Source organism: Cohnella soli (assembly GCF_042655525.1).
Taxonomy (GTDB): Bacteria; Bacillota; Bacilli; order Paenibacillales; family Paenibacillaceae; genus Cohnella; species Cohnella soli.
On record NZ_JBHSMI010000002.1, the window covers coordinates 1 to 57,671 of the forward strand.

General features: G+C 52.5%; 50 protein-coding genes and 7 tRNA genes. 53 read left to right on the plus strand and 4 right to left on the minus strand.

Going from position 1 to position 57,671, the window contains the following annotated elements:
• Positions 1 to 151 precede the first annotated feature (151 nt).
• The 42 genes from ACFPOF_RS00450 to ACFPOF_RS00655 all read left to right on the plus strand — a co-directional run bounded on the left by ACFPOF_RS00450 (position 152) and on the right by ACFPOF_RS00655 (position 43,414).
• A tRNA-Met gene (locus ACFPOF_RS00450) sits at positions 152 to 228 on the plus strand.
• 19 nt (positions 229 to 247) lie between these two features.
• Positions 248 to 323 (plus strand) — tRNA-Val (locus tag ACFPOF_RS00455).
• Positions 324 to 332: 9 nt separating this feature from the next.
• Positions 333 to 409 (plus strand) — tRNA-Asp (locus ACFPOF_RS00460).
• A 20-nt stretch (positions 410 to 429) separates the two neighbouring features.
• Positions 430 to 505 (plus strand) — tRNA-Phe (locus ACFPOF_RS00465).
• Positions 506 to 542: 37 nt separating this feature from the next.
• A tRNA-Tyr gene (locus ACFPOF_RS00470) sits at positions 543 to 626 on the plus strand.
• A gap of 5 nt (positions 627 to 631) precedes the next feature.
• A tRNA-Lys gene (locus tag ACFPOF_RS00475) sits at positions 632 to 707 on the plus strand.
• Between the two features lie 91 nt (positions 708 to 798).
• Positions 799 to 1,746, plus strand: coding sequence for an MraY family glycosyltransferase (locus ACFPOF_RS00480; RefSeq protein WP_378128534.1), 948 nt, complete (start codon positions 799 to 801; stop codon positions 1,744 to 1,746).
• An 83-nt stretch (positions 1,747 to 1,829) separates the two neighbouring features.
• The gene (locus ACFPOF_RS00485) at positions 1,830 to 2,924 is read left to right on the plus strand and encodes a PucR family transcriptional regulator (RefSeq protein WP_378128536.1); all 1,095 of its coding nucleotides are present in this window, start codon (positions 1,830 to 1,832) and stop codon (positions 2,922 to 2,924) included.
• A 90-nt stretch (positions 2,925 to 3,014) separates the two neighbouring features.
• On the plus strand, positions 3,015 to 4,136 hold the full coding sequence (locus ACFPOF_RS00490; RefSeq protein ID WP_378128538.1) for an ABC transporter ATP-binding protein: 1,122 nt from the start codon (positions 3,015 to 3,017) through the stop codon (positions 4,134 to 4,136).
• Positions 4,137 to 4,336: 200 nt separating this feature from the next.
• Positions 4,337 to 6,091: a cache domain-containing sensor histidine kinase gene (locus ACFPOF_RS00495; RefSeq protein WP_378128540.1), complete on the plus strand. Its 1,755-nt coding sequence runs from the start codon at positions 4,337 to 4,339 to the stop codon at positions 6,089 to 6,091.
• 4 nt (positions 6,092 to 6,095) lie between these two features.
• Entirely contained in the window at positions 6,096 to 6,869 is a 774-nt protein-coding gene (locus ACFPOF_RS00500; RefSeq protein WP_378128542.1) for a response regulator transcription factor, read from the plus strand.
• A 26-nt stretch (positions 6,870 to 6,895) separates the two neighbouring features.
• Positions 6,896 to 7,924 (plus strand): sugar ABC transporter substrate-binding protein, encoded by a 1,029-nt coding sequence (locus tag ACFPOF_RS00505; RefSeq protein ID WP_378128544.1) that lies wholly within the window; start codon positions 6,896 to 6,898, stop codon positions 7,922 to 7,924.
• A gap of 197 nt (positions 7,925 to 8,121) precedes the next feature.
• Positions 8,122 to 9,150 (plus strand): sugar ABC transporter substrate-binding protein, encoded by a 1,029-nt coding sequence (locus ACFPOF_RS00510; protein ID WP_378128546.1) that lies wholly within the window; start codon positions 8,122 to 8,124, stop codon positions 9,148 to 9,150.
• Positions 9,151 to 9,219: 69 nt separating this feature from the next.
• Positions 9,220 to 10,725: a sugar ABC transporter ATP-binding protein gene (locus tag ACFPOF_RS00515; protein WP_378128548.1), complete on the plus strand. Its 1,506-nt coding sequence runs from the start codon at positions 9,220 to 9,222 to the stop codon at positions 10,723 to 10,725.
• A complete protein-coding gene (locus ACFPOF_RS00520) occupies positions 10,722 to 11,729 on the plus strand; it encodes an ABC transporter permease (protein ID WP_378128550.1) in 1,008 nt (335 codons plus the stop codon). The genes ACFPOF_RS00515 and ACFPOF_RS00520 overlap by 4 nt, the downstream gene beginning before the upstream one ends.
• A 388-nt stretch (positions 11,730 to 12,117) precedes the next feature.
• Complete coding sequence (hprK, locus tag ACFPOF_RS00525; RefSeq protein WP_378128552.1) at positions 12,118 to 13,050, plus strand: HPr(Ser) kinase/phosphatase; 933 nt, start codon at positions 12,118 to 12,120, stop codon at positions 13,048 to 13,050.
• A 208-nt stretch (positions 13,051 to 13,258) separates the two neighbouring features.
• Positions 13,259 to 14,284 carry a prolipoprotein diacylglyceryl transferase gene (gene lgt, locus ACFPOF_RS00530; protein ID WP_378128554.1) on the plus strand — a complete coding sequence of 342 codons (1,026 nt, stop codon included), beginning with the start codon at positions 13,259 to 13,261 and terminating at the stop codon, positions 14,282 to 14,284.
• Positions 14,244 to 14,915, plus strand: coding sequence for a pyrophosphatase PpaX (gene ppaX, locus ACFPOF_RS00535; RefSeq protein WP_378128556.1), 672 nt, complete (start codon positions 14,244 to 14,246; stop codon positions 14,913 to 14,915). Before lgt ends, ppaX begins: the two co-directional genes overlap by 41 nt.
• On the plus strand, positions 14,912 to 15,385 hold the full coding sequence (locus ACFPOF_RS00540; RefSeq protein WP_378128558.1) for an acyltransferase: 474 nt from the start codon (positions 14,912 to 14,914) through the stop codon (positions 15,383 to 15,385). Before ppaX ends, ACFPOF_RS00540 begins: the two co-directional genes overlap by 4 nt.
• Before the next feature lie 97 nt (positions 15,386 to 15,482).
• Positions 15,483 to 17,372, plus strand: a complete 1,890-nt coding sequence (locus ACFPOF_RS00545) for an LTA synthase family protein (RefSeq protein ID WP_378128560.1) — start codon at positions 15,483 to 15,485, stop codon at positions 17,370 to 17,372.
• Positions 17,373 to 17,406: 34 nt separating this feature from the next.
• Positions 17,407 to 19,296 (plus strand): FAD-dependent oxidoreductase, encoded by a 1,890-nt coding sequence (locus ACFPOF_RS00550; RefSeq protein ID WP_378128562.1) that lies wholly within the window; start codon positions 17,407 to 17,409, stop codon positions 19,294 to 19,296.
• A 205-nt stretch (positions 19,297 to 19,501) separates the two neighbouring features.
• On the plus strand, positions 19,502 to 20,731 hold the full coding sequence (locus tag ACFPOF_RS00555; RefSeq protein WP_378128564.1) for an ATP phosphoribosyltransferase regulatory subunit: 1,230 nt from the start codon (positions 19,502 to 19,504) through the stop codon (positions 20,729 to 20,731).
• Positions 20,721 to 21,359, plus strand: coding sequence for an ATP phosphoribosyltransferase (hisG, locus tag ACFPOF_RS00560; RefSeq protein WP_378128566.1), 639 nt, complete (start codon positions 20,721 to 20,723; stop codon positions 21,357 to 21,359). The genes ACFPOF_RS00555 and hisG overlap by 11 nt, the downstream gene beginning before the upstream one ends.
• A gap of 54 nt (positions 21,360 to 21,413) precedes the next feature.
• Positions 21,414 to 22,703, plus strand: a complete 1,290-nt coding sequence (gene hisD / locus ACFPOF_RS00565) for a histidinol dehydrogenase (RefSeq protein WP_378128568.1) — start codon at positions 21,414 to 21,416, stop codon at positions 22,701 to 22,703.
• Positions 22,700 to 23,305, plus strand: a complete 606-nt coding sequence (gene hisB, locus ACFPOF_RS00570; RefSeq protein ID WP_378128570.1) for an imidazoleglycerol-phosphate dehydratase HisB — start codon at positions 22,700 to 22,702, stop codon at positions 23,303 to 23,305. Before hisD ends, hisB begins: the two co-directional genes overlap by 4 nt.
• The gene (gene hisH / locus ACFPOF_RS00575; protein WP_378128572.1) at positions 23,306 to 23,917 is read left to right on the plus strand and encodes an imidazole glycerol phosphate synthase subunit HisH; all 612 of its coding nucleotides are present in this window, start codon (positions 23,306 to 23,308) and stop codon (positions 23,915 to 23,917) included. It abuts the gene before it with no gap.
• An 86-nt stretch (positions 23,918 to 24,003) separates the two neighbouring features.
• A complete protein-coding gene (gene hisA, locus ACFPOF_RS00580) occupies positions 24,004 to 24,771 on the plus strand; it encodes a phosphoribosylformimino-5-aminoimidazole carboxamide ribotide isomerase (protein WP_378128574.1) in 768 nt (255 codons plus the stop codon).
• A 33-nt stretch (positions 24,772 to 24,804) separates the two neighbouring features.
• Positions 24,805 to 25,563, plus strand: coding sequence for an imidazole glycerol phosphate synthase subunit HisF (hisF, locus tag ACFPOF_RS00585; RefSeq protein WP_378128576.1), 759 nt, complete (start codon positions 24,805 to 24,807; stop codon positions 25,561 to 25,563).
• Complete coding sequence (gene hisIE, locus ACFPOF_RS00590) at positions 25,560 to 26,258, plus strand: bifunctional phosphoribosyl-AMP cyclohydrolase/phosphoribosyl-ATP diphosphatase HisIE (protein ID WP_378128578.1); 699 nt, start codon at positions 25,560 to 25,562, stop codon at positions 26,256 to 26,258. Before hisF ends, hisIE begins: the two co-directional genes overlap by 4 nt.
• A 210-nt stretch (positions 26,259 to 26,468) precedes the next feature.
• A complete protein-coding gene (gene hisJ / locus ACFPOF_RS00595) occupies positions 26,469 to 27,275 on the plus strand; it encodes a histidinol-phosphatase HisJ (protein WP_378129028.1) in 807 nt (268 codons plus the stop codon).
• A 267-nt stretch (positions 27,276 to 27,542) separates the two neighbouring features.
• Complete coding sequence (locus tag ACFPOF_RS00600) at positions 27,543 to 28,493, plus strand: ribose-phosphate diphosphokinase (RefSeq protein ID WP_378128580.1); 951 nt, start codon at positions 27,543 to 27,545, stop codon at positions 28,491 to 28,493.
• 152 nt (positions 28,494 to 28,645) lie between these two features.
• Positions 28,646 to 28,960, plus strand: coding sequence for a cupin domain-containing protein (locus ACFPOF_RS00605; RefSeq protein WP_378128582.1), 315 nt, complete (start codon positions 28,646 to 28,648; stop codon positions 28,958 to 28,960).
• Between the two features lie 232 nt (positions 28,961 to 29,192).
• Positions 29,193 to 30,878 (plus strand): DUF6259 domain-containing protein, encoded by a 1,686-nt coding sequence (locus ACFPOF_RS00610; RefSeq protein WP_378128583.1) that lies wholly within the window; start codon positions 29,193 to 29,195, stop codon positions 30,876 to 30,878.
• A 32-nt stretch (positions 30,879 to 30,910) separates the two neighbouring features.
• Positions 30,911 to 31,687: an SDR family NAD(P)-dependent oxidoreductase gene (locus tag ACFPOF_RS00615; RefSeq protein ID WP_378128585.1), complete on the plus strand. Its 777-nt coding sequence runs from the start codon at positions 30,911 to 30,913 to the stop codon at positions 31,685 to 31,687.
• Positions 31,687 to 32,472 (plus strand): MBL fold metallo-hydrolase, encoded by a 786-nt coding sequence (locus ACFPOF_RS00620; RefSeq protein WP_378128587.1) that lies wholly within the window; start codon positions 31,687 to 31,689, stop codon positions 32,470 to 32,472. The genes ACFPOF_RS00615 and ACFPOF_RS00620 overlap by 1 nt, the downstream gene beginning before the upstream one ends.
• A 145-nt stretch (positions 32,473 to 32,617) precedes the next feature.
• Entirely contained in the window at positions 32,618 to 33,964 is a 1,347-nt protein-coding gene (locus ACFPOF_RS00625; protein ID WP_378128589.1) for a response regulator transcription factor, read from the plus strand.
• A complete protein-coding gene (locus ACFPOF_RS00630; RefSeq protein ID WP_378128591.1) occupies positions 33,961 to 36,669 on the plus strand; it encodes a sensor histidine kinase in 2,709 nt (902 codons plus the stop codon). Before ACFPOF_RS00625 ends, ACFPOF_RS00630 begins: the two co-directional genes overlap by 4 nt.
• Positions 36,670 to 36,780: 111 nt before the next feature.
• On the plus strand, positions 36,781 to 38,211 hold the full coding sequence (locus ACFPOF_RS00635) for an ABC transporter substrate-binding protein (protein ID WP_378128593.1): 1,431 nt from the start codon (positions 36,781 to 36,783) through the stop codon (positions 38,209 to 38,211).
• A 68-nt stretch (positions 38,212 to 38,279) separates the two neighbouring features.
• On the plus strand, positions 38,280 to 39,191 hold the full coding sequence (locus tag ACFPOF_RS00640; RefSeq protein ID WP_378128595.1) for a carbohydrate ABC transporter permease: 912 nt from the start codon (positions 38,280 to 38,282) through the stop codon (positions 39,189 to 39,191).
• A 3-nt stretch (positions 39,192 to 39,194) separates the two neighbouring features.
• The gene (locus ACFPOF_RS00645; protein WP_378128597.1) at positions 39,195 to 40,025 is read left to right on the plus strand and encodes a carbohydrate ABC transporter permease; all 831 of its coding nucleotides are present in this window, start codon (positions 39,195 to 39,197) and stop codon (positions 40,023 to 40,025) included.
• Between the two features lie 21 nt (positions 40,026 to 40,046).
• The gene (locus tag ACFPOF_RS00650; protein ID WP_378128599.1) at positions 40,047 to 41,432 is read left to right on the plus strand and encodes a sialate O-acetylesterase; all 1,386 of its coding nucleotides are present in this window, start codon (positions 40,047 to 40,049) and stop codon (positions 41,430 to 41,432) included.
• A 74-nt stretch (positions 41,433 to 41,506) separates the two neighbouring features.
• On the plus strand, positions 41,507 to 43,414 hold the full coding sequence (locus tag ACFPOF_RS00655; protein WP_378128601.1) for an ADP-ribosylglycohydrolase family protein: 1,908 nt from the start codon (positions 41,507 to 41,509) through the stop codon (positions 43,412 to 43,414).
• A gap of 98 nt (positions 43,415 to 43,512) precedes the next feature.
• Here ACFPOF_RS00655 and ACFPOF_RS00660 read toward each other — a convergent pair whose 3' ends face one another.
• The gene (locus tag ACFPOF_RS00660; RefSeq protein WP_378128603.1) at positions 43,513 to 44,427 is read right to left on the minus strand and encodes a helix-turn-helix domain-containing protein; all 915 of its coding nucleotides are present in this window, start codon (positions 44,425 to 44,427) and stop codon (positions 43,513 to 43,515) included.
• A gap of 117 nt (positions 44,428 to 44,544) precedes the next feature.
• Here ACFPOF_RS00660 and dgoD point away from each other — a divergent pair, with 117 nt between their 5' ends.
• From dgoD to ACFPOF_RS00715, 11 genes are all read left to right on the plus strand, one after another.
• On the plus strand, positions 44,545 to 45,660 hold the full coding sequence (gene dgoD, locus ACFPOF_RS00665) for a galactonate dehydratase (RefSeq protein WP_378128605.1): 1,116 nt from the start codon (positions 44,545 to 44,547) through the stop codon (positions 45,658 to 45,660).
• 26 nt (positions 45,661 to 45,686) lie between these two features.
• Entirely contained in the window at positions 45,687 to 46,655 is a 969-nt protein-coding gene (locus ACFPOF_RS00670) for an aldose epimerase family protein (RefSeq protein ID WP_378128607.1), read from the plus strand.
• 7 nt (positions 46,656 to 46,662) lie between these two features.
• The gene (locus ACFPOF_RS00675) at positions 46,663 to 47,775 is read left to right on the plus strand and encodes an SGNH/GDSL hydrolase family protein (protein WP_378128609.1); all 1,113 of its coding nucleotides are present in this window, start codon (positions 46,663 to 46,665) and stop codon (positions 47,773 to 47,775) included.
• Positions 47,776 to 48,058: 283 nt separating this feature from the next.
• Positions 48,059 to 49,789 carry a tetratricopeptide repeat protein gene (locus tag ACFPOF_RS00680; protein ID WP_378128611.1) on the plus strand — a complete coding sequence of 577 codons (1,731 nt, stop codon included), beginning with the start codon at positions 48,059 to 48,061 and terminating at the stop codon, positions 49,787 to 49,789.
• A 50-nt stretch (positions 49,790 to 49,839) separates the two neighbouring features.
• Positions 49,840 to 50,787, plus strand: coding sequence for a thioredoxin-disulfide reductase (trxB, locus tag ACFPOF_RS00685; RefSeq protein WP_378128613.1), 948 nt, complete (start codon positions 49,840 to 49,842; stop codon positions 50,785 to 50,787).
• A gap of 49 nt (positions 50,788 to 50,836) precedes the next feature.
• On the plus strand, positions 50,837 to 51,790 hold the full coding sequence (locus tag ACFPOF_RS00690) for an ROK family glucokinase (RefSeq protein WP_378128615.1): 954 nt from the start codon (positions 50,837 to 50,839) through the stop codon (positions 51,788 to 51,790).
• Positions 51,791 to 51,899: 109 nt separating this feature from the next.
• Positions 51,900 to 52,796, plus strand: coding sequence for an RNase adapter RapZ (gene rapZ / locus ACFPOF_RS00695; RefSeq protein WP_378128617.1), 897 nt, complete (start codon positions 51,900 to 51,902; stop codon positions 52,794 to 52,796).
• A gap of 4 nt (positions 52,797 to 52,800) precedes the next feature.
• Positions 52,801 to 53,790 carry a gluconeogenesis factor YvcK family protein gene (locus tag ACFPOF_RS00700; RefSeq protein WP_378128619.1) on the plus strand — a complete coding sequence of 330 codons (990 nt, stop codon included), beginning with the start codon at positions 52,801 to 52,803 and terminating at the stop codon, positions 53,788 to 53,790.
• Positions 53,791 to 53,793: 3 nt separating this feature from the next.
• Complete coding sequence (gene whiA, locus ACFPOF_RS00705; protein ID WP_378128621.1) at positions 53,794 to 54,729, plus strand: DNA-binding protein WhiA; 936 nt, start codon at positions 53,794 to 53,796, stop codon at positions 54,727 to 54,729.
• A gap of 102 nt (positions 54,730 to 54,831) precedes the next feature.
• On the plus strand, positions 54,832 to 55,101 hold the full coding sequence (locus tag ACFPOF_RS00710) for an HPr family phosphocarrier protein (protein ID WP_094042918.1): 270 nt from the start codon (positions 54,832 to 54,834) through the stop codon (positions 55,099 to 55,101).
• Between the two features lie 123 nt (positions 55,102 to 55,224).
• The gene (locus tag ACFPOF_RS00715; protein WP_378128623.1) at positions 55,225 to 55,992 is read left to right on the plus strand and encodes an SIMPL domain-containing protein; all 768 of its coding nucleotides are present in this window, start codon (positions 55,225 to 55,227) and stop codon (positions 55,990 to 55,992) included.
• Between the two features lie 183 nt (positions 55,993 to 56,175).
• Here ACFPOF_RS00715 and sda read toward each other — a convergent pair whose 3' ends face one another.
• The 3 genes from sda to ACFPOF_RS00730 form a co-directional block, all read right to left on the minus strand.
• Positions 56,176 to 56,457, minus strand: a complete 282-nt coding sequence (gene sda, locus ACFPOF_RS00720) for a sporulation histidine kinase inhibitor Sda (protein ID WP_378128625.1) — start codon at positions 56,455 to 56,457, stop codon at positions 56,176 to 56,178.
• A gap of 210 nt (positions 56,458 to 56,667) precedes the next feature.
• Positions 56,668 to 57,252 carry an ATP-dependent Clp endopeptidase proteolytic subunit ClpP gene (clpP, locus tag ACFPOF_RS00725; protein ID WP_378128627.1) on the minus strand — a complete coding sequence of 195 codons (585 nt, stop codon included), beginning with the start codon at positions 57,250 to 57,252 and terminating at the stop codon, positions 56,668 to 56,670.
• Between the two features lie 173 nt (positions 57,253 to 57,425).
• Positions 57,426 to 57,500: transfer RNA gene (locus ACFPOF_RS00730), tRNA-Arg, on the minus strand.
• Between the last annotated feature and the right edge of the window lie 171 nt (positions 57,501 to 57,671).

A 57,671-nucleotide genomic window follows, 5' to 3' on the forward strand; every position in this document is an offset into this window, starting at 1 on the left:
AGCGCAGCAATGTGTGGAGCTGACGAGTACTAATCGGTCGAGGGCTTATCCTACAACAGTTTCACACAAGTAAACGCCGGATACTTCTTCATAAAACGCTTTGTTTCGCTTCCAGTTTTCAAGGCGCAAGGCCTTGGTTTGTTTCCCATGTGGCGGTGTAGCTCAGCTGGCTAGAGCATTCGGTTCATACCCGGAGGGTCGGGGGTTCGAGTCCCTTCGCCGCTACCAAGATTTCTTTCTCTTCCATGGAGGCTTAGCTCAGCCGGGAGAGCATCTGCCTTACAAGCAGAGGGTCGGGGGTTCGATCCCCTCAGCCTCCACCATCATAATGCGGAGCCGTGGTGTAGTGGCCTAACATGCCTGCCTGTCACGCAGGAGACCGCGGGTTCGAATCCCGTCGGCTCCGCCATTATTTTACTTAAGATTTACGGCTCGATAGCTCAGCTGGTAGAGCAGAGGACTGAAAATCCTCGTGTCGGCGGTTCGATTCCGTCTCGAGCCACCATTTGTATTTCCCGGTCGTAGTACCGGCTTCATATCATGGAGGATTAGCGAAGTGGCCAAACGCGGGAGACTGTAAATCTCTTCCTCACGGTTCGGTGGTTCGAATCCATCATCCTCCACCATTTTCGAGCCATTAGCTCAGTTGGTAGAGCACCTGACTTTTAATCAGGGTGTCGAAGGTTCGAGTCCTTCATGGCTCACCATTGCCAAACAATCAAAACAGATGCGAGAGCGTCTGTTTTTTTGTCGTTTCTGGGCATGTTAAGATCAAATTGCATTCGCGGAGGAAGACCGATGATCTACTTATACGCGCTCACGTTTGCCTTTACGGTCGTTATGCTGCTCGTGCCTCTCGTACGTCGCATCGCTCTTCGTGCGGGATTTGTCGACCGTCCGACGAAACGCAAAATTCACGACGAGCCCATTCCGCTGTTCGGAGGTGTGGCAATCTTCGCGGGTGTGATTGCGACATCTTTCGTGTTCATGGGACACCCCGCATTGTTTCGTACTTTAACAATCGGGGGCATAGCGCTCGTGCTCGTGGGACTTGTCGATGATGGCTTCAAGTCACGCAGACGCGATTTTCCCGTATGGCCGAGGCTGATCGCATACATAGCCGTATCGCTCGTTCCTGTCTGGCAAGGCATTGGCATTCAAGGCGTCTCTTCTCCGTCTTCCTCCGCGATGATATTATTTACTCCCGCCGTATCGGCAGCGGTGACTTTAATCTGGGTGTTCGCTCTCATCAACATGCTGAATTTCATAGATGGCATCGACGGCCTCGCTTCCGGTGTAACGGTGATCGCTTCGATGACGCTGTTTGCGGCTTCGCTCATTTTCAACCATAACCAAACCGCGCTGGCGGCGGTAGCGTTAGCGGGCTCATGCCTCGCCTTTCTGGCGTACAACTTTCATCCGGCACGCATCTTTATGGGAGACGCCGGGGCGACATTTCTCGGTTACACGCTGGCGGTGACGGCGATAGACGGGACGTTAAAAGGAGCGACGTTGCTTTCTCTGGCGGTACCTCTATTGGCGCTCGGCGTGCCGATTATGGATACGGTCATCGTTTTCACACGCAGATTGTTGGAAGGCAAAGGTCTGCATCGGGCGGATAATCTACATACGCATCATAGTCTAATGAAATGGGGACTGACGCAAGTTCAAACGGTTTCGTTCCTCTATTTGATCGCAGCTGTGTTCTCGCTTTTGTCAATCGTAGTCTTGCTTGTAGTCCGTTGAAGCGGTCATGAAGTCCCTTAGGTGCGCTAGATGTGGTACAATGACGCATATATCGCCATTATAATGCGGACAGGGGCTTCCGAATGAACAAAACGAAGCTGCAGCAACTGAGCGAGCTGTTGAACGCTCCCGTCACGTTAAAGAAGATGACGGGGGAAGAGTGGGAGAACGAAGGCGGCAGAAAACACCCGGAGACAGGCGACGCGACGCAAACCGAAAATTCGTGTTTGATGGTCGTGCGTGTTGACGGGGCTGAGTTGCAATGCTTGTCCATCTCTGCGACACTGACCCCTTTGGAGAGACAATTGCTCGGGTGGGCGGTTCAGCAAGGCGGGGTTAAGCCTACGGCGGGAGTTGGCTCCGACTTGGAGCGGCAAGCGCGCAGATTGGGCGAGTGGATTCAACAATCGGTCACTGCCGGAGAGTGGAGAGCAGAACTACCAGATAGAATGGAACTGCGCAATCGGCTGTTTGACGGCATGGTGCCTTTTCTTCTCCATTGCGAGCAGGTTGAAGATAAGGAGCCGACGTATGTCGAGCTTGAGAAAACAGTGCGTCCGTTTCTGACCGACGACACGCTGCTCATCCCGCTTAGGGAGCATGAGTGGCTCATTCTAAGCAGTGACCGAGTGTTGACCGAAGCGGATACGGATAACGACGAAGTGCTTGGTCATGAAGAAACAAAAGAAATTCTTGCAACGTTAGCGGAGGGGCTTCACCAGTTGTTGACTGGCGAGTGGGGCGGAGAATGCCATGTCGCGGTCGGAGAGCCGATCGTGCCGGCGGAAAGCGTCGTGCGTATTGTCGGGACCCTTCGAGAAACGATTTTCCTCGGGCGCAAGTTCCATCTTGGCATGCAGATCCATCTTCCGTGGCTCGTTCACCTGGAAAGATTGCTAAGCGGCATTCCCGAGCAGGTGAGATCGCGTTTTGTGGAAGAAATGATGGGACGGCCTGACTTATTTACCGACTCGGAAACGGTGTCCACGCTGGACGCGTTTTTCTCGATGGACTGCAATGTCAGCGAAACGGCGAAGAAACTGTATATTCATCGCAACACCTTACTATACCGTCTCGATAAAATAAAACACGAGGCTGGCTTGGACGTTCGTTCCTTTAACGACGCGGTTTTGGTCCGGATCCTATTGCTATTGTACAAAGTCACGAAAAGGAAATGAATTTTTTGTATGCTTTGTGCATAGTCATTTGACCGTAGTGTGGGTTAAGATAATCACGTACCTTCAAACGAAGTTTAGGGGGAAATGTACATGGCAGGCGTTCGTTTAGAAAAAGTGTATAAAAAATATGCAGGTACCGACAAAGCATCGGTTACCGACTTTAACCTCGACATTCAAGACAAAGAATTTCTCGTACTCGTTGGTCCATCCGGTTGCGGTAAATCGACGACTTTGCGTATGATCGCAGGTCTCGAAGAAATTTCCGAAGGCAAGCTGTATATCGGCGATCGCGTTGTGAACGATGTCGCTCCGAAAGACCGCGATATCGCGATGGTATTCCAATCGTACGCTTTGTATCCACATATGAACGTGTACCAAAACATGGCTTTCGGTTTGAAATTGCGTAAATTCCGCAAGGACGAAATCGATCGCCGCGTACGCGAAGCGGCTCGCACGCTCGAAATCGAGCACTTGCTCGATCGTAAGCCTAAAGCTCTATCCGGCGGTCAACGCCAACGTGTCGCTTTGGGCCGCGCAATCGTTCGTGAACCGCAAGTATTCTTGATGGACGAACCGCTTTCCAACTTGGATGCTAAACTGCGTACGCAAATGCGCGCTAACATCTCTAAATTGATGAAGCGTCTTGAGACGACTTGCATCTACGTAACACATGACCAAACAGAAGCAATGACGATGGGCGACCGTATCGTTGTTATGAAAGACGGTTTCATTCAACAAGCCGCTACGCCGGACGTTCTTTACAACCACCCGGTCAACCTGTTCGTTGCCGGCTTCATCGGCGCTCCTGCGATGAACTTCATCACGGGTCAACTCGTGGAAGAAGGCGGCTCCGTACGTTTCCGCGCAACGGGCTTTAACGTTGAAGTTCCTGAAGGCAAAGCGAAAGCACTTCGTGGCAAAGGCTATATCGGCCGTGAGATTATCATGGGCGTTCGCCCTGAAGATCTTCACGAAGAGCCAGTATTCATCGAAGCTTCTCCGAACAGTGTCGTAAACGCGACAATCGAAGTTTCCGAGAACCTTGGTCACGAAATGTTCCTTTACTTGAACGGTCTGGGTAAAGATAACGTTATCGCGCGCGTAGACGGACGTTCCGGTCTTCGCGAGAACCAAAACGTGAAATTGGCGATCGACATGAACAAAATCCATGTTTTCGACAAAGACACGGAACAAAACATTTTCGAGAACTAATCTTTGAGATAAAAGCCGTTCGGCCCTTGGCCGGACGGCTTTTTTGACATACATAAGAAGCAATTTTTTATCATATAGACTAAATTATTTCAATAGAGTATCGCGTTGCAGGAGATCGACCTTTTGGAGGAGAATATTTCCGAATACGCTTACAACAATAGGTGCGCCCGGGCAAAGCCGTTTCGAAAGCGGGGGACTGAATGTTCAGATCTTTTTTGCAGAGTAGAAGCATTCAGACCCACATTTTCTGGGGGATGCTTGCCGTCATTCTGTTTATTGTAGGAACGACAGGCGCGTTTTCTTATATTCAGGTCCAAAAAATTATCCAGAAGACAACAAGCCGTTACGCGAACGAAACGATCCGTCAAGCGCTGGGACGGTTAGAGAGCTCTCTTAACGAAATCGAAAGATTGACGCAGGTCGTGTCCAGGGATACGCGGATTCAGCGGGCGCTTGAAGGAGGATCTCCTAGTAACGAGGTGTTGGCCCAGGTCCGGGAAGCGGTCACCAATCTCAACCTGCAAAGCCCGTATGTTCAATATGCCGAAGTGTACCATCAGCAAAACATTTTGTACCCTTTTCTTGGACAGTCGATCGACAAGCTGCTCACGGAACAGCAACTCGGAGAGGTGGATCGCAATAACGGCAAATTGACCTGGATCGGGTATCAGGACGTGTTCCAATCGAGCGATCTTCCGTCTATCATGGCGGTTACTCCAATCGAGGGTTCTTACGATACGAAACGAATCGGCTATTTGGTAGTTTATATCAGTCCCGCTCTCATCAACATTATGGTGAAGGATTTTCAGTTGTCACAAGGCAGCACGATTGATCTGTTCGACCAGAAGGGACAGGTGTTATCCAGCTCGGACAATGAGCCCGACGAAGCGAAGAAGCTCGAGATTTATCAATCCCTCTCCGGCAGTAAGAATGGAAGCTTCATCCGCAAGGTTGACGGCGGCTCCTTCCTACTGAACTACCAGACGCTAAGCCTCACTAACTGGAAGCTGGTCTACCAGATCCCTTATTCAGAAGTTGTGGATCCGTTACTAAACATTCGCCGGAACTTTATTATCGCCGGTATCGGAGGCGTCATCATGACGCTGCTCCTGTCCATTCTGCTCGCCAAAACGATATCCGGTCCGGTTATTAATCTCGTCATGGAAATGAGGGAAGCGAGGAGGGGGAAAATGTCCTTCTCCCCGGTCCGCACTTCCAACTTGGAGATGAACGAGCTTAGCCGGAACTATCAAAAGATGGTGAACGAACTAAATGAGTGGATCGAAAAGGTGTACCAAGCGCAACTGCTGAAAAACCAAGCTGAAAAAAAGGCGTTGCAAGCCCAGATCAATCCGCACTTCCTGTACAATACTTTGGATACGATCCGATGGCTGTTGATCCTCAAGGACGAAGATGAGATCTCAAACTTAATCGTTGACCTGTCCAAAATTTTGCGTTATACGATCGGGAAGGACGACCACAACGGTCTCGTGCCGTTGATGGACGAAATTGAACAAGTGACCCGTTACTTGTCGATACAGAAAACACGTTTCAGCGACAAGCTGACCATTTCGTGTCATGTTGAAGACGAAGTGCGACAGATCCGCATCCCGAAGCTTCTGCTACAGCCGGTAGTCGAGAACGCCGTTCTTCATGGTATCGAGGGATTGGAAGACCAAGGCGTTCTCCAAATCCGGGGGTATAAGGATAAGAACTATTATAGACTCGAAATCGAAGATAACGGGACAGGCATGAGCAGGGAACAAGTCGATACGATTTTCAAACCTAATCCCGATTCCGAAACCGGGACGGGTATCGGTCTTCGCAACGTGTACGACCGGATCAAGCTGGTGTTCGGACCGTCCGGAGATATGAGGATTGAAAGCGAGCCAGGCCGCGGCACGAAGGTGACCCTCTACATACCGGAAGAAACGTCTATCACCAAAGGAGCATAACGCGATGAAGGAGACCGACAATTTACGAATTATGATCGTAGACGACGAGCCTACCGTTCGTTTGGGCTTATCCAAGCTGCTAAGTAAGCTGGATGCTTCCTGCACGGTTGTCGGCGAAGCACGCAACGGCGTGGATGCGCTCCAGAAGAACGGGCAGTTGAAGCCGGACCTGGTGTTTACTGACATCCGGATGCCCAAAATGGACGGTATTTCGTTTACCCAGGAGCTTGCCGAGGTCAGCCCGAATACGTTTGTCGTTCTGCTCACGGGTTATGCCGATTTCGAATATGCAAGGAACGGTATCCGGGCTTCCGTTTTCGACTATTTGTTGAAGCCTGTGGAAATCGACGATCTTCGCGAAGTTATTGGCCGCGCGAAGCGGCAAATGGCCATGACAGCCGGTAAAACGCAGGCGGAAAATAAGGATGCGTTAGCGTTTCCTTTGTCCACTTCGATCGAGTCGTTTGCGATCCAGGAGGCGGTAAAATACATATTGGACAATTACCGGCAAGCGCTCGGCATCCGGGAGGTCGCGGGGCATGTCTATTTAAATCCGAGCTATTTCAGCGTGTTATTCAAAAAGGAAACAGGTCTTTCTTTCAGCGATTTTCTCATGATCGTGCGCCTGGAAAAGGCGAAGGAGCTTCTGAAGAAAGTGCATTTGAAAATATACGAAGTCGCCCAAATGACCGGATTTCAGACTGGACGGTATTTTACCGAAGTATTCAAGGAACAAACGGGGATGCTTCCAAGCGAGTATAGAAATACGCCATTCTGATATGCAGGCATATGGGAGGGACGGCTTTGAAAAAGCAAACTCGCGTGGTGTGGATTGCGGCGGTACTTGCGCTAGCCGCCGTTCTCTCCGCCATGTACCTGTTGGGGAGGCTGGCGTCGGGTACCGGTTCTTCTCCATCCACTCCCGTTTCATCTCCGGCACCCGATGAAGGTCGGCGGATCAAGATCGGTTTTGCCAACTTTACGAACGATGTACAGTTTCCGCAGCAAGTGAAACAGTCGATCGAGCAAGAAGCCAAAAAACACGGCATAGAACTTGTAACGGCCGACAATCGGTTGGATGGGGCGACGGCGCTTCGCAATGCAGAACGGTTCATGACAGAGGGCGTTGATCTGGTGATCGAGTTCCAAATAGACGAAAGGTACGGCAATATCATCATGGACCGACTTCGACTGGCCGGCATCCCCGTCATCGCGATTGACATTCCGATGCCTGGAGCCATTTTCTTCGGAGCGGACAACTACCGGGCGGGATACATGGCGGGAACGGCTTTGGGCAACGCGATCAAGAGCAAGTGGCAAGGAAAGCTCGATCGATTGTTTATGCTCGAACTTCCCCAAGCCGGACCGATTCCGGCCGCAAGAATGCAGGGGCAGCGGGACGGATTGGAATCTATTATCGGAGCGGTACCTGAGGACCGGGTCCTTCATTTGGACAGCAAAAGCACGTTTGACGAGTCGAAGCGGCTGGTGGAGGAAGAGCTGAAGAAACTTTCGCCGGGGCTGAAGCTCGCTTTCGTGAATATGAACGACGACACCGCACTCGGAAGCCTTAAAGCTGTACAGGATGCCGGTAGAGCCGGCGACTCGCTCATCGTAGGTCAGAACGGAACGGAACCTTTCCTTAAGGAACTGTACAAAGATAATGCTACGCTGGTGGGGAGCACGGCTTATTTTCCGGAGAAGTACGGCGAGAAGCTGATTCCGGCAGCGTTAATGATGCTCAAGGGCCAGCCTGTTCCTCCGTATCTGTTTACGAACCATGTCTTTATCGATAAGAATAACGTCGGACAGTATATCCTGCGCGATAAGTAAAAATAAAGCAATTTAGCCGCTAGCCCCCGACGGGGTGAAGCGGCTTTGTTGCATTTTACATGTGATGCCCTAAATAATCCCCATGGAATCGGTATAAATCCAACCAATAGCCCACTATTTAGAAAGCGGATCCACCACTAAAATAAGCCTTGTAAGCGCAATCAATATGAAATGTATAAAAGGGAGAGGTTTCACCGATGAAGATGCAGGGAAGCAAAAGAGCTGTTCTCGCCGTCATACTTCTGATGTTAACGACGGTATTCGCCGCTTGTTCCGACAAAAGCAACAACAGTCAGTCGTCTGACACAGCCCAGGCAAGCGGTTCAGCAGGTGACACTTCGCCGAAAAAGACCTATAAGATTGGCTTTGCCAACCTGACCGAAGATGTTGCGTTTCCGGTTGACGTTCGCAAAGGAATCGAACGCGTGGCCAAGGAAAAAGGCGTCAAGCTTGTGCTGGCCGACAACAAGCTCGATGGCGCCACCGCCCTCTCCAATGCGGAAAATTTCATTACCCAGCAGGTCGACGGCGTCATCGAGTTTCAAATAGACGAGAAGTTCGGCAACGTCATTATGGACAAATTCCGCGCGGCGAACATTCCGGTTATCGCCATCGATATTCCGATGCCCGGAGCCACTTTCTTCGGAGCGGATAATTACAAAGCGGGTTCCCTGACGGGGGAAGCGCTCGGTAACGCCATCAAGGATAAGTTCGGCGGCAGCATCGATAAGTTCATCATGCTGGAACTTCCGCAATCAGGTCCGATCCCGGCGGCCCGCATGCAGGGTGCCCGAGACGGGGTGGAAAAAATCATCGGCAAAATCCCGGAAGAGAAAGTTCTCCATCTGGATTCTAAAAACACGCTCGAAGAAGCCCGCCGCGTGATGAACGACGTGCTTCAGACCATTCCGAAAGGCCAGAAGATGGGGATTGTCACGATTAACGACGATGTTTCCCGCGGAGCGGTCAATGCTCTACAGGCCGCAGGTCGCGAATCCGACGCTCTCATCGGATCGCAAGGTGCGGATGCCAATGGTCGTCCGGAAATCATGAGGGAAGGCACGCCTGTAGTCGGCACTACCGCCTATTTCCCCGAAAAGTACGGAGAATACTTGATCCCTGCGATTCTCGACTTGATCGAAGGCAAGCCGGTTCCGGCTTCCATCTTCATGAAGCATGAATTTATCACGAAAGACAACATGAAGCAGTTCTATCCGAACGGTTAAACGCGGCGCCGGCACGCCTGTCCCGTCGAAGCGGGACGGGCGTGTGTATACGGAAAGGGGGACGAGGAAATGAGCAATCCGGCATACAGATTGCAAATGAAAGACATTAACAAGTCATTCTCGGGAAACCAAGTGCTGTACGGCGTCGATCTGGAGGTTCCGGCGGGCAACGTGCTTGCTTTGCTAGGAGAGAACGGGGCCGGCAAGTCTACGTTAATGAAAATTCTGAACGGCGACTACTCCTTGGAAAGCGGGGAAATTGCGATCGACGGTGGCATTGTCGTCATTGATTCCCCGAGGCAAGCAGTGAGCAGGGGAATTCGCGTCATTTATCAGGAGCTGAATTACGTCAAGGATACGACGGTCATCGAGAATGTGCTTCTTGGCAGCTTCCCTAGGAAGTGGGGGGCTTTTTTCGATTGGAAGACGGCGGAAAGCCGCACTCGCGAAGTGCTCGGATTATTGAACGCGAATATAGATCCGTACGCGAGGGTGGCGGATTTGAATATTGCGGAGAAGCAGCTAGTGGAAATCGCCAAGGCTTTCTCCACGGAAGCGAAAATCCTGGTCATGGATGAACCGACGGCAGCTTTAACTTCCAACGAAACGAAAAATCTATTCAAGGTCATCCGCCAATTAAAGGAAAAAGGAGTTTCCGTTATTTACATTTCTCACCGGCTCGAGGAGATCGCAGAAATCGCCGACCTCGTCATGGTGATGCAAGACGGAAGAAGAGTCGGTTACGGACCGGTATCCGAATTCTCACCTTCCGAGATCGTGCGGCTCATGGTGGGACGCGAGGTGAACCAGAACCTGGCTCGCAAGGAAAGGAGCTTCGGTCCAGCCTTTCTGAATGTCGTGAAGCTCAGCAAGGAAGGCTCGATCAGGGACGTGTCGTTCGACCTTCACAAAGGAGAAATCCTGGGGCTCTACGGCCTGTTGGGATCTGGTATAAATGACGTGACGAAGGCGATCTTCGGAGCCGCTCCGGCTGATGGAGGGCAGGTCGTATTGGACGGCAAACCAAGGCGTTTCAACGCACCCCATCAAGCCATGAAGGCGGGGATCGCTTATGTCGCGGCAGATCGTAAGGTGTCCGGGCTGATTCTGGACATGAGCGTGAAAAACAATCTTACGCTCGCGAACATACGGAATTACGTTCGATTAGGATTCATGAAAGACTCGGCAGAGACACAATCGGTTAACGAATGGGTACAGAAGCTTGCAATCAAGCTGTCCGGAGGCATTGAACGGGAAGTTAGGTATTTGAGCGGAGGCAACCAGCAGAAGGTTATTCTTTCCCGGTGGCTGGACCGCGGCGCGCAAGTTTTGATCCTTAACGAGCCGACGATGGGCGTCGATATCGGTTCGAGAGCCGATATTTACCGGTTCCTCGACGAAATGCGCAATAACGGACTGTCCATCATCGTAGCCTCCTCGGACATGGCAGAGCTGCAAGCCATTGCTGACCGAGTCGTGGTCATACGGAACGGAGAAGTCGTGTCGAACATTCGGGCCGATGGCATTACGAAAGAAAAATTACTTGCAAGCGCAATGGGGGTAGGAGTTTCATGAAAAAAATTCCGCTGCCGAACGGAACCGGTTTGTTTGTACTCTATTTGGCTTTAATTATTTTTTTCGGGATGAGCTCTCCCTATTTCTTTACGACGGGGAACTTCATCAACATTCTGAACAACGCTTCCGTTCTCGGCATTATTGCGATTGCCATGACGTTCGTTATTATTTCCGGAGGGATTGACCTCTCTGTTGCGTCAGTGGTCGCATTGACTGGCGTATCTACCGTGCAAATCTACGGTCACGGCGCACCGGTTTGGCTTGCGGTCAGCTGCGGCATGATGATCGGGATTGCGGCAGGACTGATTAACGGGTTCCTCATTACCAAGCTTAAAATCAATTCCTTGATCACGACGCTCGGGACGATGTCCATTTTCCGAGGTTTGGCGTTCGTCCTCAGCGGAGGGCTGACGAACAGCATGCCGGATGCCGGCTTCGGCCAGTTGGGCCGCGGGCGCGTGGAAATATTCAGTCTGTCCGTCCCCTACCCGCTTATCATTTTGCTGTTGTTATTTATCTTCGCGTACATCGTACTGAAATACTCGATCTTCGGCCGCATGGTTTATTCCATCGGCGGCAATCCGGAAGCGAGCCGTCTCGCGGGCATCAAGGTCGTGAACCTGCAAATGCGGATCTACGTATTGGCGGGCGTTTTTTCTTCCTTCGCGGGGCTCGTGCTGACTTCCCAACTGGCCGCCGGCGCGCCGCAAGCAGCTACCGGAATCGAACTCAGCGTTATCGCGGCCGTCATTCTGGGCGGCTGCAGCTTGGTGGGGGGCAAAGGCACGATGGTCGGAACGTTCCTCGGCGTGCTGATCTTGGGTACAGTAAACAACGGACTCACCATTATGAATGTATCTTCCTACTGGCAAGATGTTGCGCGGGGGACCGTGCTGCTGATCGCGGTCGGGGCGGATCAGTTTCGTTTTGGAGGGCTGACGAAGATGTTTAGGCGTTTCTCCAGTCCGCGGTCCGCTTCCGGTTTGCAAGAAAGGGCTTCTTGAAAAGAAATATATGAGAGGCGACATTTGCTCTGGATTTTTGGAGCAGGTGTCGCCTTTTTCTACGCCGTGCATTTCAGTGCGAAATTTCGTATAAAGCGGGGCATGAGGTAGTCCGTCAGAGGGTGTTTGTGCGAAATTTCGTACACAGCAGGGCACAAGGTGGTCCGTCAGCTCCTGATTAGCTCATATTATTGTTGCAGCCAATTATCCAATTGGATTGCTTTGTCCCGTTATTTTCGATACGATGATAAAATAGGAAAAAAGTAAATTGTATTCAAAAAGTTCGGTTTTCAGCACCGAGAAGGTTGGATGCCGATTATTCTTCCCGAATCACTGCGTGATCAAAAGCAGACTTTTTGAATTACCTTTCAAAGGAGCTGTGCGATGGATGGCCAAAAAAGTGAGAGTATCTGAGCTCGTGCAGCAATTTCATCTTGAGATCGTCGCGGGCGAAGATGGCTTGAAACGCAAAATTGTTACGGACGATCTGAACAGACCGGGCCTCGAGATGGCCGGATATTTCAATTATTATCCTTCGGAACGTGTGCAAATTCTTGGCCGTACGGAGCTAGCGTTTCTTGAGACTTTGACGTCGGAGGAACGACGCGATCGCATGGAAGGCCTTTGTCACGAAGAAACGCCATGTATTATCGTAACGCGCGGACAGGAGACACCCGCCGAATTGATCGAGGTTGCGAACGAGCGGCATTTGCCCGTTCTTAGAAGCGCGGTTGCGACGACGATTTTGCTATCCCGGATTACGAACTTCCTCGAGAAGAAGCTGGCGCCTACGGCCACAATCCACGGCGTTCTCGTTGACGTCTATGGTGTCGGTATGCTGATAACCGGAGGCAGCGGTATCGGTAAGAGCGAGACGGCGTTGGAACTGGTAAAGCGCGGGCATCGGCTCATCGCGGACGACGCGGTTGAAATTCGCCAGACGTCCGACAATCACCTGTATGGTACGGCTCCCGATCTGATTCGGCATTTGCTCGAGATTCGCGGCTTGGGTATTCTAAACGTGATGACGCTCTTCGGTGCGGGCGCGGTTCGCAATTCGACGAGCATCAGTCTTGTCGTTAAGCTTGAGAACTGGCAGCAGGACAAGCAATACGACCGTCTCGGCTTGGACGAAGAGAAAACCAAAATCATCGAGACGGAAGTACCGCTGCTAACGATACCTGTACGCCCTGGGCGTAACTTGGCGGTTATTCTCGAAGTGGCGGCAATGAACTACAGACTGAAGAACATGGGCTACAATGCCGCGCTCCAATTTACGAACAAGCTGACCGAGGCAATCTCCGAAGACGATTACGAATAGAGGTAGTTCAAAAAGTCCGATGTTGATCACGAAGTGAATCATGAAGTGGATTCGGCGTCGAATCTTGAATTCAGCCGGGACTTCCGGTTCTCACGTAGGTTTGCCTACGCTCCGATCCTCATTCCCTAGCTTCTTTCAACCTTCTCGGTGCTGAACATCGAACTATTTGAACTCGCATGAATAGATCATTATCCATTGGAGGACGACCATGTTTACGATGCTTTTGGATCCTGTCGCGATCTCGATAGGGCCGTTAACGGTGCACTGGTACGGCATCATCTTAGGACTTGGCGCTTTGGCTGGATTGTTTCTTGCTATTCAGGAAGGCAAACGTTTCGGTATCAACGCGGATTTCTTCCTCGATCTCCTGCTCTTCGGAGTACCTTCGGCGATTATCGCCGCTAGGTTGTACTACGTCGCTTTCAAATGGGGGTACTACAAAAACCATCTGAATGAGCTGTTCGAAGTATGGAACGGCGGCATTGCGATCTACGGAGCATTGATCGGCGCTTTCATCTGCGGTTTCATCTACATACGTCGCAAAGGCTACAGCTTCCTGAGAGTGGCCGATATTTGCGCGCCTTCCTTACTGATCGGACAAATGATCGGGCGTTGGGGCAACTTTGTTAACCAGGAAGCTTACGGCGGAGAGGTTGAAAAATCGTTTCTTAGCGATAAGCTGCATATTCCTTCGTTTATCGTAGACCAAATGAATGTTAGAGGGGTCTACCATCATCCGACGTTTCTGTACGAATCGTTATGGAGCCTGGTCGGTCTCGTCATTTTATTTATTATTCGTCGCCGCGATTTCCTTCGCGTGGGCGAATTGCTGTTCTCGTATTTCATCTGGTATTCGATCGGCCGATTCTTTATCGAAGCTCTGCGTACGGACAGCTTGTTGTTCAAAGGCCCGTCATGGCTGCAATCCTTCCTTGACGCGCTGTGGAGCCCGATGACCGCCGTGTTCGAGCAAGGATATATGAACCCTGCCGAAGGCAACATCCGGGTGTCTCAGCTTCTGGCGCTCCTGCTCGTCGTCTTCTGCGTTGCGGCAATCATCGTTCGCCGCCGGTTGGGCTACGCGAAAGCGAGATACAAAGATCCCATCGTAAACACCAAATCTAGCGCGACCGTATCGGCGACATCGACAGTGCCTTCCGCTATTCCGCAAGATGAAACGGGGACAACAAGCAATGACGACAAACAAGAGGAACATCACGACCGTCCTGTTTGATCTTGACGGCACGATTATCGATACGAATGAACTGATTATCCAGTCGTTTTTCTATGCTTTAAAGGGTGTCGTACCTGTGACATTCGGTCGCGAACATATTATTCCGAGCATGGGGCAGCCGCTGACATTACAACTGCAGCAGTTCTCCGGCAGACAGGACGTGGCGACGCTTACGCAAGCGTACCGGGAGTACAACCATCTTAAACACGACGAGATGGTCTCTCTGTTCCCCGGCGTAGCGGATGTCGTCTCTCGTTTGCACGGGGCGGGACTGAAGCTTGGCATTGTAACGACGAAGATGCGTTCAACAACTCTGCGGGCGCTTGAACTGTTAGGTTTGCTGAAGTACATGGACACGATCGTAACACTGGATGACGTGACTCATGCAAAGCCGCATCCCGAGCCTGTCGCCAAGGCGATCGAAGCGCTCGGCGCCGCTCCCGGTCAAACGCTGATGGTCGGAGACAGCTCTGTGGACATGAAGTCCGCCACTGCGGCAGGCGCGGTACCGGTCGGCGTGGCCTGGTCGCTGAAAGGCGCGGACAACTTATTCGAAGCCGGAGCGGAGCACATGCTCTACGGAATGGAAGACCTGCTCATCTTGTGCGGAATCGAGGTCATCGAAGCTTGAGGAACGTGGAGCGGTACCCGGTAGAAGGGCCGAATGCGCTTTGGCAGATGTACCGTACGGTGTCGAGGTTCAAAGCGGTGCGTAACTTCATCTTCATTCAAATCTCCAGGTATTGCCCCAGCTTACCGGTAAAAAATTGGATTTACCGACGCGTTCTCGGCATGAAAGTTGGAAAACATACAGCGTTTGCTCTTATGGTCATGGTTGACGTGTTTTTCCCCGAGCGAATAACTGTGGGAGATAACTCAATTATTGGATACAATACGACGATGCTTACGCATGAGTACTTGATCAAGGAATATCGGTTGGGGGATATCCGAATCGGATCAAACGTCATGATCGGCGCGAACGTCACCATTCTGCCCGGGGTCACAATCGGCGACGGCGCCGTTGTGGCCGCGGGCTCCGTCGTGCATAAGGATGTCGCTCCGGGCGCGAGGGTCGGAGGAAATCCTTTAAAGGATCTGTGAAATGGAGTATAGTTAATTGCGTTAATGTTTAGATAATCTACAGTTTATTTGACGTTAACAAAATTAGCTTGAGGGCTATACCAAAGGAGCAGAACCGATGCAATCGACTTCCGTCCTGAAAGGACAGAGGGGTTTACTGTTTATTTCGACGTTCGTGCTGTTATTGCTGAAGATGGTGCTTTTTCGTAGTTTCATCTACGAAAATGTTAAATTAGAAGGTTTGCGTTCGGACGTTGTCGCCGTGTTGGCCGTTACTTGTTTATGCGAAATCGTGACGTCCGCGAGATGGAAAGCACTCGTGTTCGGAATCGTGAACTTCGTCATCTCGATTATGCTTTTCGCTTCGACGGTCTATTTCAATTATTACAGCACCGTGCCGATCTATACGGCGTTAAACGGTGCCGGTCAAGTCGGCCAAGTGGGAGACAGCGTTCGCGCCTCAATCGAAGGAACGAACTATTTGTTATTTATCGACTTGCCAATTATTCTCTTATTTTTCTTATATAAGAGATATAAGAACGGGAGCTTTCCATGCGCTGCGCAGATCGCCAAACGCTGGCAAGTTGCCATCGTATTGGCCGTAAGCGTCGTGTTATGCGGATTCTATATCAAGACGGACAAACATATTGCCAATGAGCTTGTCCTGTCCGAGAATCTCGGTTTCTTGAACTACCAGATCACCGCAGCGATTAAGGTTAGCGAAGGCGCGGGAGCAATCGATAAAGAAACGATCGTCTCTAACGTCGAGCAGCTGCAGCAAGAACAAGAAGGCGTCGCTGGACCGAAAGATGCTGACAAAACATCTCCGGCGGCGATGTTCGGTGTCGCGAAAGGGAAAAACGTCATCGTCGTTCAAATGGAAGCTTTCCAGAACTTTGCGGTCCACCTGAAGGTGAACGGTCAAGAGGTTACTCCGGTGTTGAACGAGCTCGCGACCAGCGAGTTCTACTTCCCGCACTTCTTCCAGCAGATCGGACAAGGCAATACGGCGGATGCGGAGTTCATGTCCAATACGTCCATCTACCCGACAGGGGTTGAGGCGATGTCTTCTGGGTATGGAGATCGCATCATTCCGAGCTCGCCAAGGCTGCTGGGCAAGTACGGCTATGTCTCCAACACGTTTCATGTCAACGACGTTACGTTCTGGAACAGAAATCAAATGTACCCGGCACTCGGGTTTACCAAATATTACGATAAACCGAGTTTCACGGATGATCACTTCAACGGATTCGGCGCTTCGGACGTCGAGCTTTATCGGGTTGGCATCGAGAAGCTGAAGGCGCTCAAAGACGAGAATCAGCCGTTCTATGCACAATTCGTAACAGCTTCCAGCCACCATCCGTTCAAAATTCCGAAAGATCTGCGCAAGCTTAATCTGCCGAAGTCGATCGAAGGCACGCAGCTCGGCGATTATTTGACGGCGCTTAATTACACCGATTACGCGATCGGCCAATTGATTCAAGGCTTAAAAGACAACGGAATGTGGGACAATACGATTCTGGTGCTCTACGGAGACCACTTCGGACTGCAGCCGAAAGACAACGACCCGAGCTGGGTTAGCGATGAGCTTGGAATCAAATATGACGAACGGGTAAGCCGATTTAACGTTCCGTTTTTCGTCCATGTACCGGGGCAAAAAGGAAGTGTTCGCGAAGTTGTCGGCGGACAAGTCGACATTATGCCGACGATAGCCAACCTGCTTGGCGTATCATTGAAAGACGAAGGGTACACCGTTTTTGGACATGATTTGTTTAATGTGGAACAAAATACGATCGGAATGCGTTATTATATGCCGACGGGCTCTTTTATCAACAACGACATTTTGTTCCTGCCCGGCAAAGGTTTCGAGGACGGCAAAGCGACCGATCTGAAGACGTTGTTGCCGGTAGCGGATTTCAGCAAATACCGCAAAGATTACGATTATGTACTCGGGCTGGAGAAATTGTCGGATCAATATGTTCGCTCGTTGCCGAGAGCTACGGAGTAGTCGATTCATTTGCACTGATTGAGAGGTGTCTTTCTTGCAGGCTAGGTCTCGCACGGTTACAGCATGGATTAACGCGATGCTCGTATGTTCGTTGCTCTTATTTATTCCCCAGGCGACCGCCGATGCGGCGAAGACGTTCCAGACACAGACGGTCGTCAGCGCCACCGTGGTTAAACCGAGCTATGATGTTATCGTGGCGGGAACTGACCCGGAAGGCGTTATGGCTGCCATCTCGGCAGCTCGCAACGGCCTGAAAGTACTGCTTGTCGAGAACAGGCCTCGTAACGTGTTGGGCGGGCTGATGACGCTCGGTTGGCTCAATTCGATTGATCTGAACAAATCGCCGAAGATCAGCAGGGAATTTCCGGCACGTTATTTGAACGGTGGTTTGTTCCAAGAGTGGTACAACCTGATCGGGGGCACATCGTTTGACGTTCGGCGGGCGGCCAACGCTTTCGCTCAGATGGTTCGCAATGAGAAAAACATCGACGTATTGATGAATGTACGATCGATGCAGCCGATGATGGAAGCGAACAAAGTTGTCGGTATGCAAATCGTCTCCGCAAACGGTACAGCTCAGACTGTCCGAGCCGGGGCAGTCATCGACGCAACCCAGGACGGCGATGTGATGGCGGCGGCCGGCGTTCCGTTCACGATGGGACGGGAAGATATCGGAGATCCGGTATCGAGAATGGCCGTAACGCTCGTGTTCAAATTAAAAGGCGTGGACGACAAAGCTTGGCAGAAGCTGAAGCAGCACAGAAGTCCCGGTGGCGGCGGTTCGGACGGGATGTCGATCTGGGGCTACGGAGATGCGAAAGAATACGTGTCGTCCGATCCGACCCGGGTCAAAATTCGCAGCTTAAATATCGGGCGGCAGGAAGACGGGACGATGCTGATCAATACGATGCAGATTTATGACATCAATCCCCTCGATCCGGCTTCTTTGCAAGAAGGGATCAAGATTGGACAGAAAGAAGCGCCGCGGATCGTCGATTACTTGAAGAAGAAATACAAGGAATTCGCGACGCTGCAATACGCGGGAACGGCGCCGGAGCTATACGTTAGGGAATCTCGCCATATGCTGGGCGAATACCGGCTCACGATGGCTGATTTGATGAACAACCGCGATTTCTGGGACGCGATCGCTTACGGTTCTTATGAAGTCGATATCCAAAGCTTTACTCATGCGTATTCCGGAGCAATTGTCATGATTCCTGAGCAGTACGGCGTACCGTTTCGCTCGCTTGTGCCTCAGCGAATCGATGGATTGCTCGTCGTCGGAAGGGCAGCGAGCTTCAATACGCTTCCGCACGGTAGCGCGCGGGTGATCCCGCTTGGGATGGCAACAGGGCAGGCTGCCGGTGCGGCGGTTAAACTGGCGAAAGACTACAAAATGAGTTTCCGTGAATTATCCAAGTCGCAATCCGGTATTGCGGAGCTGCGTAAGCGGCTGACAAAGCAAGGCATGGATCTTAGAATGGTCAAGTTCCCGAAGCCAAGCTACGCGAAGCATAAGTACTTTTCGGGGCTATTGGCGGTAACGAGTCTAGGAGCTGCGGTCGGGGGTTATGGGAACGATAAGTGGGATCTGGACGGACCTTCTAATCCGTTAAGGTTGTACAATACAGTGCAGGCGTTCCACAGAATGTTTCCGGAAGCATTTCCGAACAAGTTTTCAATGGCGCTCAAAGAGTTACCGAAGGAAAAGCCTTTATCGCTTAAACAAGCCGCATATATCATTGCCCTAAGCGCGGGCCTGGAAGCAACGCCGGAAACGGCTCTTCAAGTGATAATTGACCGCGAAATCATCACAAATGACTTCATTAAGGGTATTAAAAACCAAGCGAAGCTTACGAACGGTGAAGCATTCATGATCGTGCGGGGGACGCTTAAAGCAATCGCGAACGTCGAATACACTTAACCTGTCATGTAGCAGCGACGGGATTCCCGGTACTTCTTCGGAGGTGCCGGGATTCTTTGTAATTGACGAGGCAAAGGCGGCATGATAGTATACCGTTAAACCTTTATTTTGGCAGCATGGTAACTTGGTAGCACTTTAAAGCGTTAAAGACAATAGTTAACGGCATTACTTACATAGAACGACTTGTAGAAACGAGGTTACGACGATGACGAAACCGAAAGTGTTCGAGAAGCCGACCGGCGTTAAAGATTATTTGCCGCATGCGGTTTCCAAGCTGCGCCGCATCGAAAGGGACGTTCTTGCGTGCATGCGCCGCTGGGGCTACGAACAGATCATGACGCCGACGATCGAATATTACGACACGGTCGGGGTGGCGAGCGCCACTTCGGATCAGAAATTATTTAAGCTGCTGAATCAACGGGGGACAACGATTGTACTTCGTTCCGATATGACGGCGCCGATCGCGCGCGTGGTCGGTTCGCTGTTGAAAGATGAGCCTTTCCCGATTCGGCTTAGCTATCACGGCAATGTGTTCAGGGCATTCGAAGAGGAAGGCGGGCGCGAGGCGGAATTTTACCAGACGGGTCTCGAGCTTGTCGGCGACGCTTCCCCGGAAGCGGATGCGGAAGTGATCGCATTAGCGATTGCTTCGTTGCAGGCGGCAGGCGTGCCTTCGTTCAAGATTGCGATGGGTCACGTCGGTTTCTTGAACGGGTTGTTCCGGGAAACGTTGCCAGAGTTGGCGGAAGCGCAGGAGGCACTGAAGGCATGCCTGTTGCAGCGGGACCATGTCGGCTACCGCGATGCGATCCGGGAACTGGCGATTGACGAAGCCTGGAAGCGCGAGCTGGAGCATATTTTGCGGCTGCGGGGCGGCAAAGACGTATGTGCGCAAGCGCTGGAGCTTAGCGCGAACGAAGATGCGCGGACCGCGATCCGGCATCTGTGCGAAGTGTGGGATGCGCTTGAAGCTTACGGCTTGCAGGAACATGTGCTGATCGATCTGACGATGATCGGAGACTTTTCGTATTATACGGGAATGACATTCGAAGGCTACGCTTCGCAGTTGGGTTTCCCGGTTGTCAGCGGGGGCCGTTATGACAACTTGCTCGCGCAATTCGGCCGTCCTGCGGCTGCGACAGGGTTCGCGCTGAAAACAACGCGCATTCTGGATGTGGTCGGCGAAGCGGCGGAAGAAGAGAAACGCGTACTTATTGTGTATGAGAGCGGCGAACGAAATGCCGCGATGCAAAGAGCGGCTGAGCTGAGGTCGCAAGGCGGCGTTGTTGTTACGAAACTGGTGACAGCAGAAGAGAAGCGGGAGCTGAGAGCGGGCGCGTTCGAAGACAGCGTGGCCAACGGCGAATTTGTATATAACGGCCGCGCTTATGGTTTGGAGACTGTCGGGGGGAGGAAAGATCGTCATGACGGATAACGGCGTATTAAAAGTCGCCATGCCTAAAGGGCGCATTTATAAACAGGCAAGCAAGCTGTTCCGCCAAGCGGGACTGCCTATTCCCGAGGACTTCGACGATTCGCGCAAGCTGATCATTCCGGTTCCTGAGGCGAACATGGAGTTCATTATGGCGAAGCCGGTGGACGTTCCAACCTACGTCGAATACGGTGTCGCCGATATCGGCATCGTTGGCAAGGACGTGCTGATGGAGGAGAACAAAGACGTTTACGAACTGCTCGATCTTGGCATTGCCAAATGCCGCATGTCGGTTATCGGCTTGCCGGATTGGAAACCGGTCATCCACCCGCGGGTGGCGACCAAATATCCGCGTGTTGCTTCGCAATACTTCCGTGAGCAAGGGCAGCAGGTCGAAGTGATCAAGCTGAACGGCTCGATCGAGCTGGCGCCGCTGATCGGTCTTGCGGACCGGATCGTGGACATGGTGGAAACGGGAAAGACGTTGCAGGAAAACGGGCTTGTGGAGCGTGAGACGCTGTTCCAGGTAACGAGCCGATTGATTGCCAACCGCGTGAGCTATCGGATGAAGAATGTCTCGATTCAATCGCTGTGCGATAGATTAAACGCGATCATCTCAAGCGGAGTTTAGAGGTTTAAGGATACTAAAAGTTAAGGACATGAAAATAAGGCGGGAGGGAAGCGCATGTACAGAGGAAAAGCGAGCAACTTCAAGCTGGAGCGGGAGAACGAGTACGGTTCTCCGGAGCAGAACGCAGCGGTTGAGCGAATCGTGGCGGGCGTCCGGGCGGAAGGGGACGAGGCGCTGCTTAAGTTCACGGCCGATTTCGATAAAGTAGCGCTGACGCCGGATCGCCTGCGCGTGACGCAAGAGGAAATCCAGGGTGCATACGCACAAGTGGAACCGGATTTTCTGGACGCGCTGCGCCGTGCCGCGGCGAATATACGCGCGTTTCACGAGAAGCAGAAGCGGAACACATGGGTCGATGTGCAGCCTGACGGTACGATGCTCGGCATGGTTGTGCGGCCACTGAAACGGGTAGGCTTGTATGTTCCCGGAGGGAAAGCTGCTTATCCTTCTTCCGTGCTGATGAACGTGCTTCCGGCGAAAGTTGCCGGCGTGCCGGAGATCGTCATGGTGACGCCGCCTTCAACGGGCGGTAAGGAAGGCATTGATCCGTACATCCTAGTGGCGGCCGCGGAAGCGGGCGTGACGGAGATGTACAGAGTCGGCGGTGCGCAGGCGGTAGCGGCGCTTGCTTATGGGACGGCGAGTATTCCAGCCGTCGATAAAATTTGCGGGCCCGGCAACATTTATGTCGCGCTGGCGAAACGCGCCGTGTACGGCGCGGTCGACATCGACAGCATCGCGGGGCCGAGTGAAATCGCCGTGCTAGCGGACGAGAGCGCCGATCCGCGGTATATCGCCGCGGATATGCTGTCGCAAGCGGAGCACGACGAGATGGCGTCGGCGGTGCTTGTGACGCCGTCGCAGCAGCTTGCCGACGCGGTCGCGGCGGAATTGGAGCGGCAGGTAGCGACGCTGCCGCGCGAGGCGATCGCGCGCGAGTCGCTTGCGCAGCATGGCGCGATTCTCGTTGTGGACAGCCTGGACGAAGGGCTGGACGTTATAAACAAGCTGGCGCCGGAACATCTCGAAGTGATGACGGAAGATCCGATGGAGCTGCTGGGCCGCATTGAGACGGCGGGCGCGATTTTCTTAGGCCCGTATAGCTCCGAGCCGGTCGGAGATTACTTCGCGGGGCCGAACCATATTTTGCCGACGAATGGCACCGCCCGTTTCTCATCGCCACTGAATGTGGACGATTTTTTGAAGAAATCCAGCTTGATCCGATACAGCAAGAACGCATTGTATAGAGACGCCGCGGGTATCGCGACGCTCGCCCGCCACGAAGGGCTGGAAGGCCACGCCCGAGCAGTGGAAATCAGATTGGAAGGTTGGGAGAACCCATGACCGAACAGACAAAAGCAGGCCGCAGCTCGGCCGTATCCCGCAAGACGAACGAGACCGACATTCAGCTCGCGCTAGGCGTAGACGGCTCCGGTGAAGTGAGCCTCGAGACTGATGTTCCTTTTCTGAACCATATGCTCGACTTGTTCGCGAAGCACGGGCAGTTTGATCTGAAAGTCGAGGCGCGCGGAGACGTAGATATCGACGATCACCATACGGTCGAAGATATTGGCATTTGCCTCGGGCAAGTACTTCGGGAAGCGCTCGGCGACAAGGCGGGCATTAAACGTTACGCCAGCGTGTTCGTACCGATGGACGAAGCGCTTGCGCAAGTCGTTGTCGATATTAGCAACCGTCCGCACTTCGAGATTCGCGGGGATTTTCCGTCGGCGACGGTCGGCAGCTTCACGGTTGAACTCGTTCATGAGTTTCTGTGGAAATTGGCGCTCGAAGCGCGCATTACGTTGCACGTCATCGTCCACTATGGACGCAATACGCACCATATGATCGAAGCGGTGTTCAAAGCGCTCGGTCGCGCTTTGGACGAAGCGACAACGATCGATCCGCGTGTGAAAGGCGTGCCTTCCACAAAAGGGGTGCTGTAAGTGATCGCAATTATCGACTACGGCATGGGGAACCTGCACAGCGTCAGCAAAGCGATAGAGCGACTTGGGCGAGAGGCTGTTGTCACTTCCGATCCGGCGCTGATCATGTCAGCGGGAGGAGCGATTCTTCCCGGCGTCGGCGCTTTCGGCGATGCGATGGCGAACTTGAGGGAGACGGGACTTAGCGATGTCGTCAAAGCTTTTGCCGCGACCGGCAAGCCGCTGCTCGGCATCTGCCTGGGTATGCAGTTGTTGTTCACGGAAAGCGAGGAACACGGCCTGCATCAAGGGCTGGATTTGCTGCCGGGACGTGTCGTCCGGTTCCAAGGGGACTACAAAGTTCCGCATATGGGCTGGAACGAGCTGACGTTTAAGCAGTCGATTCCGTTGTTTAACGGTGTTAAGCCGGGGCACGTTTACTTCGTTCATTCCTACCATGCGTTGCCAGCAAATGAGTCGGATTTACTTGCGGTGACGGATTACCATCAACCGGTGACGGCGATCGTTGGCAGAGGTTCGCTGTACGGCATGCAATTCCATCCGGAGAAAAGCGGCGAGCTCGGCATGACTTTGCTTCGTAAATTTGCCGATCTGACAGTGCATAGTTCTTAAGCTTTTAAAAATAAATTGAGCGTTCAAAAAGTTAGGTTTTCAGCAGCGGACTTTTTGAACTTCCTCTCAAAGAAGGACTGAGTGGATTGCAGTTCAGACCTTGCATCGATATTCACCAAGGCAAAGTGAAGCAGATCGTCGGGGAGACGCTGCAGGCGGATGCATCGAAAGTAGTGGAAAACTTCGTTTCCGAGCGAGGCGCCGATTATTATGCTTCGTTGTACAAGGAGGACGGGTTGACCGGCGGACATATCATTATGCTCGGCGGCGGCAACCGCGAGGCGGCGCTGTCCGCTCTTCGGGCGTATCCCGGCGGCTTGCAGATCGGCGGCGGCATAACGGCGGACAATGCGGCCGACTACTTGCGCGAAGGCGCTTCACACGTTATTGTAACGTCGTATGTTTTCCGGGATGGGCAATTGCACATGGACAACTTGCGCCGTATCGTCTCGGAAGTCGGGCGCGACAAGCTTGTGCTCGATCTGAGCTGTAAAGAGAGGGATGGCAAATGGTACGTCGTCACGAATCAGTGGACGACGTTCAGCGACCTCGAAGTAAATGAGGCGACAATCCGGGAACTCGAGAACTATTGCGACGAGTTTCTCATTCATGCGGTTGACGTCGAAGGGAAACGCGAGGGCGTTCAGGAGAAACTTGCCTCCCAGCTTGCCGAGTGGTCGCGCATTCCGGCTACGTATGCGGGCGGTGCGCGTTCGATCGCGGACTTGGAGCGGTTCCGCGAGCTGACCGGGGGCCATCTGGACATTACGATTGGTAGCGCACTTGATATTTTCGGCGGGGCGTTGCCCTATAGGGAAGTCGTAGATTACTGCGATACGTCGCGATCCAGATAGAGTGTTTATCAAATTCGAAAGGAGGAACGCATCATGTTGGCCAAAAGAATCATTCCGTGCCTTGACGTCAAAGACGGCCGAGTCGTAAAAGGCGTTAACTTCGTGAACTTGCGCGATGCCGGCGACCCTGTGGAACTGGCGGCATTGTACGACCGCGAAGGGGCGGACGAACTCGTATTCCTCGACATCTCGGCATCGGTCGAAGGACGGGCAACGATGGTTGAAGTCGTCCGACGAACTGCTGGAGAGATTACGATTCCTTTTACCGTAGGCGGCGGCATCTCTGCTGTTGAGGACATGAAACGGCTCTTGCGGGCGGGCGCGGACAAAATCGGCATCAATACAGCGGCAATTCGCAATCCGGCGTTGATTACTGAGGGCTCGAGGACGTTCGGCGCGCAGTGTATCGTCGTTGCGATCGACGCGAAGTACAATGCCGAATGGGGCGAATGGGAAGTGTACACGCACGGCGGACGCAATCCGGCGGGCATTCGCGCGGTCGAATGGGCGAAGAAAGCCGAGCAGCTCGGCGCCGGAGAAATTTTGCTGACGAGCATGGACGCGGACGGCACGAAGGACGGCTTTGACATTCGGCTTACGAGCGCTGTATCGGGTACCGTCGGCATTCCGGTTATCGCATCCGGCGGAGCGGGTACGGCGCAGCATTTTGCCGATGCATTCGAGCATGGATTGGCCGATGCAGCGCTTGCGGCAAGTATTTTTCATTATAAGGAACTATCCGTGCAAGAGGTCAAGTCGGCCCTGCGCGATCAAGGAGTGAATGTGAGATGAATCCATCCGAATCGAACGTCCCGTTAGCCGGACAAATTGCGTGGAACGCGGACGGACTCGTGCCCGCTGTCGTGCAGGACGCTGTAAGCAAAGAAGTGCTGATGCTTGCGTATATGAACGAAGAATCTTTGCGTCTATCGCTAGAAAGCGGTCAGACGTGGTTCTGGAGCCGCAGCCGGAACGAGCTGTGGAATAAGGGCGCGACGAGCGGTCACACGCAGCAGATTGTCTCGCTGCATTATGACTGCGATGGCGATACGCTTCTCGTGAAAGTGCGCCAGAACGGTCCGGCGTGCCACACGGGCGCTTATAGCTGCTTCTATCGCGAAGGCTCCGTCTCGGGCGATGCTTTATCGTCGCAAGTCGGCGATCCGCAGCAAGCGCAGCCTGAAGATCGCTTCTCGCCGCTGAGCCGTCTGGAAGCGACGATTGCGCAGCGCGACGCGGAGCGTCCGGAAGGCGCGTATACGACTTATCTGTTCGAGAAGGGCGTCGAGAAAATCGTCAAGAAGATCGGCGAGGAATCCGCCGAGGTCATCATCGCCGCCATGAAGCGGGATACGGTCGAACTCCGCTGCGAGTCCGCCGATCTTATTTTCCACTTGATGGTACTGTTACGGGAGCAAGGCATTCCGTTCGACGATGTGTTGCAGGAGCTTGAATTCCGGCATCGGAAGCCGGTTAAGAAAGATTAAGGGACTGTTGCGAAATAACGAGAAGGATATCCCGTAGGATTTTGTCGGAGTACAAGGAAGCGAAACCGCCGCGTAGCAGAGCTACGCAAGGTTGAAGCTGACGCAGTAATCCGGCAAAAGACAAGGGATAAACGAACAGTTATGTCGTAACAGTCACTAAAGCGAGGGATTCAGATGACGGAGGTTAACCGCGTTACGCAAGGGCCGGGCATGCCAATCGATTACCATACACACAACTACCGCTGCGGGCATGCTGTCGGCACGTTGGAAGAATACGTTCTTAGCGCGATCGACAAGGGTTTGGAGCAGATCGGGCTCTCCGACCATATGCCTCTCGTTAACTTGACGCAGGAGGAGCATCCGGACATTGCGATGCCGATGGACGAACTTCCCCGTTATGTCGAAGAGTGCTTCTCTTTGAAAGAAAAGTACAAAGATCGAATTGCGGTTCGTGTCGGACTCGAAGGAGACTACGTCGAGGGCTACGAGGATAAAATCGAGCGTATTGTCCGCGATTATCCTTGGGATTATGTTATCGGCTCCGTTCATTTCCTCGGTCGCTGGGACGTAACGGATTTCCGTCAGGCGAACAAATGGGAAGGCCGCAACGTCACGGAGGCGTACGTGCAATATTACGACGCGATCGCGAAGGCGGCGGCGACCGGCTTTTACGAGTTTATCGGCCATATGGACGCAATCAAACGATTCGCTCCGACGCTTCCAGAAGAGGACGTATCCGACCTGGAAGAAGCCGCGCTGCAGGCGATCAAGAAGCACGATGTCGCCTTCGAGTTGAACGCTGCAGGGTTCTATGCGCCTTGCAAGGAGATGTACCCGGCGCCTCGTATTCTGAAGCGGGCCCAGGAGTTGGGTATCCCTGTTACGTTCGGTTCTGACGCCCATCATCCCGACAAAGTGGGACAAAAAGGGGCAGACGCGCGAACGTTGCTGAAAAACGTCGGTTTTACGCACTTAGCGACGTTTGAAGAACGTAAACGGACGATGAAACCTTTTTGAATTTCGCCCGTAAACATGTATAATGTAGGTTGACTATGTTAGGACGTGTCTGCAAACCCACTCAGGGGCATCTTTCACCGCCTTTTCGCCCCCTGCTGCGTTGCGATTGTTTGACGTACTTCCGGTACGCCTGCACAATCGCGCCTTGCATGGAACGAAAATTCGGCAACATCTGCGCCCATCGGAGTATGCAGACACGCCCTAGGAATGCAGGTTGACTGACGGTATTCGACACGGACAGTGTTGAAGCTAAATTTGGAGGGGCACATGTACAGCAGCAAGCTACGTATTTTTTCGGGATCATCCAATCCGGCACTAGCAGGCAAAATTGCGGAAAATCTCGGGTTGCCGTTAGGGAAAATCAAGCTTTCCCGTTTCAAAAGCGGTGAAGTGTACGTTCACTATGAGGAAACGATCCGTAACTGCGACGTTTTCCTTGTCCAGTCGCTATCTCATCCAGTCAATGACCACTTTGTCGAGTTGCTGGTCATGATCGACGCAGCCAAGCGGGCGTCCGCCAGAACGGTCAACATCGTTCTTCCGTACTACGGCTACGCGCGCCAAGAACGTAAAGCAGCGCCTCGTGAGCCGATCTCCGCGAAGCTCGTCGCCGACGTCTTGACGACGGTCGGTGCGAATCGAATCGTGACGATTGATCTTCATGCCCCGGCTATCCAAGGTTTCTTCAACATCCCGGTCGATCATTTGACCGCTCTCGATCTCATCAGCGATTATTTGAAATCCAAGAACATCCGCAATCCGGTTGTCGTGTCTCCTGATGCAGGACGAGCGTCGACCGCGGAGAAGCTGGCCAACCAGCTCGACTGCTCGTTTGCAATCATGATTAAGAAACGTCCAGCGCACAACGAATCGGTCATCACTCACGTCATCGGGGATGTCGAGGGCTGTACGCCGATCATTATCGAAGACATGATCGACACCGGCACGACGATCGTGAACGTCGTGGAAGGTTTGAAGGAACGTGGCGCGGAAGACCCGTTCGTCTGCGCAACGCATCCGCTGTTCTCCGGTCCGGCTCTGCAGCGGCTTGACCATCCGAGCATTCGGGAAGTTGTCGTAACCGACTCTATCTCGCTGCCGAACGACCACTCCTCGCGCTTTAAGGTGATCAGCGTCGCTCCGATGCTGGCTGAAGCGACCCGTATTATCATGGAAGGCGGCTCGATCAGCACGCTGTTCAAGAACGCAGGAATTTAATGGGAAAAGAATAACAGACTTACCGCGATGATATGCCTGATACGGCAGATTATCGCGGTTTTTTGCGTTTAAATAAGTGAAAAAAACGGAATTGATCTAACACGGTCCAATCGGATAGCATTTAGGAGATGAAATCGCATGGGAGGCTTGAAATGAAGAAGTATAATGAGTGGGAGCGCGTGAATAAACGGATTCGCCGCAAAGTATTTCAACCGGGACTGCATATGATGAGCATGCTTGTAGAATATGAGAAAGGCGGAATCGGGCCGGAGCATGCGCATCCGCACGAACAATTGGGTTATGTCGTCCAGGGTGCCATACAGATGACGATCGGTGGTCAAACGGTACGAGTCTCGGCAGGAGAACAAGTCCATGTGCCGGGCAACGTTCTCCATTCCGTATTGGCGTTAGAGGATACGCTTCTGTTGGAGACGTTTACGCCATTACGTGAAGACTTGATGATCTAGCTGGCAATGACGCAATGAAGATATGCATGGTCCGAAAACAGGCTTCCGTCCGCGGTGAACTTTGCCGGTCGAAGCCTGTTTTCGTGTTGCCCGGAGATGCTCTTGTAATGTCCGCAAAGAGTAAAAGGTTGACTCATGCGAATAAAGACAAGAAGCGCGCCTCGTATTTATACTACAGCTAAGGTTGCGGGATCCGTTCTGCAACGGGAAATTCTATCGTGAGGTGAACGCGTTGCCTATCCGAATCGACGGGGAAACCGTCATTGCCGAAACACCGCGGCTGACTATGAAGATCGAAAGAGACCGCATCGTCTCTCTCCGTGCCAACGGCAAGGAATGGCTTGCGGAGTCTCTTCCATTGCTGACGTTCCTCTACGCCAATGATAAAGAAGAAACCTATTGCTCCCGGGAGACGAGGGCCGAACAATTGACCGACCAGGCGGTCGATCTGGTATGGGATGGCTTGGCCGGACAGGCCAACATCCGGGTGGAAACGCATGACGAGGACATATGGGTCACTCCTTGCGCGGTAACGACTCGTCTGGGGTTCAAAGCGCTGCGGCTGAATCTAGGCGGATTAATCGCCGATACGGAACTGATCATCCCTACTTTCCAAGGAGTGCGTATCGGCCAAGACTGTCCATACTTGCGGAAAGAACGCTTGCCATGGCCCTATGTCTGGGAGGCGGGCATTATTTTTGCCGAGAACAAGGAGGGAATCTGTTTCTACGCATGGACGGAGGATACCGAAGATCGGTACAAGGCGCTGCATCTCGATCGGGAGACGAAGAGCGTACGGCTTGGTCTGGAAACGGAAAACAATGCTCCTTTTTACGACAAGAAAGAAGCCGGAGGCCATACATGGAAGCTTTCAGTTTCTCCTAACGGTTGGCTTGCAGGCGCGGAGCGTTACGCGGACTGGCTGGAGCGCACGTGGAAGCTGCGGGATATCAGGGAACAGAGAGCCTCCTGGCTGGAGAGTATTACGTATGCGCTGTCCTGGTGCCACAACGATATCAGCCTATTGGATGCGATCGCTTCCAGAATCGATCCGAGTAAAACATTGATTCATTTTCCTGGTTGGCGGACGGACGGCTATGACCGAAATTATCCGAATTATGAAGTTAACGATGACGTGCGCCCTTTCTTGCGAAGAGCGAAAGAGTTGGGCTTTCATACGATGCTTCATTTCAACGTGTTCAGCATATCGGCCAATCATCCGCTGTTCCGATTGTTCAGCGATTATCAATACAGGGATGCGGAGTCGATGGCCTTGATGGCTTGGTATACCGGCACGGACAACAACAGCTTCTCTACCTGCCCTCAGCATCCGATGCTGGAACGTTATGCGGAGCAGGATGTTCTGCTCTCCTATACGCACACGGGATTAACCCGTTGGAGAAACGAAATCACGAAACGGGTCATGAGGATTTTGCAGGAAGAAGACGCGGACTGCGTATTTCTGGATCAGACGAACGGTCTTCCGAACATTTTCAATTCCATGGTGGAAGGGAGAACGACGATTCGGGGAATTCAGCTTCTTCTCTCCGATCTGCTTCGCCTTCGGCCGGGACTGATTATCGGGGGAGAAGGGTTAAACGAAGTGACGATGCGGCATCAGGCCGTCACTCAGCTCCATCTGTTCAAGAGCCATCGTGAAAGCGTACCCGGACTGGAAAAGTATGCTTACCGCGTTTGCGATATTTTGTACCGGGGGCATACCAAATTGATTGCATACTGCAATAACGACGGTCACGATGAAGCATCGGAGCTTCGAATCCGCGTTCACGAGAAACTGGGCGGTATTCCGAGCATGACGCTGAACGATCGGCCGGCAACCGATTTGACCGAGCCGAATGAGGCGGTGCGGGATTTATTCGAAAGGGCCAACACTTGGCGGCCAATGCCTTTCGTATAAAACCTCATACAAGGGAGAAGGGAGGAATCGTCATGAGTCTGGAAAACAAAGTCGTCTTGGTAACGGGCGGAGCGGCCAGCATAGGGAGAGGCATCGTGAACTGCTTCGTTCGCGAGAAAGCGCGGGTCGTCATCGCGGATCGGGATGAGCAAGAAGGGAGCCGACTGGCTCAAGCGCTCTTAGGGCATGGCGCCTCGTGCCTTTACGTTCCGATGGATGTCGCAGTTGAAAGCGACGCCGACAGAACGGTTGAAGAGGCTTTGAAGATGTGGGGCGCGATTGATGTGCTGGTTAACAATGTGGGTACCCATTTCTATAAACCGATTATCGATGTTTCGGTCGATGAATGGGATCGGTTCATAGCAACGGACCTGCGCGGACATTTTCTGATGAGCAAAAAGGTGCTGCCCCATATGATGGCGCGTAACCAAGGGAGCATCGTCAACATTTCTTCCATTCATTCCGTGCTTTCCGCGGCCCATTTCGGCGCGTATGCAGCTGCCAAAGGCGGCATAGTGGCTATGACCCGAAGTATGGCCGTAGAATATGCGCCATTCGGGATCCGGGTGAACGCCGTGCTGCCCGGTTGGACGCGCAATAAAGGCCTGGATATGGAGATGGCGCATTTGACGGATGAGGAAAAAGAGGATCGGATGGGCAAGATGGCGGTCAACATTCCGCTTCGGCGTATTGCCGATCCGATGGAAATCGGTAACAGCGTCGTTTTTCTGGCTAGCGACAAGGCTTCGTACATTACCGGTTCCGCCTTGACGGTAGACGGCGGATTGTCCAGTCGGGTGATCATTTGATGGAAGGAACGACTCGTCCTCTCAAAGACTGGCTCGCCGCTGAATCGGAGGCTGACGACTGTCGCTGGATGTGGCTGGGCCAAGGCTCCTTCGTGTTCCGCTTCGGAAGGGATGCAACGATCTGGATCGATCCGTACCTGTCCGACGCAGTCGAGCGCGAGCTTGGTTTGACCCGGATCTGCCTGCGGTTGTCGTCTCCCGATGAGATTGCAGGCGATATTGTGGCGATTACGCATGACCACGCCGACCATTTCGATCCCGAGACGATCGAATGCGCAGTATCGGCTGGCATGAGAATTGCCGGACCGTCTTCGTGCTTGCGTCATTATCGGGAGATGGGGCTTCCAGAAAAACGGTATCTAGAACTGGACCGCGGCCAGATGCAATCAATAGGCGGAGTCCGGATCACAGCCGTTCCCGCCCATCATCCTTCCGGTAACGACAGTACGTATGATTCTGTGGGGTATGTGCTGGAATGGCGGAGTTTGTCTCTCTATATAGCAGGCGATACGGAATGGACCGAAGAGGTTGCGAATGCCGTTCGCGGACTTCGTCCCGATGCGGCGTTCGTTCCGATCAATGGTCAGTGGGGCAATATGAACGCGTATGACGCATCATTGCTGGTACAGACGGCCGAAGCCAAACGAGCGATTCCGATGCATTTCGGGATGTTCGCGGAGAACGATGCCGACCCGCAGCAATTTGCCGACTATGTCCGGGAACTGAGTTTGACGTGCAAGGTAGAAGTGCCTGTGCTCCATCAAGGCGCTAGTTTTTCTGCATAGAAATGGATTTTTGATACCAAGACAAATCAATGATTCACGTACTATAATAAATTTCTGTAAGCGCAATCATGAAACATAAGGCGGATGCTTCCTATGAGAGGCGCCGCCTTTGGATATATTCAGACGACGATTTGGAGTGATTGCGATGTATAAGCTGCTGATCGTGGACGATGAGAGCGAGATCCGCCAAGGCTTGGAAGCGCTGGATTGGGAGTCGATGGGGATTCAAATCGTAGGCTGCTGCGAGAATGGGTTGATCGCTTACCAGCGTATTCAAGTTGAAATCGTGGATATCCTGCTGACCGATATTCGAATGCCGTTCATGGATGGTCTGGAATTAATCCAACAGGTCGCCCGGAGGTACCCTTACATTAAGACGGTCATTTTGACCGGACACGATGACTTTTCCTATGCCAAACAAGGCATTCGATCAGGGGTGTCCGACTTTTTGCTGAAGCCCGTTAACGATGGCGACATTCAACAGACGTTTAGGAGAATCACAAAAGAATTGGACGAGATGCGCCTTGTCGAGGTTAGAAACACGGCTCTGGAACGGAAGGCGAAGCTCTCGGCTTATTTCCTGAGGCAGCGATTTATGCAAAAGATGCTGTTTCAAAGCTTGTCGCCGGATGAAATCGAGGAAGGCTGCTCAGAAGGAGAAATGACGCTGGAAAGCGAGCGGTATGCTGTCATGATCATGCGTCTTGACCGTAAACTTGAGCAGGAGAATTACTATTCGCACCGCGAATGGGATTTAATTATGTTTGCGCTGGACAATATTTTCACGGAAGTCTGGGACAGCGAATCTCACGGTTACCATTGGATAGATTCTGGCACGGGAAAGTGTTATTTACTTTGCACAAATTCGCAACTTCTGAAGAGACCTGGGGAGGAGCCTTCGATGCTAGCGGAGAAAGCGGCGGCGATTACAGAAAGCTTTCACCGCATCCGGGGCTTGATCCTGTCGACCCTATCGACCGGCATTGGTCCGGTTGTGGCCCAAGCTTCGCAAATCTGGTTATCCTGCCGGACGATCGACCAGTCTCTAACCGCAAACCCACAGAAGCAAATTACGATTGCGGAACGGATTCTTCTGGCGCAGCCTGAAGTGGTTAAGAACGACTCGATGCGCCGGGGACCGGAAACTTCGCTCAAGGAGGAGTCGGCCCAAGCCATTATCGAATCGGTCAAACGGTATATTGATCAAAACTACGAACGGTCGATCACGCTTCAGGACGTAGCGGAACATCTCCATTTTAATGCGAATTATTTAAGCTCGTTATTCCGCAAAGTAACGGGGACTAATTATATTCACTATTTAACCGACTGTCGGATGCGGCAAGCGATCAAGCTTCTTCAGCATTCTTCTTACAAAGTGTATGAAATATCCGAGATGGTAGGGTACTCTACGCCTGCCTACTTCATTGATTTGTTTCGCAAGCATACAGGCAACACGCCCCATGAATTTCGCTCCCGGCTGGGAATGCCATGAATTGGACGCATCGGAAACGTATCGTTGTATCGGCGGTAGGGTTATCGTTATGCGCTCAGCTCTTATTGTTGACGATGGGGATTATCGGCGCGGGCAAAATCGATCGGGGGATTGAGGAAGCTTCGCAGGAGAAGTTGCTGGATGCCGTCAGCGTGAACGTTACGACCTTCCTGAGCCAAATGAACGCCATGCTGAGCTACCTGCAGTCCAATGAGCTCGGAGATTACGTCCAATCGTACCTCGGATTTGAAGATCCAGCCGTGAAGGCGCAAAAAACCGGCAAAGTGAATACGATTTTGGATCAAATTCGGTTATCGGAAGATTTAATCGATTCGATCTATATTCTCGGTAATTTTCCGTTCCAGGAAAATATCGTGTTGCATGCCGAAGGTGAACGTCCGCAAGGCGAATATATCCCGAATATAGCCGACCTGGGGACTTCGGGACTGTTGCCGGCATTGCAGTATTACCACCATCGTCCCGTCGTTTTTTCTCCGGGAGAATTGACTGGCAGCATTACTGCGTCTTCGGCGATGAATCCGGAAGAAAAGGCCGGCGTTCGCAAGTTCGCCGAGAGTTTGGAAGGACATATCGTACTTACCAGCGGAGTACTCGACGTCAGACCGAAGTCCTTCATCGTCGTCATGGTCATGAAACCCCATTTGCTTCGGTATCTGGTGCACGAAGATTCATTTACCTCCTTTAAGCTGCTGGACGGCAACAAGAAGGTCCTGGATCAAACGCAGTCGCTCTCGGGCAACGATCTTGTTCATTACGCGCGAGCCATCAATCCCTCCGGAATCCAACTGGAAATGTCCGTGAGGAAAGACGCGTACCTGGTCGAGAATAAAGAAGCTTTTATTAAGAAGTACATTTTGTTTTTTGTACTGGCATCGGTCGGCACTTTTATCGTCACGACGGTGTATTCCCACTATCTCATTTTGCCGTTTCGCAAGCTATCGCATCGGATGAAAAAGCAGCACTTGCTGCTTCCTCTGCAATTTCTCCCCAACGATAAAGTGAACAATGGGATTTTGCCGTCATTGTCCTTAAGGAAGAAGTTATTTGTTCTGTTTTTTCTATCGGTTGGCGCCCCGGCGATCTCTTCCGGAATCGCTTATTACCAGTATATTCACCACTTTGCGGAATTGCAGATGAAGTCTTATGTGAAACAATTGACAGAGCAAACAAGCTTGAATGTTCATCGGCAGACCGTAATTTATGAAGATTTGATCAATAAACTGACGGTGAATCAGACGTTCGCAGGTTTGCTCGCAAGCCCGATTCCGGTCAATTCCAATTCGAAACAGCTTCCGGATATTTCATTTCTACAATATCCGGGAATTAACGATATCTCTTACTTCGTTCTTTATAATCTGTTGGGAACGCCAATGTATTCCAACCAAGGCTCCGAGTTTTTCAACCCTTATTCATTGGAGAACGCAGCCAGAAAAAAACTCGAACAATCCGAGAATGCCATCTGGGTTTCCAATATGAAGGACCTGTATAACCAGCCGACATTATCTATGATCAAGAGGGTAATCGACACTGCGGATCCGGGTGCGAAGCCGATCGGGATTATTCAAATCGTCCTGAATCAATCCGCCTTTCAATCGATTCTCCCGCAGAGCAGCGGCTTATACCTGGAGATCGACCCGAAAGGGGGAGTTGTTCTTCGGAACGATGCAACGAACCGGTTGACGGGGGTCATTAAACAGATTAGCTCCGATCTGACGAAGGAGTTATTCGACCGTTATCTGATTGTGGTATTCTCCAGTATCGCGATTGCGATGCTGCTTATTCTGGGGTTGACGAGGTGGTTGATCCGCTCGATCGAGCACTTGAAGACGGCGATGGAACTGCCGGTTTCGGACGGGAGGATGCAGCGTAGAGTCGTTGCCAAAGGCAGCGATGAGATCAGCGATCTGGTCGACAGCTTCAACGGAATGCTGGATCAAATTAACCGGCTGATGGATGAGAACATGCGGATCGCGGAAGAGAACAGCCAAAGCAGAATGAACCAGCAGATGCTGCTATCTCTGAAAACCCAGGCGGAATTGAAGATGCTGCAGTTGCAAATTAATCCTCATTTCCTGTACAACACCTTGCAGAGCATCGGAATGCGGTCCAAGCAGTCGGGCGACGAAGTGGTGGGGGTCATGATCTATGCGCTCGCCGATCTGTTTCATTACAGCATTAGCCGGGACGGCAACTTCGTATCCTTGACCGAAGAGATTCAACATACGCGCAATTACATTGCGATCCAAGCCTTTCGCTTCAAAGATAAATTCACGGTAGAATGGAAAATTTCCGAAGAAGCGCTATCCAGCCGGGTACTTAAATTCATTTTGCAGCCCTTGGTGGAAAACGCCATTTCCCATGGCGTTCTCCATTCCATTAGAGAAGGAAAAATCGTGATCGAAGCGTCCGCGGATGAACAGTATGTGACCCTATCGGTAACGGACAACGGAGTGGGGATCGATCCGCAGCGGTTATTATCGTTAAAGGAACAATGGCATCTGGACGTGTCCGAGGAACTCGGCAAGCCGCATTCCGTTATTGGAGGCAAAGGAGGCGGGCTTGGGCTGAACAACGTTTATTTTCGCTTGCTGTTTATTTATCACGGCCAAGCTCGAATGGACATCGACAGCGAATTGTTCGAAGGCACGCGCGTCAGGTTGTTTATCCCCCGATCATCTGAATAATTCGATATCGGTATCTGTATTTTGTAGCATTGAGAGCGGAACCGTTCCTTGTTAAATTTGAGATGTAAAACGCGGCCGCAATCCAAACTCAACCAACAGGGGGATTCAACGGTGTCCAAGAAGTGGTTATTCCAATTGACAGCGCTTTCTTTAGTATTAGCTTTAGTCCTTGCCGGATGCAGCGGCAACAATGGCGGCAAGGGCAATGCCGCTTCGCCTTCGTCGGGCGCTTCCGATGCAGGCCAGACTTCTCCCGCCGCGAGCAGCGAAGATTCCGGCAACGGAGAGAAAGTAACCATCCGCATCAATCTGGCAATTGGAGAGATCTTTGATGAACAGATCGCAGAGTTCGAGGCTGCCCATCCGAATATTCATGTGGAGCGAGTCGATTCCGATTTCAATAAATTGATGAGTCAGATCGCCGCGAAATCCGAGATAACACCGGATATCTTCCGTTTATTCGGTGCCAGTGAATTTCCCTTCTACGCAAGCAGAGGGTTGGCGCTGGATTTGCAGCCATACTTCGACAAGAGCGAAATCTTCAAGCAAGACGACCTTCTTGACGCTACGAACATATTCCGTTGGGATGGAAAAGTATCGGGTCAAGGCGATATTTACGGTTTTCCTAAAGATTGGGCGCCCGACTTCAACCTGTTCATTAATAAAAAATTGTTTGAGGAAGCCGGAATCCCCATCCCAAGCGATAAGCAGTCTCTAACCTGGGAACAGGTTATGGAATATGCCAAGAAGCTAACGAAGAAGAATGGGGAAAAAGTGGAACAATGGGGTTTATATGATCCATTGGGCGGCGGAGTCGCCATGAATCAGGATCTGATGCTGGCGCAGTTGGCTTCCCTGGGGCAATCCTTGTATTCCGCGGATAACAGCAGCATTGTACTAGATACCCCGGAAGCGAAAAAAGTGATGCAGTATTGGATCGATGCGGTCCAAGCGCCGGTCGGTCCGAGCGCGCTCCATACCGAAGCGCTGAACTTTATCGACCTGTTCTCGCAGGATAAATTGGGCATGATGATTGTTGGATATTGGTTCAGCGGCATGCTGAGAACGAACGAGCTTACGAAAAACCACCTGGACGATTTCGTGATGCTGCCCGCCCCGATTATGGAGGGAGGCAAGCGGGTCGAGGCAACCCGCAGCGGCACCGGCGGCATTATTTACAGCGGAACCAAACATCCGAATGAAGCTTGGACCGTGTTCGAATGGTTCTATGGTGCGAAACCTGCCGAAGACAGGGCGAAAGGCGGCTGGGGAGTGCCGGGCTTTAAGTCGAGGATCGAGCTTCTCCCGCAGGAAACGAATTTCGACAAGCAGACGCACAGTATTATTGTTGACGATCTTAAGAACTTGACGACGCTTCCTTATAACCCCTATATGTCGGCAATGTCGTTAGGGACGATACTCGACAAGTATATGACTCCTGTGTATTTCGGTAAAGATACATTGGATGGGGCGATCGAGAAAGTGACGAAGGAAGTCAATATTCAAATTCAAGAAAACAAAGATATCGTCGGTGCCAAATAATAATCTATTAAGGGGTGGAGGCGATTTAATCGCTTCCACCCTTCATATAAAGGAAGGAGGTTAGCCTCATGGGAAAGATAGAGCGGAGAGAGAATAAAGAGTTTTATATTCTGACGCTGCCTTGGATCGTAGTATTCGTTTTTATGTCGCTTATCCCTTTGGTATACGGATTCTATTTGAGCTTTACTAATTTCGCCGGCTTTAACTTCGATCATGTCAGAGGCGTGGGGCTGCGAAACTACCGAAACGTATTCTCGGATAACGATGCGATGTATTCGTTGGGACGCTCCTTTTATGTCGGTTCGTTAAACGTGATATTCAGCACGGTGATCGGATTTCTGATTGCCAATCTCTTAAATCAGAAGTTTAAGGGCATTAGTTTTTATCGTTCTTTATATTATTTGCCGGCTATACTGCCGATCACGGCGGTCGGATTGATGTGGAAATATATATTCGCGGACAATGGCATACTGAATAGCTTTCTGAATTTCGTCGGTTTTGAACCGATCAACTGGCTTGGCTATGATCATGCCACGCTTTCGCTGCTCATTCTGTTGTGTTGGGGATGCGGCGGTGGAGTCATTATCTACTTGGCAGGTTTGAAGGGCATATCGGCGGAGCTTTACGAGGCGGCGGCCATCGACGGGGCAGGGACGCTGCATCGATTCCGGCGCATCACCATTCCTCTGATGACGCCTGTTATTTTCTTTAATCTTGTTTTCGGTATTATAGGTTCTCTGCAAATATTTGCCCAGACGACTTTGCTGTCGTCGAGCAGCGGATTGATGGGAGTTCCGATCCGCCCCATTTACTTGTATTTGGTCCATACTTTCCAGCAGATTTTCATGTTTCAGCGGTATGCCTATGGCCTGGCGTTGCTGTGGGTACTATTTATCATCACGATCCTGCTAACGCTCATCATCTTCGGTACGAGCCGGTTATGGGTTCATTATGAATCCGATACACGCAAAGGAGGCTAAGCGTTGCTTCCCAACATCACAACTCGTATTTTCCTATATGCGATCCTGCTGCTTCTCGCCTTCATTTTCGCTTTCCCGCTGTACTGGATGGTAGCCAATTCGCTTCAGCCTCTCTTGACGGGAGTTACCTGGTTTCCGAAACGCCCGACGTTGGAAAACTATCATCTTGCGTTCACGCTTCAGCCTTTCTGGAGGCATTTCAAGAATTCATGTATTCTCGCTCTTATTTCCGTCGGCATTCCGATTTTCACCAGTTTTTTCTCGGCGTTTGCTTTTGCGCGGCTAAGGGCGAAATTCAAAGGCGTTCTGTTCATGATCATATTGTCCACGATGATGATTCCGGCGACAGTAACCCAGATTCCGCAATTTGTGCTCTTTCACGAATACGGGCTGCTTGGCACTTACTGGCCTTGGATTATCGGGGCGCTAGGCGGAAGTCCGTTCATCATTTTTCTGTACCGGCAGTTTTTTATGAATATTCCGAAAGAGTTGGACGAAGCCGCCCGGATCGACGGATGCTCGACCTACCGCATTATCTATCGCATCTATATGCCGGTCTCGATGCCGGTGATCGCCACGGCGGCCATCATGGCTTTTAATGCAAGCTGGGGCGCCGATTACTTGGGTCCGTTCATGTTCTTGCAGGAAAGGCAGTACCCGCTGGCTACTCAGCTGATGCAAGTCGGATATACAATGCCGTCGGCTCCCCAAGTCAGTTTGTTCCAGGTTCAAGAGGCGGCGTTGGTCATTTTCGTTTTGCCGATTTTGATTGTTTTCCTGTTGGGACAGCGCTTCCTGATCAGCGGCATTATGACGGGAGCGGTGAAATCTTAAGGCTGGAACGGAGGAAGAACAGTGAAATCGGCAAAGCTCTGGATAACGAAAGGCATACAGCATTGGGCGATCGTTCAGCAAATCGACGGATACGCTTCCCTCGCATTGGAGGTCGTATGCGAGACGGAGGAGGCTTTCGACTCGTCCCGGATGGAGGTAAAGGTTCGCGTCATTCTTGAAGAGACCGGCACGACTGTTGCGCTGTCCGACAAGAGCGAAAGGTTGTCGGAACGGATCTGGATGGTGGAAGTCGAACGAGTTCCGGCGGGGGGCCTGTATCGGATAGAACTCTATCTGTGCAAGAAGGACTCGCCGGAACCGTGGGCAGTTCGCGGGGAGACGGTTCATCATGTCGGCGTGGGCGACATTTGGGTCATTGCCGGACAGAGCAACGCTCAAGGAACCGGTGTAGGCAATTATGCGGATGCCGCAGAGCTTGGCATTCACGTATTCAGAAACAATCGGCAGTGGGATATCGCGACGCATCCGCTGCGCGACGATTGCGGGCATTCCCCTTACTTGTCCTTTGCCAAGGAGGTCAAGAAGGAAGTAAGGCATCCGATCGGATTGCTGCAAACCGCGGTAGGAGCTACCTGGCTGCAGCTGTGGAATCCGAATGAAAACGGTTGTCTTTATCGGGAGATGCTGGAGACGATACGGCAAGTCGTAGGGAAAGCGAAGGGCATTTTATGGTACCAGGGAGAATCGGATGCGGCGTGGTATTGGTATAACGACTGCAATTCCTCGGAGCCCGACACCTACCTGGACCGTTTCAATCAACTGGTCGTTCAATGTCGGAACGACTTGGGGCAAGACGATCTTCCTTTCTTGACCGTGCAATTAAATCGAACGTCGTTTACCGGATATCCGGAGGAGAACCGTTCATGGGGAACGGTACGCGAAATGCAGCGAAGAGCGGCCCGGGAGATCGAGCGCGTCTATGTGACGTCATCGCTTGATTGCGCGTTATCGGATCAAATTCATAACGGGACTTACGGCAACAGAATCATCGGCGAACGCTTGGCTAAGATGGCATTAGCCGAAGTGTACGGAAAGCCGTTCCGCTATCAAGCGCCGGATCTCATTCGGGCCGAGCTTAAAGCGCCGACTGCCGAAGGTCGTTCGACCGTATGGCTTCGATTCGGCAACGTACAGGGCAATCTTAGCGCGACCGATCCGCAGGCTGCCGTCTTCCGGGCGGAAGACGGCGTGGGAGAAGCCGCTGTCCTCGAATGGAAAGTCGAAAGTAAAGACGTTATCTCATTATCGCTGGATCGGATCGTTGGCAGGGATGTGCGGATTCATGGAGCGTCCGAAGCTAACCCGGCTTTTATGCTTCCGATCGACACGACTACCGGCATGCCGATTCTTGCGTTTTACGGCGTAGTCTGCGAGGCAGTGGATTGAGGGGATACGAGACACGTTCGCTGACACAAGCGTCGGGAGCTGTGTAGTTCATTACGGAGAGGAAGAAGAGAAACATGCTGCGCATGCGCTATCGCGATTATTTGAATAAAGTTCACGGCGGCTGGCTGGGCAAATGCATCGGCGGGACGATCGGAGCGCGGATGGAAAACAACAAGGACTTGCTGGACTTTACGGTAAACGACGTATTTCCGGACGAGATCCCGCCCAATGACGATCTGGACTTGCAGATTTTATGGCTTCACGTCTTGGAACAGAAGGGCAGCCGGATCGACAGCCGCGATCTGGCGGACGGCTGGCTGGAGCATTGCTGGTACCCGTTCAACGAATACGGTTACTTCGTCAAAAACTACAGAATGGGCATCGCCCCGCCCTACTCCGGCGTGTTCAACAACGATTATTTCCGCAATTCGATGGGCTGTCCGATCCGTTCGGAGATTTGGGGCTTCATTAGTCCCGGCCACCCCGAGGTAGCCGCCCAGTACGCTTATCAGGACGGGATTCTGGATCACGACATGCTGGCTGTGCAGGGCGAGCAGTTTCTGGCGGCGCTCGAAGCGCAAGCGTTCTTCGAGACTGATCTGCTGCGTCTGATCGAGCATGGAATGCGCTTTATTCCGCACGATTCGGAGCTCAGCCGCTGCATCCGATTCGTTCGCGACGGCTTTCTCCAGGGCTTAGGCTGGCAGGACATTCGAGCGCGAATGCTGCGGCAATACGCTTCACCCGACGCTTCGCATTGCGTGCAAAATATCGGCCTGACCGTGCTGGCTTTGCTGCTCGGCAAGGGGGATTTCACTGAGACGATGATGATTGCCGTCAACAGCGGTTACGATACGGATTGTACGGCCGCGACATCCGGCGCCATTCTGGGCCAGATTCTCGGGGCCGACGCCATCCCCGCCTTATGGCTCGACCGTATGGGCGAGGAATATGTCATGTGGTTTCCCTTGAACAGACGCTCCCTGCGTATTCGGGATTTGGCGGAAGACACGTGCGCCGCAGGACTATCGCTGGTCCGGGACGGAGTGCTGCAGATCGAGCTCACCGATATTCCGGCGCATGTGAAGCCTTCGCTGCCGGAACGTCGGCCCGAGCCTCTGTACGCAATCGATACGATATACGAGGGTCAGCCTTCGATCGGCTTCGGCGAAACGGCTCAAGTGAGGCTAGTCCTGCATAATCGCAGTGCCCGACCGCATGTCGGCAGTGTGCGAATCGCATGTGCGGACAGCTTGACGGCAAGTCTGGAGCGGGTGGACGTGAAGGTCGAGGCAGGCGGGCAGTTGGAAATCCCGCTGCTGTTCCAAGTGAAGCCGGACGTCGCATTCATCCCGCAAACGAACATCAACGCGATCACGTGGTCGGGGCCGGACGGGGCAGTGGTCGAGGCACGCTTCGGCCTGGCCGGGGCGGCTCGCGTGAAGGTTGTCGGCCCGTTCTGGGACATTTACGATACGCGATTGCATGATGAGCATCCGTTCTACAGAGGGAGGCCGAGCGGCCGGGCCAACTTCAACAACTACGTCAATATCGAAAGGCCGTATATCGACGAATCGTTCGCGGGCATCGACACGCTCGAAGGCCTGCATGTTAACATGCATATGGACAAAATGCGGCTGAACGAGCTGTTCGGGCACCTGGGGCAATCGTGTGTGTACGTCGTACAGCATCTTTATTCTCCGGTCGAACGGGATGCGTATGCCGTCATCGGACATAACGACGCCTACAAGTTCTGGCTGAACGGCGAACTGAAAGGCGAAGCCAAAGAACACACATTATGGATGCCTTATAATGACGAAATTCCCGTGCGTTTGCGGCAGGGCGATAATCTGCTGATTTACAAAATTGTCCGTTCGGACAACCGCTTTGAGTTTAGCAGTGGTTTCAGAGGAGACTTACCGTTCGCCAAGGAGCCCAACTTCACGCATTGGTTTATCGATCTTTCCAGTGCTATCTCCTGATGTTGGCTGGATCGATCGTATTCGATTGGAGCCGGCTTAAGCGACAGGCATTATGAATAACGCCGATGTTGGACTTCTCTCGTCCATATCGGCGTTTTTTATTGCAGGAATACAGGCTCGGTTGCTTGGCTCGCAACCTCCTCGCGATACCGCCCGGGCGAGATGCCCATCTCCTTCGAGAAAATTTTGGTGAAATACTGTACTGTATCGCATCCGACCTCATTCGATATTTCTTTGATGGACATTGGGGATTCTGTGAGCAAATGAACCGCTCTTCTGATTTTCTCTTCCCGCAAATAACGGGAGAATGAGATGCCGAGGTCGCTCGTGAAGATCCGGGAAAGGTGACGCCCAGACACATGCAAATATTCGGCTACCGTATTCAGGTGGAGTTCCTGCGATAGATTGTCCCGGATGAACTGTCTGGCCTGATGAAGGAGAATCGAAGACGAGCGCTTGGGACGATTGTTTTCTTCGAAAGAACGATTGTCCTCAGGGCGTGTAAACTGATCGCACAGCGCGGCAAACAGGGCATGAATCAGGTGGCCGAAAATTTCGGCACCCAGTACGAAGGGGCTTGCCGCTTGTTCGTACAGCATTTTCCACAATCTAGCGGAGAGGGTGTTCCCGCAGTTTGACACAATGCGTACGGGAGAAGTCCGGAGCCGCTCGTATGCATGAATGCCGTAGGCCGTCGATTCTGCCTCAATGACATTAAATCCGAGCCAGATCACTTGAATGCCATGTGTACTTGAAAGCTTATGCCAAGTTCCGGGCGGTGTCATCAAGAGGGTGTCCGAGACAATCTGATGGTCCGTCTCCCCCTCTGAATATACGGCCGACCCGGACAGAATATAGCAAAATTCCACAAAGGAATGGCGATGCAGCGGATGGTCGCGGTGATTGTCGAACGCTCCGAACGTCTGGATGAAGAAAGTGGCTTCTTTGCCAGGCAGCTTGGAGAAATGTTGATTGATGTAGTTTTGGTTTTCGCTGCGTAAAGTCTGAAGCATGTCTTCCTCCTGATGTCCTGAAAGAGTAAAGGAATGACGTGACGGGATAAAGACGAGTGCCTTATTCCGTTATTATACTACAGATAAGGAACATGAGGATGAGATGGGGGATGACAAATGAAAATAACAGGGATTGAGATTATCCATGTCAGGCCGCGGTTTTCATTTCTGAAAATGTCTACGGACGAGGGTATTGTCGGTTACGGAGAGGCGATCGTTGAAGGGCGCTCACGCACGGTGGAGATGGCCGTCCATGAGTTGAAACCGCATTTGATCGGACAGGACCCTCGCCGGATCGAGCATTTATGGCAGCTCATGTATCGCGGAACCTTCTATAGGGGCGGACCGATATTGACGAGCGCGATTAGCGGACTAGAGCAGGCGATGTGGGATATCCTCGGCAAATCGTTAGGCGTTCCGGTCTACCAGTTGCTTGGCGGGGCTGTCCGCGATCGGATCAGGATGTATAAGCACATTGGCGGAGATACGCCAGAGGAAGTATATGCTTCCGCGGCTCAGGCGGTAAAAGAAGGCTTCACGATGGTCAAAACGGCGCTTCCTGTCGCGCGAACATTGGAGCCTCCTTACTATATCGAACGACAGGCGGAGCGGATGGAGGCTATCCGGCAAGCGATCGGTCCGAAAGTGGATTTCGGCGTCGACTTTCATGGAAGAATCAGCCCGGCGTTGGCGATCCAGCTTGCCAAGCAATTCGAGCCTTTCCGGCCTATATTTATCGAAGAGCCGTGCCTGCCGGAAAACGTAGACACGATGGCAACCATCGCGCGTTCTACGGTCATTCCGATTGCGACCGGCGAAAGGCTGTTTACGAAATGGGCGTTTCGCGATGTGCTGAACAAGCAAGCGGCGGCCGTGCTGCAACCCGACCTTGCGCATTGCGGAGGCATTCTCGAGGGCAAGAAAATCGCCGCGATGGCAGAAACATACTATGCCGCAATCGCTCCCCACAATCCGCTGGGACCTGTCAATCTTGCCGCCAGCATTCAACTTGCCGCTAATGTTCCGAACTTCCTGGCCCAGGAGCAAGTTGAGCTTGGAGAGAAATTGCTGAAATGCCCGTTCGTCATACAAGATGGGTACATATCCGTACCGACGGCGCCCGGACTGGGGATCGAGCTTCGGGAAGACGCGCTGGAGGAGCTTAGGTACGAAGGCGATTATGATTTGCCAAGAGAGTTCCATGCGGATGACGGGTCTGTTGCGGACTGGTAGAATCGCCTTGTCCGGAGGGAGGAAGCATGTTGAGCAAAGGCGCGGGCGATTGGCGCGAGTCGTCCTATAGAGATTACCCGAGTATAGTCGGCGAGAACGAATTCATTCGCATAGAGATCGTTCCCGGCCGGGGCAGCAAAGTCGTTTCTCTGCAAAATGCTGAAACGGGGAGAGAGTGGTTGTTCGGGAATGACCGGGAATGGGAGCCGCTGTCCTACGGGATGAACTGGGAAGACGGCGATCGCAGCGGCTGGGACGAAATGTTCCCGACCATTCTCCCCTGTGCCGGCGCCGATCCGGGTTGGAGGCAGGCCTCCTTCCCGGACCACGGTGAAGTGTGGGCGCTTCCGTGGGAAAGTCGGGTATCTCCGGAAGAAGCGCAAATGTGGGTAGAAGGCGTGCAGGTTCCCTATCGACTGAGCAAAACCTATCGACTATCCGGAAGAACAGTCGAGCTGTTATATCGGCTCGAAAATCCGACTCCGCACCGATTTACCTATATGTGGGCGCCGCACGCGCTACTGGCTATCCGGGAAGGGATGATGCTGGCGGCAGAACCCCATCAGGTGAAGATCGAAGTTCCGTTTACGTTCGGAAATAGATTGCAGCTGGAAAAAGGGTTCAGTCCTTATCCGCAGGCAGTGACGACCGATGGCGCGAAAACGGATTTATCGGAGTTGTTCGCCGACGGGGCGGTTCATGCCGAGAAATATTGGTTCACGCAGACATTTCATGAAGGCTTGGTTACAATAGCCGATTCTCAAACCGGAGAGTCATTGCAATATATCGTCAACCCTGATGAAGTTCCTTACTTGGCTGTGTGGGTGAACAACGGAGCTTTGTGGGGCGATTACAATGCAGCCATTGAACCGGCAACGGCTTATATGGATAGCGTCGAATTCGCTACGGCTTTGGGCAAGGCAAAGGCGGTTGAAGGATTTTCTTCTGTGACTTGGAGCTTCAAGATTCGTTTGACATCGCGTGACGAGAGGTGATGCAGCTATGGAAATTATCCGGCATCGAAGCAGACTAAAGAATACGCTGCGGAAACTGGTTCAGGGCGGGGAACTGAGTGTAGGGTTTCTCGGGGGTTCCATTACGGACGCGAGACCCCGTCATAATTGGCCGGAGGCTGTTATCGCTTGGTTGGTGGAACGTTATCCCGGAGTATCCATTCGCGTCGAGAACGCGGCGATTGGCGCAACGGGCAGCGAATTGGCCGTCTATCGGGCGGAAAGGGATATCCTGCAAAGAAAATGCGATCTTGTATTCGTAGAGTACGCGGTCAATGATTATTATGTACCCAGGGAGAGACGGGCGCAAACCCGTGAGGGACTTCTTCGCAAGCTGCTGGCTGATGGGACGTCCGATGTCGTCTTGACCTATACCTACAATCAGGACATGTACGAAGACATGGCGAATCGGAAGACGCCGGAGTCCATTTCGGATTTCGAACAGCTAGCCGAGCATTATGGGCTTGGATCGGTATGGATGGGGCTTCATGCCTGGCAGGAAGTCGCCCGAGGAATGATGAGGTGGGAAGAATGGCTTCCCGACGGGCTGCATCCGACCAGCAGGGGGAGCCTCTGCTACGCCCAGAGCGTCATCGGATTTCTGGAGCGGGAGTTGGGGGCGGGGGGCCAAACTGTAGACGCTGCTTGCGAAGCGGAGCGCATAACGCTTCCGGTGCCGCTAAACCCGGGGAATTGGGAGAACGGCTGGACGTTAGATTTGACGCGGATCAGGCGAGAGGGACCATGGAGTCTGCGACGCTGGCCGCATCTGGAATGGATAGACCAATGTCTGGTAACGTCTGCGATCGGATCCAGGCTGTGTTTTTCGTTTCAAGGCCGGGGGTTTACGCTTGGACTTGATTTCGGTACTTTAAGCGCCGATTTCCGATACAGACTGAACGGAGAAGACTGGCGCAGCGTCGAGCTGGACCGTCCGGATTGGTGCCCTGAGGAAGGGTGGTTTCTTGCCGTTACCGTTGCTGACGATCTGCCGGCGGGTGAGCATCTGTGCGAGATCGAAGTCGTTCACGGCAATCGGGAACGCTGCCGGGGTAGCCGCTTCCAGCTTGCTTTTGTCGGAATTATCTCACCCGGTCAATGATTGCTTAACCGTCCTACCCGCTGGCATTTTTTCCGTAATCCGTCGGCGTCACGCCGCACTCTTTTTTGAAAAGTCTAAGTATTTTACAATTGCATCGCTCCTGCTGTCGAGTCAACTCGAAAGCGAAGAACCTCCAATCCGTTATTCATTCGGAATTGGAGGTTCTTCTCGTGTCGTTAGGCGAGGCGCTCATGGGAGATAGTTTCATGGACGACGCGCGCTGTGTTATAATCGGGGGTGATAAAGACGTACGTGATAGACACAACGAGGAGGTGCCTTGCCGATGAGTCAGCGGAAACGAGCGGTTCAGAGCCGACGTCCCAAAGTGATCCCGATGCGTCTAGATGCGACGTTTTTCTTCGAACGCGCCGTTCAGTCTCTGGATCGGTACCATTACGACAAGGCACTCAAATACTTCCGCCGCGCCGTCGAGTACGAGCCGGAAAATCCAGTTAACCATTGTAACATGGCAGGCATTCTGTCCGAGATGGGGCGGTACGAGGAGTCGAACGATATCCTTCGCACTGTGCTGGACGGGATCGATCCGATGATGACGGAGTGCTACTATTACCTGGCTAACAACTACGCCAATATGGAACTTTTCGAGGCGGCCGAAGAGGCGCTCGTTCGATATTTGGAGAACGACACGGAAGGGCAATTTCTGGACGAATCGGATGAATTACTTGACCTGCTGCATTACGAATTGAATCGGCCCACGAAGCTGGCGACGATCAAGGCGAAGGAAAATATATACGCGCATGACAAAGCTCGCGAACTGCTTGAAGCGGGGCGTTTCGCGGAAGCTGTGAAGATGCTGGAAGAAATTATCGAGCGGGATCCGGCTTTTCTCGCTGCAAGGAATAACTTGGGACTGGCATACTATTATATGGGCCTGTTCGAGAAGTCGGTTGTTACGATTTCTGAAGTGCTGGAGGCGGAACCGGGCAATTTGCATGCGTTGTGCAACTTGGCCATCTTCTATCAGCATTCGAATCGGGAAGGGCAACTGCAGACGCTTGTCGCCAAGCTGAATAAGACGGTGCCAATCCACCCAGAGCATGTGTTTAAGCTTGCGACGACCCTTGGCATCGTTGGGCAGCATCGCGAGGCCTACTCCCATTTTCGTCGGTTGCTTCGCACGGGGGAACTGGCGAACGAACCGAGCCTGCATCATTTCGCTGCCGTAGCCGCGACGAATCTCAAAAAGTACGACGATGCGGAGAAGCATTGGAAACAAGCAGAGCGTCTCGATGCCGAGTCCCCAGTGCCGGCCTTTTACTTGCGGAGGCTTGAAAAGGTGCGGGCAGGAGATGAACGCGCGCCGACGCATTACCATTATCATCTTCCGTTCGAGGAGCAATTTCGGCAATGGTCGGAAAATCCGGGACAGGTGACGGAAGCGCTCAAGCGCGATCCGTTAATACGCTCCTCATTCTTCTGGGCGCTTCGACATGGGGATCGCCGGACAAAGGTGCAGGTTATTCAAGCACTCGGCCTAGTAGCCGACGAAGAAGTGGTCGATGCGCTCAAGGCGTTCCTTGTAGATGCGGAAGAGGAAGACGAATTGAAGCGGGTGGCGGTGCTCGTCCTGAGGTCCATCGGCGTTCAGGATTCGCTTGTCGTCACTTTCAGTGGTCGGACATTGACACTAGAGGCTCGGCGCAAGCCGGGTAAGCTCCCCGTGTGGGACAGCTCTTGGCAGGTGGTGCTGGAACTGGCGCTCGACGGCATGTCAGGTCGTTACGACGTTGTACAGCAGCACGACATGATGACGTTATGGGTCGATTATTTGTCCCGCGTCTATCCCGAAGTGCCGAAGTTGCATAAATCGACGGGATGGGCAGCCGCGTTGGAATACTGGACGGCGAAAATGCACAGAAGAACGGTCACTTATGCGGATCTGGTCGAACGTTACGGTGTCTCCCAAGCGAGCATCAGCCGTTACGCGAACCGGATCGACGAAGCTTGCGGCATTCGTGAGAAGCTGGATTTGACGACGCCTTCGTTTAATTGAGAATATTCCGCAATCTGCATTATGCGTTGCGCAACAAGGAGGAGCAAAACGTGCATAAATCAATCGTAATCGGCACTGGTCCTGCAGGACTGACGGCAGCAATTTACTTGGCAAGAGCAAACTTGAATCCGCTCGTCATCGAAGGGCCGGAGCCAGGCGGCCAGTTGACGACAACGACTGAAGTCGAGAACTTCCCAGGCTTCCCGGAAGGCATTATGGGGCCGGATTTGATGGCGAACATGCGCAAGCAGGCAGAACGCTTCGGCGCGGAGTTCCGTACCGGCTGGATCAACGCGGTCGACATGTCGAAGCGGCCGTTCACCCTTAGCCTAGAAGGCGGCGAGACGCTCCAGGCGGAGACGATCATTATTTCCACGGGCGCTTCCGCGAAGTATATGGGAATTCCCGGAGAGCGGGACAATGTTGGACGGGGCGTCAGCACATGTGCCACATGCGACGGGTTCTTCTTCCGGGGTAAAAAAATCATCGTTGTCGGCGGCGGCGACTCGGCGATGGAAGAGGCAAATTTCCTTACGCGATTTGCATCCGAGGTTACGCTTGTCCATCGTCGAGACGAGATGCGGGCATCGAAGATCATGCAAGACCGCGCACGTGAGAACAACAAAATTTTGTGGGGTCTTAATAAGACGCCGGTTGAAGTCATCGCAGGAGATCACGGAGTTACCGGACTTAAAGTGCGCAACAACGTGACCGGAGAAGAAGAGATTCTCGATACGCAAGGGTTGTTCGTCGCGATCGGCCATACGCCGAACACGAAGTTTTTGGATGGCCAGATCGAGACGGACGAACTCGGCTACATTAAGGTGAAGCCGGGCTCGACGGAGACGAACGTGCCGGGTGTATTCGCTTGCGGCGACGTGCAGGACCACAAGTATCGCCAAGCGATCACGGCGGCGGGCAGCGGCTGCATGGCTGCGCTCGATTGCGAGAAATTTCTGGAAAACTCCGCCGTTCATGATTGGAGCCAGACGCTGTAACTTTCCAGTTTATTAAACATCATTAATTTCTTATGAGGTGTCGACAAAAATGTCAGAATCGTTGTATGTAGGCGTGGATTTGGGCGGTACCGCCATCAAAGTAGGTTTATGTAATTCGGCGGGAGAGCTGGTTCGCACATTCGAAGGACCGACACAGGCTGCGGATGGGGCCGATGCCGTGCTGTCCAATATTGCGTCCTACGTCAAGGAGCTCGTTCCTCCGGGAACTCCGGAATGGGAAGCTGTCGCGGGTGTCGGTATCGGCATCGCCGGATTCCTCAATATTCCGGAGGGAATCATCGATTTCTCGCCGAACCTTCCCTTCCGTGACGTTCCGGTAAAGAAAATGATGGAAGAGAAGATCGGAAAGCCGATCAAGATCAATAACGACGCCAACGTGGCTGCGCTCGGCGAAGCTTGGGGAGGCGCGGGCAAAGGCGTCGCCAACTGCGTCTGCTACACGCTCGGTACCGGGGTCGGCGGCGGCATTATTTTGAACAATCGGTTGATCGAGGGTTTCTCGGGTATGGCAGGAGAACTTGGCCACTTAGCGATCGTGGCTGATCTCGAAGCGATCCAATGCGGCTGCAGCAAGATGGGCTGCTTGGAAACCGTATCGTCGGCTACCGGCATTATTCGTATGGCGAAGGACGCCGTTGCTCGGGGCGATCGGACGACGCTCAGCCTGGTAGAGGGCGAACTGACGGCGAAGGACGTGTTCGACGCAGCGAAAGCCGGCGACGAAGCCGCGCAGCGTATCGTCGCACGGGCAGCGTTCTACTTGGGCAAGTCGATGTCTGTTGTAGCCGTCGTCGTTAACCCGCAACGATTTATTCTTGGCGGCGGGGTTAGCAAGGCCGGCGAGTATTTGTTTGAGCAAATTCGCGAAGTGTTCGACAAGCTGACACCGGACAGGGCGCGTATTGGCGTCGAGATCGTTGCTGCAGAGCTTGGCAATAATGCCGGAATCGTGGGCGCGGCAGGATTGTTCCTTCGCGCATAACATGAAACAGGCGCCCGGCACCGCTGCTCTTAATCGCGGAGCGGGCGTCTCTTATTTCGGATGATTCATCTATCGTACAGCCGTCGTTTGTTACCGGGGAGGAATGGGCATGGATTCGATCGTAATGCAACCGACGCTTGTTATCATTACCGGAATGTCGGGCGCGGGGAAAACGATCGCAGTACAAAGCCTGGAGGATTTAGGCTTTTTCTGCGTCGATAATTTGCCCCCCGTGCTAATTCCGAAGTTTGCGGAACTGATAGAGCAATCCCAGGGAAGGATCGCGAAGATTGCGCTTGTTATCGACTTGCGAGGACGAGAGTTTTTTACAGCGTTGTCCGAATCGCTAAGTCATATTCGCGAGCACTATACGTTCCACTACGAGATCTTGTTCCTGGATGCGACTGATTCCGTTCTCGTGCAACGGTACAAGGAAAGTCGCAGAAGGCATCCGCTCGCGCCGGAAGGTTTGCCTCTCGAAGGCATCCATTCGGAGCGTAAGCTTCTGGAAGACTTGAAGGGCTGGGCGACGCAAGTCATTGATACGAGCAACTTAAAGCCAGCGGCGCTCAAGGAGAAAATCATGGGCCGGTTCACGAACATGGACCGGAATCATATCAATATCAATGTTACTTCATTTGGTTTCAAGTACGGTGTTCCGATCGATGCGGATTTGATTTTCGACGTTCGTTTTCTTCCGAACCCGCACTATGTCGAGAGTCTTCGACCAAAAACGGGTGTAGATCCTGAAGTATACGACTATGTCATGAAATGGCCGGAGACGCAGACGTTCTTGACAAAGCTTCTCGACATGCTCCAATATTTGATCCCTCTCTACCACAAGGAAGGCAAAAGCCAAGTCGTGATCGGGATCGGTTGTACGGGCGGCAAGCACCGTTCCGTTGCGCTTGCGGAATATTTGGGACGCATGCTTGGATCCAGCGATACCGAAAAGGTGAGAGTGAGCCACCGCGATTCCGATCGCGACCGGGCGGATCCGAGGTGAAGGGATGAAAGAGCGACAAACGCTGAGTCGTAAACCACGTATCGTCGTCATCGGCGGAGGTACGGGGTTGTCCGTCATGTTACGAGGATTAAAGCAGAAGCCGCTCGACATTACGGCGATTGTTACTGTAGCGGACGATGGTGGCAGCTCGGGGATTTTGCGGGAAGAATTGCAAATTCCTCCACCGGGTGACATTCGCAACGTTTTGTCTGCGCTCGCAGACACGGAGCCGCTGCTGTATGAAGTGCTAAAATACCGGTTCAATTCCGGAACCGGCTTAGCTGGACACAGCTTGGGAAATCTCATTCTGGCGGCGATGACTGACATTACGGGCGATTTCGTGACGGGGATTACGGAGCTTAGCCGCATATTCGCGGTACGCGGTCGCGTACTGCCGGCGGCGAACCATGCAATCGTCCTAAAGGCAGAGATGGAGGACGGGTCGATTGTCGTCGGCGAATCGACGATTCCGAAATCGGGGCTAGCGATCCGCAAAGTGTTTTTGGAACCTGCTGACGTTGAGCCGCTGCCTGAGGCAGTGCAAGCCATTCAAGATGCAGATGCGATTCTGATCGGGCCTGGCAGCTTGTACACAAGCATTCTTCCGAACTTGATCGTACCCAAGCTGGCCGAGGCGATCGTGCAATCGCAAGCGGTGAAGATGTTTATCTGCAACGTCATGACTCAGCCGGGCGAAACGGACAACTATTCGGTCAGCGACCATCTTGCTGCCGTACATGCGCATATTGGTCATCATTTATTCGATTATGTCATCGTGAACGATGGGGAGATACCGCCGCAAGTACAAGACTTGTACGCCGAGAAGGGCTCCACCGCAGTCCATCTGGACTTGGAGGAAGTGACAAAACGCGGTTACAAAGTCATCGCGGATACTCTTGTGCTTTTCAGGACATATTTGCGTCATGATGCTGCGAAATTAAGCGATCATATTTATCATCTGGTCGAAGATTGGATGCTGCGAAAGGGGGAATAAGACATGTCGTTTGCGGCGCTGACGAAAAAGGAATTAACGATGCTCGACGCGGAGGAGTGCTGCCAGCGGGCGGAACTATCCGCGCTTATCCGCATGAACGGAACGATCTCCCTGTCGAACAGACGGGTGATCCTCGACATCGCCACCGAGAATGCCGCGATTTCACGTCGGATATACACCCTTCTGAAGAAGCATTTTACAGTCGTGACCGAATTGCTTGTGCGGAAGAAAATGAGGCTGAAAAAAAACAATGTGTATGTTGTGAGGGTGCCGGCGGGCGCGGAAAATATTTTGAACGATTTGTCGATCGTCTCCGAAGGATTCCTATTTCATCCGAGCATCGACAAAAATCTGGTCCGCAAGCCGTGCTGCAAGAAAGCTTATCTTCGCGGGGCGTTCCTGGCCGGCGGCTCGGTGAACAATCCGGAAGGTTCCTCGTACCATCTGGAGATTGCGTCGATGTACGAAGAGCATTGCCAGGCGCTCGTCGAGCTGGCGAACAAGTTCAACTTGAACGCCAGATTCATTGAGCGGAAGAAGGGCTTTATTCTTTATATTAAAGAAGGCGAGAAGATCATCGAATTTCTGAACATTATTGGCGCGCATCAGGCGTTGTTCAAATTCGAGGATGTTCGCATCATGCGGGACATGCGCAATTCCGTTAATCGAATCGTCAACTGCGAGACGGCGAACTTGAATAAAACAATCGGGGCGGCCGTGCGGCAGATCGATAACATCAAGTTGCTTCAGAAAGAAGTTGGTTTGAACAACTTGCCGGACAAATTGCGGGAAGTCGCGGAAATTCGACTGCAGCATCCGGATATTAATCTGAAAGAAGTCGGCGACCTGCTGAAAGGGCAGGTCAGCAAGTCGGGCGTGAACCATCGACTCCGGAAGCTCGACGAATGGGCGGAAAAAATCCGGAATGGCGGGGCATAATCCGTATGGCGTATTTGTTCACTTAAGTGTTATAATAGGTTGGAAACTGTAGCTCGGGGGTCCCGACGCGCGGGACGAACAAAGATAGGGGGTATCCGGTCCATGACGAGACAGCCGGTAGTCGTTCGGCTTAAAACGGGACTTCACGCCAGACCGGCGGCACTATTCGTGCAAGAAGCCAATAAATTCTCCTCTGACGTCTTCGTGGAGAAGGATGAAAAGAAAGTAAACGCGAAGAGCATTATGGGCATAATGAGTTTGGCGATCAGCTCCGGTACGGAAGTCGCGATAAGCGCGGAAGGTTCGGACGCAGAGCAGGCTGTAACCGCTTTAGTCCAGTTGGTCAGCAAAGAAGAACTCGAAAACCAATAAGCAACCGTAGCATGGAGCTCCCGATGGGAGCTTTTTGCGTTTTTGGACAATATTTTAAAACAATTGTTTAGTCAGGCACGTCAGATATAATGCATGATAACAAGCGAAGGGTGGTTGTTTCGTTTGAAAGGACGCGTATGGTTGCAAGGGGCTGTAGCCGCAGCGATGGTGTTGACGGTGGCTTGGATCGGATTCGGAAGGGGAGTGGGCAACGTGGCTTCGGCGGAAACGGCGGCGGCATCGGGGGCGACACCTTACACGATTACGGTTGGCGCTAGTGGATCGATTAAAGCAAATCCGGACATCGCTTACGTAAACGTGGCGGTAGAGACGCGCGGAGCGAAAGCGACGGATGCCCAGCAAGCGAATGCGGCCAAATTCGCGGGCGTCGAGAAAGTGTTGTACGAGAAGTATGGCATCGACAAGAAAGACGTGCAGACAACTGGTTTTGACGTGCAACCCGAGTACAACTACACAGAGAAAGACGGACAGGTGCTGAAAGGTTACGTTGCCGTTCACTCCATCCAGGTGTCTTACCGCAAGCTGACGGAAATCGGCAATCTGCTCGATGCTTTAACGACTGCCGGTGCCAATCGCGTCAACGGCGTGCAGTTCTCGACCGAGAAGCGGGAGCAATATGAGCTTGATGCGCTCAAGAAGGCGATGGACAACGCCGCTGCCAAAGCCGGAGTGCTCGCCACGTCTTCGAAGCGGCAACTCAAAGGTGTCATCAACGTTGTGCAGAGCGATTCAGGCACCAGCCCGATCCCTTACCCAGGCGCCATGTTCGACTCGATGGCGAAAATGTCGGCGGCTCCAGCGGCGACTTCAGTGCAGACCGGACAAATCGAGATCAGCGCGCAAGTGACAGTGCAGTACGAAATGCAGTAAACGAGGTCAGTTTATCGCGTATTACCTTTAATCACATGAGTTGCCCGAATGCCGCTTCGTAGCGGCATTCAGGCAACTCATTTTTTATTGGGGTTATATGGCCGGAATATGATCTGAGGCGAAACAAAAACGCCCCCGGTTGCCGGGGGCGTTCCATGGCAAAGCTTGCAAGTTCTGAGCAGATTAAGCTTCTTTGTACTGATGCATTTGCCGAATGGAAAGCGCTTCTTCAAGCAGTTCGATGAATTCAGCGGAAAGATTCATTTTCTTGGCTTCACGATAAACCTCGAGCAGATGCTCATCCTTCAGCGGGCGAAGCAACGATGCTTTGTCGCTGAGTCGGCGGGCTGCAATCATGTCGATATGGGTGTCGTGTTCGCGTTCGTAGTAGCTGCGCGAAGGCACGGAAGACGAAAGGTTCTCGGAAGTGGTATTCACTAAATACGGATAGGCTCGGTTAGACATAAATTCCCTCCTCTAGGTTTCCTAGGAGATCGCTATAACTGGTTGCAATTGGAATAACCTCTGGAAATAGCATATCATGAATTGTTAAAGCCGAAGAGGGGGCATTCAAAGTTTTGAATTTTTGTTGACACAAGAGGGGGAGTGTGATATAGGGGGGTTACCTACAAAAAAACTCCGACATCCCGCTGGGGGAGTCGGAGTTTGACGCATTTAGTTCACTTTGTCGATGACCTTGTCAATCAATCCGTACTCGCAGGCGACTTCGGCTTCCATGAAGTTGTCGCGGTCGGTGTCTTTCTCAATACGTTCCAGCGGTTGGCCGGTGCGTTCGGACAAGATACCGTTTAACTTGTCGCGAAGCTTCAAGATGCGGCGCGCGCGAATTTCGATATCGCTTGCTTGACCTTCAGCTCCGCCGAGCGGCTGATGAATCATCACTTCGCTGTTCGGAAGCGCGAACCGTTTGCCTTTGGCGCCTGCTGCTAGCAAGAACGCTCCCATCGAAGCGGCCATACCGACGCAGATGGTGGAAACGTCCGGCTTAATGAATTGCATCGTATCGTAAATAGCCATACCCGCCGTGATGGAGCCGCCGGGGCTGTTGATGTACAGGTGGATGTCTTTCTCGGGATCTTCGGCCGCCAAGAAAAGCAATTGGGCGATGATTGAGTTGGCAACAACATCGTTAACCTGCGTTCCGAGGAAAATAATGCGGTCTTTGAGCAGCCGGGAATAAATATCGTAAGCCCGTTCTCCTCGATTGGTTTGCTCGACAACCATTGGTACGAAACTCATGGTGGCGTCCCTCCTCATAATTGTTTATCTTATGAATCGCTTGCGGTTTTCTTATCATAGCGAATCTTCGAACAAAAGTCAAAGAAAGTCAAAGAGATGTTTGGGCGTGGCTGCTAGCAAAAAAATAAAACCCGACCATATGTCATGGTCGGGTTAAGTTCAATGATAAAAGTTGGCGCGCCCGTGAGGAATCGAACCTCAATCTCAGCCTTCGGAGGGCTGCGTCATATCCGTTGGACCACGGGCGCTCGCTAATACAGCAAAAATTATTATACTCCGCAGATGGTTAGAATGCAAGGGTTTACGGTGTTTTTAAATTTGTAATTTTCGTGTACGGCAATACTTGCGCGAAAGACGAAATTTAGCTAAAATAAGGGTGGGACTAAAAAGGTTTATGCGGGACATTTTAGGTCCCAATC

What these genes read in the sequence shown, in the direction of transcription:
- ACFPOF_RS00490 (WP_378128538.1), top strand. Translation starts at nt 3,015, where the DNA reads ATGGCAGGCGTTCGTTTAGAAAAAGTGTATAAAAAATATGCAGGTACC.
- ACFPOF_RS00620 (WP_378128587.1), top strand. Translation starts at nt 31,687, where the DNA reads ATGGAAGGAACGACTCGTCCTCTCAAAGACTGGCTCGCCGCTGAATCG.
- ACFPOF_RS00700 (WP_378128619.1), top strand. Translation starts at nt 52,801, where the DNA reads ATGAAAGAGCGACAAACGCTGAGTCGTAAACCACGTATCGTCGTCATC.
- ACFPOF_RS00625 (WP_378128589.1), top strand. Translation starts at nt 32,618, where the DNA reads ATGTATAAGCTGCTGATCGTGGACGATGAGAGCGAGATCCGCCAAGGC.
- sda (WP_378128625.1), bottom strand. Translation starts at nt 56,457, where the DNA reads ATGTCTAACCGAGCCTATCCGTATTTAGTGAATACCACTTCCGAGAAC.
- lgt (WP_378128554.1), top strand. Translation starts at nt 13,259, where the DNA reads ATGTTTACGATGCTTTTGGATCCTGTCGCGATCTCGATAGGGCCGTTA.
- ACFPOF_RS00680 (WP_378128611.1), top strand. Translation starts at nt 48,059, where the DNA reads ATGAGTCAGCGGAAACGAGCGGTTCAGAGCCGACGTCCCAAAGTGATC.
- whiA (WP_378128621.1), top strand. Translation starts at nt 53,794, where the DNA reads ATGTCGTTTGCGGCGCTGACGAAAAAGGAATTAACGATGCTCGACGCG.
- ACFPOF_RS00640 (WP_378128595.1), top strand. Translation starts at nt 38,280, where the DNA reads ATGGGAAAGATAGAGCGGAGAGAGAATAAAGAGTTTTATATTCTGACG.
- ACFPOF_RS00670 (WP_378128607.1), top strand. Translation starts at nt 45,687, where the DNA reads ATGTTGAGCAAAGGCGCGGGCGATTGGCGCGAGTCGTCCTATAGAGAT.
- hisF (WP_378128576.1), top strand. Translation starts at nt 24,805, where the DNA reads ATGTTGGCCAAAAGAATCATTCCGTGCCTTGACGTCAAAGACGGCCGA.
- ACFPOF_RS00605 (WP_378128582.1), top strand. Translation starts at nt 28,646, where the DNA reads ATGAAGAAGTATAATGAGTGGGAGCGCGTGAATAAACGGATTCGCCGC.
- hisD (WP_378128568.1), top strand. Translation starts at nt 21,414, where the DNA reads ATGTACAGAGGAAAAGCGAGCAACTTCAAGCTGGAGCGGGAGAACGAG.
- ACFPOF_RS00480 (WP_378128534.1), top strand. Translation starts at nt 799, where the DNA reads ATGATCTACTTATACGCGCTCACGTTTGCCTTTACGGTCGTTATGCTG.
- ACFPOF_RS00615 (WP_378128585.1), top strand. Translation starts at nt 30,911, where the DNA reads ATGAGTCTGGAAAACAAAGTCGTCTTGGTAACGGGCGGAGCGGCCAGC.
- ACFPOF_RS00495 (WP_378128540.1), top strand. Translation starts at nt 4,337, where the DNA reads ATGTTCAGATCTTTTTTGCAGAGTAGAAGCATTCAGACCCACATTTTC.
- hisJ (WP_378129028.1), top strand. Translation starts at nt 26,469, where the DNA reads ATGCCAATCGATTACCATACACACAACTACCGCTGCGGGCATGCTGTC.
- ppaX (WP_378128556.1), top strand. Translation starts at nt 14,244, where the DNA reads ATGACGACAAACAAGAGGAACATCACGACCGTCCTGTTTGATCTTGAC.
- ACFPOF_RS00675 (WP_378128609.1), top strand. Translation starts at nt 46,663, where the DNA reads ATGGAAATTATCCGGCATCGAAGCAGACTAAAGAATACGCTGCGGAAA.
- clpP (WP_378128627.1), bottom strand. Translation starts at nt 57,252, where the DNA reads ATGAGTTTCGTACCAATGGTTGTCGAGCAAACCAATCGAGGAGAACGG.
- hprK (WP_378128552.1), top strand. Translation starts at nt 12,118, where the DNA reads ATGGCCAAAAAAGTGAGAGTATCTGAGCTCGTGCAGCAATTTCATCTT.
- ACFPOF_RS00500 (WP_378128542.1), top strand. Translation starts at nt 6,096, where the DNA reads ATGAAGGAGACCGACAATTTACGAATTATGATCGTAGACGACGAGCCT.
- dgoD (WP_378128605.1), top strand. Translation starts at nt 44,545, where the DNA reads ATGAAAATAACAGGGATTGAGATTATCCATGTCAGGCCGCGGTTTTCA.
- ACFPOF_RS00630 (WP_378128591.1), top strand. Translation starts at nt 33,961, where the DNA reads ATGAATTGGACGCATCGGAAACGTATCGTTGTATCGGCGGTAGGGTTA.
- hisG (WP_378128566.1), top strand. Translation starts at nt 20,721, where the DNA reads ATGACGGATAACGGCGTATTAAAAGTCGCCATGCCTAAAGGGCGCATT.
- ACFPOF_RS00520 (WP_378128550.1), top strand. Translation starts at nt 10,722, where the DNA reads ATGAAAAAAATTCCGCTGCCGAACGGAACCGGTTTGTTTGTACTCTAT.
- ACFPOF_RS00545 (WP_378128560.1), top strand. Translation starts at nt 15,483, where the DNA reads ATGCAATCGACTTCCGTCCTGAAAGGACAGAGGGGTTTACTGTTTATT.
- ACFPOF_RS00485 (WP_378128536.1), top strand. Translation starts at nt 1,830, where the DNA reads ATGAACAAAACGAAGCTGCAGCAACTGAGCGAGCTGTTGAACGCTCCC.
- ACFPOF_RS00600 (WP_378128580.1), top strand. Translation starts at nt 27,543, where the DNA reads ATGTACAGCAGCAAGCTACGTATTTTTTCGGGATCATCCAATCCGGCA.
- ACFPOF_RS00510 (WP_378128546.1), top strand. Translation starts at nt 8,122, where the DNA reads ATGAAGATGCAGGGAAGCAAAAGAGCTGTTCTCGCCGTCATACTTCTG.
- ACFPOF_RS00710 (WP_094042918.1), top strand. Translation starts at nt 54,832, where the DNA reads ATGACGAGACAGCCGGTAGTCGTTCGGCTTAAAACGGGACTTCACGCC.
- ACFPOF_RS00515 (WP_378128548.1), top strand. Translation starts at nt 9,220, where the DNA reads ATGAGCAATCCGGCATACAGATTGCAAATGAAAGACATTAACAAGTCA.
- ACFPOF_RS00655 (WP_378128601.1), top strand. Translation starts at nt 41,507, where the DNA reads ATGCTGCGCATGCGCTATCGCGATTATTTGAATAAAGTTCACGGCGGC.
- rapZ (WP_378128617.1), top strand. Translation starts at nt 51,900, where the DNA reads ATGGATTCGATCGTAATGCAACCGACGCTTGTTATCATTACCGGAATG.
- hisIE (WP_378128578.1), top strand. Translation starts at nt 25,560, where the DNA reads ATGAATCCATCCGAATCGAACGTCCCGTTAGCCGGACAAATTGCGTGG.
- ACFPOF_RS00660 (WP_378128603.1), bottom strand. Translation starts at nt 44,427, where the DNA reads ATGCTTCAGACTTTACGCAGCGAAAACCAAAACTACATCAATCAACAT.
- ACFPOF_RS00690 (WP_378128615.1), top strand. Translation starts at nt 50,837, where the DNA reads ATGTCAGAATCGTTGTATGTAGGCGTGGATTTGGGCGGTACCGCCATC.
- ACFPOF_RS00555 (WP_378128564.1), top strand. Translation starts at nt 19,502, where the DNA reads ATGACGAAACCGAAAGTGTTCGAGAAGCCGACCGGCGTTAAAGATTAT.
- hisB (WP_378128570.1), top strand. Translation starts at nt 22,700, where the DNA reads ATGACCGAACAGACAAAAGCAGGCCGCAGCTCGGCCGTATCCCGCAAG.